Source organism: Streptomyces yangpuensis (assembly GCF_024666385.1).
Lineage (GTDB): Bacteria > Actinomycetota > Actinomycetes > Streptomycetales > Streptomycetaceae > Streptomyces > Streptomyces yangpuensis.
The window spans coordinates 283253-340923 of the sequence record NZ_CP102515.1; the positions used below are offsets into that span (position 1 = coordinate 283253).

Annotated in this window: 13 protein-coding genes and 1 pseudogene (2 of these 14 running past the window's edge); 10 read left to right on the forward strand and 4 right to left on the reverse strand. The window is 72.6% G+C overall.

The window, feature by feature from the left end; all coding sequences use genetic code 11:
- The 7 genes and pseudogenes from NRK68_RS35110 to NRK68_RS35140 form a co-directional block, all read left to right on the forward strand.
- On the forward strand, positions 1 to 7144 hold the 3' end of the coding sequence (locus NRK68_RS35110) for a type I polyketide synthase (protein WP_257858237.1). It extends 8951 nt beyond the left edge of the window; 7144 of the gene's 16095 nt are visible here — the last part of the coding sequence; its start codon lies off the left edge, out of view; its stop codon occupies positions 7142 to 7144.
- Between the two features lie 60 nt (positions 7145 to 7204).
- A pseudogene (locus NRK68_RS35115) lies at positions 7205 to 8527 on the forward strand (type I polyketide synthase); the annotation flags it as partial.
- Between the two features lie 47 nt (positions 8528 to 8574).
- Positions 8575 to 9105: a flavin reductase family protein gene (locus tag NRK68_RS35120; RefSeq protein WP_257858238.1), complete on the forward strand. Its 531-nt coding sequence runs from the start codon at positions 8575 to 8577 to the stop codon at positions 9103 to 9105.
- Positions 9106 to 9205: 100 nt separating this feature from the next.
- On the forward strand, positions 9206 to 9952 hold the full coding sequence (locus NRK68_RS35125; RefSeq protein ID WP_257858239.1) for a thioesterase II family protein: 747 nt from the start codon (positions 9206 to 9208) through the stop codon (positions 9950 to 9952).
- Positions 9953 to 10338: 386 nt separating this feature from the next.
- A complete protein-coding gene (locus NRK68_RS35130; protein ID WP_444465706.1) occupies positions 10339 to 17214 on the forward strand; it encodes an SDR family NAD(P)-dependent oxidoreductase in 6876 nt (2291 codons plus the stop codon).
- On the forward strand, positions 17204 to 22075 hold the full coding sequence (locus tag NRK68_RS35135; protein WP_373024732.1) for a type I polyketide synthase: 4872 nt from the start codon (positions 17204 to 17206) through the stop codon (positions 22073 to 22075). Before NRK68_RS35130 ends, NRK68_RS35135 begins: the two co-directional genes overlap by 11 nt.
- 110 nt (positions 22076 to 22185) lie before the next feature.
- Entirely contained in the window at positions 22186 to 37626 is a 15441-nt protein-coding gene (locus tag NRK68_RS35140) for a type I polyketide synthase (protein WP_257858241.1), read from the forward strand.
- Positions 37627 to 38176: 550 nt separating this feature from the next.
- Here NRK68_RS35140 and NRK68_RS35145 read toward each other — a convergent pair.
- The 4 genes from NRK68_RS35145 to NRK68_RS35160 all read right to left on the reverse strand — a co-directional run bounded on the left by NRK68_RS35145 (position 38177) and on the right by NRK68_RS35160 (position 53804).
- Positions 38177 to 39460 (reverse strand): LLM class flavin-dependent oxidoreductase, encoded by a 1284-nt coding sequence (locus NRK68_RS35145; RefSeq protein WP_257858242.1) that lies wholly within the window; start codon positions 39458 to 39460, stop codon positions 38177 to 38179.
- A 281-nt stretch (positions 39461 to 39741) separates the two neighbouring features.
- Positions 39742 to 51144, reverse strand: a complete 11403-nt coding sequence (locus NRK68_RS35150; RefSeq protein ID WP_257858243.1) for a type I polyketide synthase — start codon at positions 51142 to 51144, stop codon at positions 39742 to 39744.
- 37 nt (positions 51145 to 51181) lie between these two features.
- On the reverse strand, positions 51182 to 52582 hold the full coding sequence (locus NRK68_RS35155) for an FAD-dependent oxidoreductase (protein ID WP_257858244.1): 1401 nt from the start codon (positions 52580 to 52582) through the stop codon (positions 51182 to 51184).
- 31 nt (positions 52583 to 52613) lie between these two features.
- The gene (locus NRK68_RS35160) at positions 52614 to 53804 is read right to left on the reverse strand and encodes a DUF993 family protein (protein WP_257858245.1); all 1191 of its coding nucleotides are present in this window, start codon (positions 53802 to 53804) and stop codon (positions 52614 to 52616) included.
- Positions 53805 to 54095: 291 nt separating this feature from the next.
- Between NRK68_RS35160 and NRK68_RS35165 the strand changes: the two genes are divergently transcribed.
- From NRK68_RS35165 to NRK68_RS35175, 3 genes are all read left to right on the forward strand, one after another.
- Positions 54096 to 54944, forward strand: a complete 849-nt coding sequence (locus tag NRK68_RS35165; RefSeq protein WP_257858246.1) for a mycofactocin-coupled SDR family oxidoreductase — start codon at positions 54096 to 54098, stop codon at positions 54942 to 54944.
- Between the two features lie 156 nt (positions 54945 to 55100).
- Complete coding sequence (locus NRK68_RS35170) at positions 55101 to 56753, forward strand: MFS transporter (protein ID WP_257858247.1); 1653 nt, start codon at positions 55101 to 55103, stop codon at positions 56751 to 56753.
- A gap of 116 nt (positions 56754 to 56869) precedes the next feature.
- Positions 56870 to 57671: the 5' end (the start) of an MMPL family transporter gene (locus NRK68_RS35175; RefSeq protein ID WP_257858248.1), read on the forward strand. It continues 1328 nt past the right edge of the window; 802 of the gene's 2130 nt are visible here — the first part of the coding sequence; its start codon is at positions 56870 to 56872; the stop codon falls past the right edge of the window.

Here is a 57671-nt window from a genome sequence, read left to right on the forward strand (position 1 = left end):
CGAGCTGTCCGCGATGTGGGTCGCCGACGCCACGGGCAGCCCGGTCGCCACCGTCGAGGAACTCGTCTCCCGGCCCGTCGCGGCCGAGCAGCTCGCCGCCTCTTCCCGGAGCGGCCAGGCCGACTCGCTCTTCCGGGTCTCCTGGCAGAAGGCCGATCTGCCCGAGACCGGCGCGGATGCCGTCGTGGCCCTGCCCGGCCTCGCCGGACTTCCCGCGCAGGTCACCGAGTACGCCGGTCTGGACGAGCTCGGGGCCGCCGTCGAGGCGGGCACCGCCGCACCAGCCGCCGTGCTGTTCCCGGTCGTCCCGGTCACGGCGGGCAGCGTCCCGCAGGGTGTGCGTGAGACCTCCGAGGCCGTGCTGCGGACGGTGCAGCGGTGGCTGTCCGACCCGCGCTTCGCCGAGGCCAAGCTCGTGGTCGTCACCCAGTACGGCGTTGCGGCCCGCCCAGCCGACACACTCGACCTGACCCAGGCGCCCGTGTGGGGTCTGGTGCGCTCGGCCGAGGCCGAGAACCCGGGCCGGTTCGTTCTGCTCGACACCGACGCAGCCCCTGAGTCCCTCGCGGCTCTGCCGGCCGCGGCCCTGTCCGGTGAGCCGGAGACCGCCGTGCACGGCGGCCATTTCGCGGTCCCGCGCTTGGCGAGGGCGAGTGTCCCGGAGTCGTCGGCTTCTTCGCCTTGGAAGGGGGACGGCACGTTTCTGATCACTGGTGGTACCGGTGGTCTGGGGGCGTTGGTGGCCCGTCACCTGGTCGCGGAGCATGGTGTACGTCAGTTGGTGCTGACCAGCCGTCGGGGCGCGGACGCGCCGGGTGCGGCGGAGCTGGCGGCCGAGCTGACCGGTCTGGGTGCGCGGGTGCGTTTCGAGGCTTGTGACGTCTCCGACCGGGCCGCGGTCGCCGCGGTCCTGGCCGGGATCGGTACGGAACACCCGCTGACCGGCATCGTCCACGCCGCGGGTGTGACCGACAGCGGACTGATCGGCACGCTCACCCCGGAGCGGTTCGGCACCGTGTTCGCCCCCAAGGCGGACGCGGCCTGGCACCTGCACGAGCTCACCGCCGAGCTCGGCCTGGACCTGAGGGCCTTCGTCCTCTTCTCTTCCGCGGGCGGTACCGTCCTCGCCGCCGGACAGGCCAACTACGCGGCCGCCAACGTCTTCCTCGATGCCCTCGCCCACCACCGCCGCACGGCCGGCCTGCCCGCCACCTCCCTGTCCTTCGCGATGTGGGCCGTGGACACCGGCATGGGCGCGGTGGGCAGCGCCGACCTGGACCGGATGAAGCGGCTCGGGATGCCGGCCCTCGACGTGGCCGACGCCCTCCTCCTCTTCGACGCGGCCCTGGCCACCGGCGACCACCATGTCACCCCCGTACGTATCGACAAGGCGGCGCTGCGCTCCCGCGGCGAGGAACTGCCCGCCCTGCTGCGCGGACTCGTCCGCGGTGCGGCGCGCCGCACCGCCCGGACGGCCGGACCGGCCGCCGGAGCCGGGGTCCTGGAGCAGCGGCTGGCCGGGCTCAGCGAGGCCGAGCGCGACCGCGCCCTGCTGGAGCTCGTCCGTACGCACGTGGCCGCCGTCCTCGGCCACAGCGGCATCGACGCGATCGGCCCTGACCGGGCCTTCAAGGAGCTCGGTTTCGACTCCCTCGCCGCCGTCGAACTGCGCAACGCCCTCAACGCGGCCACCGGCCTGCGGCTGCCCGCCACCCTGGTCTTCGACCACCCCAACTGCCGTGCCGTGGCAGCACTGGTGAAGGAGAAGGCCGGCGGAGCCACCCAGGCCCGCCCGGCCAAGGCAGCCGCCCGGACGGCCGCCGTCGACGACGACCCGGTGGCGATCGTCGGCATCAGCTGCCGCTTCCCCGGAGGCGTCGACTCCGCCGAGGACCTGTGGCAGCTCGTGACGGAGGGCCGGACCGCGATCACGCCGTTCCCGACCGACCGCGGCTGGGACGCCGAGGCCATCTACCACCCCGAGCCCGGCACTCCCGGTCGGACGTACACCGTCGAGGGCGGCTTCCTGCACGACGCCGCCGAGTTCGACCCGGAGTTCTTCGGGATCATGCCGCGCGAGGCGCTGGCCATGGATCCGCAGCAGCGCCTGCTGCTGCAGGCCGCGTGGGAGGCCTTCGAGCGCACCGGCATCGACCCCACGTCCATGCGCGGCACGCGCACCGGCGTGTACGTCGGCTCGATGTACCACGAGTACGCCGCCCAGGCCGGCAAGGTCTCCGACGACCTGGCCGCCTACCTCGGCAACGGCAGTGCCGGATCCATCGCTTCCGGCCGCGTTTCCTACACCCTGGGTCTGGAAGGGCCCGCGGTGACGGTCGACACCGCGTGCTCCTCGTCCTTGGTCGCCCTGCACATGGCCTGCCAGGCCCTGCGCGCGGGTGAGGTGGAGATGGCCCTGGCCGGCGGTGTCACCGTGATGCCGACCCCGGACATCTTCATCGACTTCAGCCAGCAGCGAGGACTGGCCGCCGACGCACGCTGCAAGTCCTTCGCCGCCGGAGCCGACGGCACCGGCTGGTCGGAAGGCATCGGCCTGCTGGTCGTGGAGCGCCTCTCCGACGCCCGCAGGAACGGCCACCGCGTCCTCGCCGTGATCCGTGGCTCGGCCGTCAACCAGGACGGTGCGAGCAACGGCCTGACCGCGCCCAACGGCCCCTCCCAGGAGCGGGTCATCCAGCAGGCCCTGGACGCCGCCGGGCTCACCGCCAAGGACGTCACCCTCATCGAGGGCCATGGCACCGGCACCCGCCTCGGCGACCCGATCGAGGCTCAGGCTCTGCTCGCCACGTACGGTCAGGACCGGCCCGAGGACCAGCCCGCATGGCTCGGCTCGATCAAGTCGAACATTGGTCACGCACAGGCCGCCGCGGGCGCCAGCAGCGTGATCAAGGCCGTGATGGCGCTGCGCCACGCTCAGCTGCCGCAGACCCTGCACGTGGACGAGCCCTCGCCCAACGTGGACTGGTCGACCGGCGCCGTGCAGCTGCTCGCCGAGGCCCGCGACTGGCCCGCGCACGACACCACCCGCCGGGCCGCCGTCTCCTCCTTCGGGCTGAGCGGCACCAACGTCCACATGATCCTGGAGCAGGCGCCTGAGGAGGCGCCCCAGACCGAGGACCGGCCGCAGCAGACCCCGCCGGTGCTGCCGCTGCTCCTCTCGGCGAAGGACGCCGCGAGCCTGCCCGCCCAGGCCGAGGCGCTGAGGGCGGCCCTGGAGGCCGAGCCCGACCTTGAACTGCTCGACGTCGCCGCCTCCCTGGTGCACTCGCGAGCCGTCCTGGACCACCGGGTCGCCGTCATCGCCGGCAACCGCGAAGAGGCGCTGCGCGGCCTGACCGCCCTGGCCGAGGGCAGGTCGGCGGCCGGGAACGTGACCGGCCGCGACCAGTCCCACGCACTGACCGCGTTCTTGTTCACGGGGCAGGGTGCGCAGCGGTTGGGGATGGGCCGGGAGCTGTATGAGGCGTTCCCCGCCTTCGCCCAGGCGTTTGATGCGGTGGTGGGGGAGTTGGACCTGCCGTTGCGTGAGGTCATGTGGGGTGAGGATTCGGAGCGTTTGAGCCGTACGGAGTTCACCCAGCCCGCTCTGTTCGCCGTCGAGGTCGCCCTCTACCGGCTGGTCGAGTCGTGGGGTGTTCGGCCGGACTTTGTGGCGGGTCACTCGATCGGTGAGATCGCCGCGGCTCATGTCGCTGGTGTGCTGTCGCTGGAGGATGCGGCGAAGCTGGTCGTGGCGCGTGGCCGGTTGATGCAGGCCCTGCCGGAGGGCGGGGCGATGGTCGCCGTGCAGGCCACGGAGGACGAAGTCCTTCCGCACCTCACCGACACGGTTTCGATCGCCGCGGTCAACGGACCCAATGCGGTCGTCGTCTCCGGCGAGGAGACACGGGTTCTGGAGATCAAGGCGCTGTTCGAGGCGCGGGGCCGTAAGACGAGCAGGCTGAAGGTCTCGCATGCCTTCCACTCGCCGTTGATGGACCCGATGCTCGACGACTTCCGGGCTGTCGCAGCGCAGCTCACCTATGCCGAGCCGCAGATTCCGGTGGTCTCCACGCTCACCGGTGCCTCTGCCGGGACCGGTGACCTGACCACTGCCGAGTACTGGGTGCGGCATGTTCGCGAAGCGGTCCGCTTCTCCGACGGCGTCCGTACCCTCGCCGAGTCCGGCGTCGGCACCTTCGTCGAACTCGGTCCCGACGCGGTGCTCACCGCGATGGGCCAGGCCACCGCCGAAGACGCCGCCTTCATCCCCGTCCTGCGCCGCGACCGCGCCGAGACACGCGAAGTGGCCGAGGCGGCCGCCCGCCTGCACATGGCCGGCTCGGTCCTGGACTGGACGGCCTTCTTCACCACAGCCCGTCAGGTCGCCCTGCCCCCGTACGTCTTCGAGAGGCGTCACTTCTGGCTGAAGCCGCAGTCCGAGGCCCCCGTTGACGCGGCCGGGCTCGGCCTGGCCGCCGCCGAGCACCCCCTGCTCGGTGCGTCCGTGACGCTGCCCGACGGCAGTGGGGCCGTGCTGACCGGCCGACTGTCCGCCGCCGGCCAGCCCTGGGTGACCGGCCACGAGGTGCTGGGCGACGTCCTGCTGCCGGGCACCGGGTTCGTGGAGCTTGCCATCCGCGCCGGTGACGAGGTCGGCTGCGGCCGGCTTGAAGAACTCACCATGGAGGCGCCGCTGATCATGCCGGAGCACGGGGCGCTTGCGCTCCAGACCGTCGTCGGGGCCGCGGACGCCAAGGGCGAGCGGCCGGTGAGTATCTGGTCGCGCGACGCCGACGGCACCGGCGAGTGGGTGCGTCATGCGTCCGGTTTCCTGTCGGTGGAGCCGGCGGAGCCGGAGTTCGATCTGACGGCCTGGCCGCCGCCGGGTGCCACGCCGGTTCCGGTGGAAGGTGCGTACGAGCGTCTGGCCGAGCGTGGCTACGGCTACGGTCCGGTGTTCCAGGGCCTGAAGGCCGTGTGGCGCAAGGGCGAGGACGTGTATGCGGAGGTCGCCCTGCCCGAGCAGGCGCACGCCGACGCGGCCCGCTTCGGCCTCCACCCCGCCCTCCTCGACGCCGCCAGCCATGTCGATCTGCTCGATGACCAGGCAGGCACGGTGCTGCCGTTCGTCTGGAACGGGATCACCCTGCACGCCGCGGGCGCTACCGAACTGCGCGTCCACCTGCGCCGGGTCGGCGGCGACGAGGTCACCCGGCTGCACCTGGCCGACACCTCGGGGCGGCCGGTCGCCACGGTCGAGGCGCTCGTCTCCCGTCCCGCCTCCCCGGAGCGGTCCGGCACCGCGTCGGGCGACGCCGGACAGGCGCTCTTCGCCTACGCTTGGCAGGAGCGACCCCAGCCGGAGCAGACCGGTGCCGACCGTCGACTGCCGACGCTGGACGAGGTGCGCTCCGCCGACGGGCAGGCGCCGCCCCTCGTGCTCCTGCCGGTCGGCGGGTCTGGCCAGGGCGCCGCGGATACCGCGGAGATCGCCCGGGCCACCACCCTGGACATGCTGGCCGCCACACAGGAGTGGCTCACGGACCGGCGGTTCGCGGCCTCCACCCTCGTGGTCCGCACCACCGGCGCGGTCACGGCCGGGCCGGAGGAGAACCCCGACGTGACCCAGGCTCCGGTGTGGGGCCTGATCCGGGCCGCGCAGGCCGAGAACCCGGGCCGGTTCGTCCTCGTCGACACCGACACCACCGAGGCATCCGGGCAGGTCCTGGCTGCTGCGGCCGGCTCCGGTGAGCCGGAGTTCGCTGTCCGCGAGGGACGGGTCCTGGTTCCGCGCCTGGCCCGTACCGGTGTGCCGGAGTCGTCGGTCGCCTCTCCGTGGGAGGGCGGCGGCACGGTTCTGATCACCGGTGGTACCGGTGGTCTGGGGGCGTTGGTGGCCCGTCACCTCGTCGCGGAGCATGGTGTACGTCAGTTGGTGCTGACCAGCCGTCGGGGCGCGGACGCGCCCGGTGCGAAGGAGCTGGTGGCGGAGCTGACCGGGCTCGGTGCCGACGTCTCCGTAGCGGCCTGCGACGTCTCTGACCGGGCCGCGGTCTCCGCGGTGCTGGCCGGGATCGGTACGGAACACCCGCTGACCGGCATCGTCCACGCCGCCGGCGTCGTCGACGACGGCCTGATCACCTCGCTGACCGCGGACCGCGTCGAGGCCGTGCTGCGGCCGAAGGTCGACGCGGCCTGGCACCTGCACGACCTGACCGTCGAACTCGGGGTGAAGCTGGCGGCCTTCGTGCTCTTCTCCTCCACCACGGGCTACTTCGACAACGGCGGACAGGCCGGCTACGCGGCGGGCAACCGGTTCCTCGACGCCCTCGCCGGGCACCGCCGGGCCCTCGGCCTGGCCGCCACCTCGCTCACCTGGCACCTGTGGGCGGGCGACGGCATGGCCGCCCAGCTCAGTGACGCGGTCATCGAGCGCCAGAAGCGGCTCGGGATCCCGGCGATGGACCCGCGGGACGGGCTCCTCCTGCTGGACGAGGCGCTGACCCGCGACGACGCTCTGCTCGCCCCGCTGTGCCTGGACCTGGACACGCTGCGGGCCGCGGCGGCCCCGCCCGCCGTGCTGCGCGAGGTGATCAGCAGCACCGGCAGCACCGGCAGCGGCGGCAGCGCCGGGAACGGCAGCACCGGCAGCGGCGTACGGCCCGCCCGGGCCCGCGCCACCGTGGCCGAGCCGGCCGCAGCGGCCGCTCCGGCCGCCGGGCAGAGCATCCAGGAACGGCTCGCCGGGCTCACGCCGGACGAGCAGCTGCGGATCCTGATGGACCTGGTCCGGGAGCATGTCGCCCTGGTCCGCCACGACGATCCCGCCTCGATCGACATGCGGCGCGGCTTCACCGAACTGGGCCTCGACTCGCTCGCGGCGATCGAACTGCGGAACAACCTCTCCGCCGCCACCGAGGTCCGCCTGCCGGCCACCCTGATGTTCGACTACCCCAACTCGGAGGCGCTGGCGAGTTTCCTTCTGGAGGAGCTGGCGCCGCCGGCCGAGCCGGAGCCCGAGCCGGCCCCCGCGTCCGCCGCACCGGCGGCAGCCGGTGGCCCGGTCGGACTCGACATCCAGAACATGGCGCTGGACGAGCTGGTCAAGGCAGCGCTCGGGTCCACGGGCAAGTCCGAGTGAGACGAAGGCTGAAGGCAGACAAGGCAGACAACCATGGATGTTGAGCAGATAGTCGAGGCGCTGCGCGCCTCCATGACCGAGAACGAGCGGCTGCGCCGGCAGCAGCAGGAGAGGGAGCAGGCGGCGCAGGAGCCGTTCGCGGTCATCGGGATGGCCTGCCGGTTCTCCGGCGGCGTCGACTCGCCGGACGACCTCTGGGTCATGCTCAGGGAGGGCCGCGACGGAGTCACCGAGTTCCCCACCGACCGCGACTGGGACGTCGACGCCCTCTACGACCCCGACGGCGGCCCCGGCACAACCATCACCCGGCACGGCGCGTTCCTCCACGACGCCGCGGAGTTCGACGCCGACCTGTTCGGCATCTCGCCCCGCGAGGCCGAGGAGATGGACCCGCAGCAGCGGCTGCTCCTGGAGACGGCCTGGGAGACCGTCGAAGACGCCCGGATCGACCCCCTGTCGCTGCGCGGCACGAAGACCGGCGTGTTCGCCGGCCTGATGTACCACGAGTACGAAGGCGCCAGCACCGGCGGCAGTCTGGTCAGCGGCCGCGTGTCGTTCACCCTGGGCCTGGAGGGGCCGTCGTTGTCCGTGGACACCGCCTGTTCCTCCTCGCTGGTCTCCGTCCACCTGGCCACCCAGGCGCTGCGGGCCGGCGAGTGCGACCTGGCGCTCGCCGGGGGAGTGACGGTGATGGTCGCCCCTGAGACCTTCCAGTACTTCACCAAGCAGAAGGGGCTGTCCGCCGACGGCAAGTGCCGTTCGTTCGCCGCGGCCGCCGAGGGCACCGGCTGGGGTGAGGGCACCGCGATGCTGCTGATCGAGCGGCTCTCCGACGCCCGGCGCAACGGACGCCGTATCCACGCGCTCATCCGGTCCTCGGCGCTCAACCAGGACGGTGCCTCCAGCGGCATCACGGCCCCCAACGGGCCCGCCCAGCAGCGGGTGATCCGCCAGGCGCTCGCCAAGGCGGGCCTCACCACCGCAGACGTCGACGCGGTCGACGCGCACGGCACCGCGACCCGTCTCGGTGACCCCATCGAGGCCCAGGCGCTGCTCGCCACCTACGGGCGGAACCGGCCCGCCGACCGGCCCCTGTGGCTCGGCTCGGTCAAGTCCAACCTCGGCCACACCCAGGCCGCGGCCGGGGTGGCCTCGATCATCAAGATCATCCTTTCCATCCGCGAAGGCGTGCTGCCCAAGACCCTGCACGTCGACGAGCCGACCCCGCAGGTGGACTGGGAAGCCGGGAACGTACGGCTGCTCACCGAGGCCCAGCCGTGGCCGGAGACCGGCCGCCCGCGCCGGGCCGGAGTCTCCTCGTTCGGGATCAGCGGCACCAACGCCCACGTGATCATCGAGCAGGCACCGGAGCCGGCCGAGGCCCGCGCCGCCGCGTGAGGCACCGCACGAGGAAGAGAAGGGACAGCTTCATGCCCACGCCCGCCAGCACCACGCTCGAAAAGCCGGTCGACCCCCTGGCGTTCCGCCATGTCCTCGGCCATTTCTGCAGCGGGGTGACCATCATCACCGGGGTCGAGGACGGTCCCCCGGGCCCGGCTCCCGCCGGTTTCACCTGCCAGTCCTTCGCCTCCCTCTCCCTCGATCCGCCTCTGGTGACCTTCTCCGTCGCCAAGACCTCCCGCACCTGGCCGCGGATCGCACCGACGGGCGGCTTCTGCGTCAACCTGCTGGCCGTCGAACAGGAGGACCTGTGCCGGTCCTTCGCGGTCAGCGGCGCCGACAAGTTCGCGGGCGTCGAATGGAGCCCGGCTCCCGTGACCGGCTCGCCGGTCCTCGCCGGCTCCCTCGGCTGGATCGACTGCACCGTCGAGGCCGTCCACCCCGGCGGCGACCACTGGCTGGTACTCGGCCGGGTCCTGGGCCTGGACACGGTCCCGGCCGTCACCGAGGCCGAACCGCTGCTGTACTACCGCTCCGCCTTCCGTCGCCCCGCCGCCTGAGGCCGGCCCGACCCGGGCACCGAGCCGGACCCCGACCGGGTACCGGCCCGACCGGGACACGACCCCGACACCGACACCGACACCGAGGAGACCGACCGCGATGACGACGGACACCCTGGCTGCGAGCGCCTGGGTTCGGCGCTTCCACCCCGCACACGACGCCCCCGCCCGGCTGATCTGCTTTCCGCACGCGGGCGGCTCCGCCTCCTACTACTTCCCCGTGTCACGGCAGCTCTCGCCCGGCATTGACGTGCTGGCGGTGCAGTACCCCGGCCGTCAGGACCGGCGCGCCGAACCGTGCATCGACTCCATCCCCGCCCTCGCCGACGCCGTGCTCGGGCAGCTGCGGCCGTACTTCGACCGCCCGGTGACCCTCTTCGGGCACAGCATGGGCGCCACCCTCGCCTTCGAGGTCGCCGTCCGTCTCGAGGCCGAAGGCATCCCGGTACAGGGCCTGTTCGCCTCCGGGCGCCGCGCCCCCTCCACCGTCCGGGACGAGACCGTCCACCTCAAGGACGACGAGGGCCTGCTCGCCGACATCAACCGGCTCAGCGGCACCGACGCCCAGGTCCTCGGAGACCCGGAGATCGTACGGATGATCCTGCCCGCCATCCGGGCCGACTACCGGGCCGCCGAGACCTACCGCTACACCCCCGGCCCCAAGCTGGCGTGCCCCGTCACCGTGCTCACCGGCGACGCGGACAGCCACGTCACGCCCACCGAGGCCGGGGCCTGGCGGCAGCACACCACCGGTGCCTTCGACCTGAAGGTGTTCCCCGGCGGACACTTCTACCTCAACGACCAGGCGCCCGCCGTTCTGTCCGTCCTCAAGCGGTTCATCGGCTGAGTAAAGAACACGCAATCAGCTCGTAAATTAAGGAAATTCGGCCACCCCCGCATAGGGGTGGCCGTCCCGCTTTCTGGGGTATGCCGCCCGTCCCCGGCTCAGTAGCGTCGCGCGTATCCGCCACTACTGGCGAATTTCGAATTCAACACCTAGTCAAGGGGGTGGCCTGGGTGGGCAGCGAGGAATTTCCTCCGGTGGTTCCATGGCTCATCTCGGGTAAGAGCGCGGCGGCCCTGCGGGCGCAGGCGGACCGGCTGCGCAGGCACGTCGAGGACCGCCCCGCGGAACGACCCGTCGACATCGGCCTGTCCCTCGCCACGACCCGAGCCGCACTCGGACACCGGGCCGTCGTCCTCGGCGACACCCCCGGGGCGCTGCGCGCGGGCATGGACGTCCTCACCAGGCAGGGCAGCGGCGGCACCGCCGTCACCGGCTGCGTGACCGGGGACCCGCGCACCGTCTTCGTCTTCCCTGGCCAGGGCTCCCAGTGGGAGGGCATGGCCGTCCAGCTCCTGGACGAGTCGCCCGTCTTCGCCGCGCGCATGGCCGAATGCGCCCGCGCCCTGTCGGCCTTCACCGACTGGGACCTGCTCGGGGTCCTGCGCGGCGAGCCCGGCCGGCCGAGCCTGGAGCAGGTCGAAGTCGTCCAGCCCGTCCTGTGGGCCGTCATGGTCTCCCTGGCCGCCCTGTGGCGCAGCTACGGGATCGAACCCTCCGCCGTCGTCGGCCACTCGCAGGGCGAGATCGCCGCTGCGACCGTCGCCGAGGCGCTCACCCTGGAGGACGGCGCCCGCGTCGTCGCCCTGCGCAGCCAGATCATCCGGGACCGGCTGGCCGGCAAGGGCGGCATGATGTCCGTACCGCTGCCGGCGGCCGAGATCGCCGCCCGCCTCGAGCGCTGGGAGGGCCGCCTCCAACTGGCCGCCGTCAACGGCCCCGCCATCGCCGTGGCCTGCGGCGACGTCGAGGCCCTGCAGGAGCTGTTCACCGAACTCACCGCCGAGGGCGTACGCGCCCGGATGATCCAGGTCGACTACGCCTCCCACTCCCACTACGTGGAGGAGATCCGCGAGGAGGTCCTGAAGGCCCTGGCGCCCGTGACCCCCCGGGCCACCCGGCTGCCGTTCTACTCCACCGTCACCGGCGCCCCGATCGACACCTCCGGGCTCGACGCCGACTACTGGTACACCAACCTGCGACAGACGGTCCGCTTCGAGGAGGCCACCCAGGCCCTCCTGCGAGACGGATTCTCCCTGTTCGTCGAACCCACCCCGCACCACATTCTCAAGAACGGCATCCAGGAGAGCATCGACGCCGCCGACCGGCAGGCCGTCACCATCGGCTCCCTGCGCCGCAAGGACGGTGGGCTGTTCCGCTTCGCCCACTCCCTCGCCGAGGCATGGGTACGCGGCGCGGCCGTCGACTGGGCCGCCTTCTTCGACGGCACCGGCGCCCGCACCACCGACCTGCCCACCTACGCCTTCCAGCGGAAGCGTTACTGGCGCAAGGTGCCGCTCGTCGGCGGCGGCGTGGCGGACCTCGGCCAGCTCGCCGTCACCCACCCGCTGCTCGCCGCCGCCGCCCAGCCCGCCACCGGCGGACACCTGTTCACCGGTCGTCTCTCCCTGCAGAGGCAGCCCTGGCTCGCCGACCACGAAGCCCTCGGCGCCGTCCTGCTGCCCGGCACGGCCTTCGTCGAACTCGCCGTCCGCGCCGGCGACCAGGCCGGCTGCGACGTCCTGGACGAACTCACGCTCCAAGCCCCGCTGATCCTGCCCGAACGCGGCGGTGTGGACCTCCAGGTGCTCCTCGGCCCCGCCGACGAGACGGGCGGCCACCCGGTGACCATCCACTCCCGCGCCGACGGCGAGGACCAGCCCTGGATCCGGCACGCCGAGGGCACCCTCACCACCGGCGCCCCCGCCCCTGCCTTCGACCTCACCCAGTGGCCGCCGCCCGGCGCCGAGGCCGTCGGCCTCGACGGCGCGTACGAGCGGCTCTTCGGCCGCGGCTACGCCTACGGCCCCGTCTTCCAGGGCCTGACCGCCCTGTGGCGGCGCGGCGAGGAAGTCTTCGCCGAGATCGCCCTGCCCGAGCAGGCGCACGGCGACGCCCAGCAGTTCGGCATCCACCCCGCCCTCCTCGACGCCGCCCTGCACGCCGACCTCGTCGGCGAGGACAGCAGCGACACCCTGCTGCCCTTCGCCTGGACCGGCGTCTCTCTGCATGCCGTCGGCGCCACCGCCCTGCGGGTCCGGCTGGTCACCGACGCCAAGGGCAGCACCCGGCTGGAGGCCGCCGACCAAGGCGGCAACCCGGTGCTGACCGTCGGCTCCATCATCGCCAAGCCCGTCTCCACCGAGCAGCTCAGCGCGGCCGGCGGCCGGCGCGAGCAGCCCTACCGGCTCGCCTGGACCGAGATCCCCGCCGCCCCGGCCGCCGCCACCTCCACGGTGCTCATCGGCCCCGACACCCTGGGCCTCGGCGAGCGGACCTCCCACCCCGACCTCGGCGCGCTGCGCGCCGCCCTCGACGACGGCGCCCCCGCCCCCACCACCGTGCTGGTCTGCCGCACCGCCCCCGGGACGGCGCCGCTCCAGGCCGTCCGCGCCAGCGCCCACGACACCCTGGCCCTCCTCCAGGACTGGGCAGCCGACGACCGCCTGGCCGGCTCCCGGCTCGTGCTGCTCACCCAGGGCGCGGTCACCACGAACGGCGACGACACCGTCGACGTCGCGACCGCACCCCTGTGGGGCCTGGCCCGCGCGGCCCAGGCCGAGAACCCCGGCCGGTTCACCCTCGTCGACCTCGACGGCACCGAGGACTCCCGGCGCGCCCTGCCCGCCGCCCTCGCCGCCGACGAGCCCGAACTCGCCCTGCGCGCGGGCACCGCGTACGCCCCCCGCCTGGTCCGCGACACCGAGCCGAACGCCGACGCCCCGGCCCGCACCCTCGACCCACAGGGCACCGTCCTCATCACCGGCGGTACCAGCGGCCTCGGCGCCATCGTCGCCCGCCACCTGGCCGCCGAACACGGCATCCGGCACCTGGTGCTCACCAGCCGCCGCGGCGCCGACGCTCCCGGCGCCGCCGAACTGCGCGAGGAACTCGCCGCGCTCGGCGCCACCGCCACCTTCGCCGCCTGCGACGTCTCGGACCGGGACGCCCTGGCCGCGGTACTGGCCGCCATCCCCGCCGATCACCCGCTGACCGGCGTGGTCCACTCCGCCGGCATACTCGACGACGGCGTGGTCGCTGCCCTCACCCCCGACCGGCTGGACTCCGTCCTCGCCCCCAAGGCGGACGCCGCCTGGCATCTGCACGAGCTCACCGCCGACCGCGAACTCGCCCTCTTCGCCCTGTTCTCCTCCGCCGCCGGCACCCTCGGCGCGGCCGGACAGGCCAACTACGCCACCGCCAACGTCTTCCTCGACGCGCTCGCCGCCCACCGCCGCGCCGCCGGGCTGCCCGCCACCTCCATGGCCTGGGGCCTGTGGGCCGAGGGCACCGGCATGACCGGTACCCTGGACGACACCGACATCGAACGGCTGCGCCGACAGGGCTTCCCTGCCATGGCCACCACCGAAGGACTCGACCTCTTCGACCAGGCCCTCGCGGCCGGGGACCCGCTGCGCCTGCTGGTCAAACTGGACCTGGCCGCCCTGCGCGCCCAGGCCGTGAACGGTCAGGTCCCCGGCATCCTGCGCGAGCTGGTCCGGGTCCCCGTCCGCAAGGCGGCCCTCGGCGGCGCCACCGCCGGCACCGCCCTCGCCGACCAGCTGGCCCGGCTGCCCGAGACCGACCGCGACACCCTCCTGCTCGATCTCGTACGCGGACACGTCGCGGACGTCCTCGGTCACGACTCGCCCGACGCGGTCCAGCCCGACCGTGCGTTCAAGGAACTCGGCTTCGACTCCCTGACCGCGGTCGAACTGCGCAACCGGCTCGCCGCCGGCACCGGCCTCAAGCTGCCCGCCACCCTGGTCTTCGACTACCCGACGACCCGCGACGCGGCCCGGGCCCTGAAGGAGACCGCCCTCGGCGCGGACGCCGCCGCCCCCGCCACGCCCGTCGCCACGTCCACCGACGAACCCATCGCCCTCGTCGCCATGGCCTGCCGCTTCCCCGGCGGCGTGCGCTCGCCCGAGGACCTGTGGCAGCTCGTCGCCGAGGGCGTCGAGACCGTCGACGAGTTCCCCACCGACCGCGGCTGGGACCTCGACGGCATCTACGACCCCGAGCCCGGCACCCCCGACCGTACCTACACCCGCTCCGGCGGCTTCCTCTACGACGCCGCCGAGTTCGACGCCGGCTTCTTCGGCATCAGCCCGCACGACGCCGCCGGAATGGACCCCCAGCAGCGGCTGCTCCTCGAAACCTCATGGGAGCTGTTCGAGCGGGCCGGTATCGACCCGGGCACCCTCAAGGGCAGCCCGACCGGCGTGTTCACCGGCGCCATGTACCACGACTACGCCCGGTCCCGCGCCACCGGCTCCATCGCCTCCGGCCGGCTGTCGTACACGTACGGCCTCGAAGGCCCGGCCGTCACCGTCGACACCGCGTGCTCCTCGTCACTGGTCGCCCTGCACCTGGCCATCCAGGCGCTGCGCTCCGGCGAGTGCACCCTCGCCCTGGCCGGCGGTGTCACCGTCATGGCCACCCCCGAGGTGCTCATCGAGTTCGGCCTCCAGCAGGGCCTGTCCGAGGACGGCCGCTGCCGCTCCTTCGCCGCCGGCGCCGACGGCACCGGCTTCTCCGAGGGCGTGGGCCTGCTGCTCGTGGAGCGGCTGTCCGACGCCCGCCGTAACGGCCACCCCGTGCTGGCGGTCGTCCGCGGCACGGCCGTCAACCAGGACGGTGCCAGCAACGGCTTCTCCGCCCCCAACGGCCCCTCCCAGCAGCGTGTCATCCGCCAGGCCCTCGCCAACGCCCAGCTGACCGCCGATCAGGTGGACGCGGTCGAGGCGCATGGCACCGGCACCGTGCTGGGTGACCCGATCGAGGCGCAGGCTCTGCTCGCCACGTACGGCCAGGACCGGCCGGAGGGCCAGCCGCTGTGGCTCGGCTCGATCAAGTCGAACATCGGCCACACCCAGGCCGCCGCCGGTGTCGCCGGCGTCATCAAGATGGTCGAGGCCATCCGCCACGGCGTCCTGCCGAAGAGCCTGCACGCCGACGAGCCCTCGCCGCAGGTGGACTGGGAGGCCGGAGCGGTCGGCCTGCTCACCGAGGCCCGCGAGTGGCCCGACGCCGACCGCCCCCGCCGGGCCGGCATCTCCTCCTTCGGCATCAGCGGCACCAACGCCCACGTCATCGTCGAGCAGGCCCCCGACGCGCCGGAGCCCGAGACGGCCCCCGCCGCCGGAACGCCGGACCGGGAGTCCGCCGTGCTGCCGCTGCTGCTCTCCGCCCGAACCCGGGAGGCCCTGCGCAGCCAGGCCGCCCGGCTCGCCGCCCACCTGGAGGCCCGCGAGGACCTCGGCCTGGCGGACACCGCCTGGTCGCTGGCCACCGGCCGGGCCGCCCTCGAACACCGCGCCGCGGTGCTCACCGGGAGCCGCGAGCAGACCGTCCGCGCCCTGACCGCACTCGCGGCCGGGGAGGAGCCCGCCCGTACGGCCACCGGCAGCACCCGCAGGACCGGTCGGACCGCGTTCTTGTTCACGGGGCAGGGTGCGCAGCGGTTGGGGATGGGCCGGGAGCTGTATGAGGCGTTCCCGGTGTTCGCTGCCGCGTTCGATGGGGTGACAGAGGTGCTTGGGCTGCCGTTGCGTGAGGTGGTGTGGGGTGAGGATGCGGAGCGTTTGAGCCGTACGGAGTTCACCCAGCCCGCTCTGTTCGCCGTCGAGGTCGCGCTGTTCCGTCTGGTCGAGTCGTGGGGTGTTCGGCCGGACTTTGTGGCGGGTCACTCGATCGGTGAGATCGCCGCGGCACACATAGCGGGTGTTCTCAGCCTCTCGGATGCGGCGAAGCTGGTCGTGGCGCGTGGCCGGTTGATGCAGGCTCTGCCGGAGGGCGGGGCGATGGTCGCCGTGCAGGCCACGGAGGACGAAGTCCTTCCGCACCTCACCGACACGGTGTCGATCGCCGCGGTCAACGGACCCAATGCGGTCGTCGTCTCCGGGGAGGAGACACGCGTACTGGAGATCAAGGCGCTGTTCGAGGAGCAGGGCCGTAAGACGAGCAGGCTGAAGGTCTCCCATGCCTTCCACTCGCCGTTGATGGACCCGATGCTCGACGACTTCCGGGCCGTCGCAGCCCAGCTCACCTACGCCGAGCCGCAGATCCCGGTGGTCTCCACCCTCACCGGCGCCTCAGCATCCGCTGATGACCTGACCACCGCCGAGTACTGGGTCCGGCATGTTCGCGAAGCGGTCCGCTTCTCCGACGCCGTGGCCGTACTGGAGGACAAGGGCGTCACCACCTTCGTCGAACTCGGCCCCGACGCGGTGCTCACCGCGATGGGCCAGGCCACCGCCGAAGACGCCGCCTTCATCCCCGTCCTGCGCCGCGACCGCGCCGAGGAGCAGGAGCTTGTCGGTGCTGTCGCCCTGGCCCACTGCCGTGGGGTGGCCGTCGACTGGCAGGCGTTCTACGCCGGGCGCGGTGGCCGGCTGGTCGACCTGCCCACCTACGCCTTCCAGCGCCGCCCCTACTGGCTCGCCGAGATCACCGGTGAGGTCGTCGCCCTCGGCGGCACGCCGGGCTCCGGCGGAGAGCGGGCGGACGGGCCGTCCGCCGACACCGACCGCTGGCGCGAACTGGTCGGCCTGCCCGACGGCGAACGCGAGCGGGCCGTGCTGAAGCTGGTACGGCAGCACGTCGCCGCCGTCCTCGGCCACGACACCCTCGACGACGTGGAGCCCGACCGGGCTTTCACTGAGCTGGGCTTCGACTCGGTGGCCGCCAGCGAACTCCGCAAGCGGCTCACCGCCACCACAGGGTTGCGGCTGCCCGCCACCCTGGCCTTCGACCACCCCAACTCCCAGGCCGTCGCCAGCCTGCTGCTCGCCCTGGACCAGCCCGGCGAGGAGGAGCCGGCCCGGCCGGTCCTCGACGAACTCGACCGGCTGGAGGCGCTTCTGGCCGCCGCCCCGTACCTGAACGGCGACACCGCCCGGGTCACCGCACGCCTCGAAGCGCTCCTGCGCACCTGGCGGGACGGCCGCGGCGGCGCGGCGGACGACGGCCACGACGACTTCGAATCGGCCACGGACGAGGAACTCTTCCTGGCCCTGGACAACCTTGAGATTGGTTCTTGAAGCGATGGGCAACGACGACAAGCTCCGCGAATATCTCAGGCGCGCCACGGCCGACCTCCAGCAGACCAAGCGTCGGCTGCGGGAGGCCGAGACGAGGGACCACGAGCCGATCGCGATCGTGGGCATGGCCTGCCGGCTGCCCGGCGGGGTGAACACCCCTGAGGCACTGTGGCAGCTGGTGGAATCCGCGACGGATGCCATCACCCCCTTCCCGGACAACCGCGGCTGGGACGTCGAGGGCCTGTACGACCCCGAGCCCGCCACCCCCGGCAAGACCTACTCTCGCGAGGGCGGTTTCCTGCACGACGCCGGTGAGTTCGACGCCGACTTCTTCAGGATCAGCCCGAAGGAGGCCAAGGAGACCGACCCACAGCAGCGGCTGCTCCTCGAGACCGCCTGGGAGGCCCTGGAGCGCGCGGGTATCGCCCCTGCCACCCTGAAGGAGACCCCCACCGGCGTCTTCGCGGGCGTCGTGTACCACGACTACCTCGTGGGCGGTGGCACCGGCAGCCTCGCCAGCGTCGCCTCCGGCCGGATCGCCTACACCCTGGGCCTGGAGGGCCCGGCGGTCACGGTGGACACCGCTTGTTCGTCCTCCCTGGTGGCCCTGCACCTGGCCGTCCAGTCGCTGCGCCGAGGTGAGTGCACCCTCGCTCTGGCGGGCGGCGCCACGGTCATGGCCCACCCGCACTCCTTCGTCGGCTTCAGCCAGGACCGGGGGCTGTCCGCGGACGGCCGCTGCAAGTCCTTCGCCGAGGCCGCCGATGGCACCGGCTGGGGTGAGGGCGTCGGCCTGCTGGTCGTCGAGCGGCTGTCCGACGCCCGCCGTAACGGCCACCCCGTCCTTGCCGTCATTCGAGGCACGGCCGTCAACCAGGACGGTGCCAGCAACGGCATCTCCGCCCCCAACGGCCCCTCCCAGCGCCGCGTGATCCAGCAGGCCCTCGCCAACGCCCAGCTGACCGCCGATCAGGTGGACGCGGTGGAGGCGCATGGCACCGGCACGGTGCTGGGCGACCCGATCGAGGCGCAGGCGCTGCTCGCCACGTACGGCCAGGACCGGCCGGAGGACCGGCCGCTGTGGCTCGGCTCCCTCAAGTCGAACATCGGCCACGCCCAGGCGGCGGCCGGGGTGTCCGGAATCATCAAGATGGTTATGGCCATGCGCCACGGCCTGCTGCCCAAGACCCTCCACGTCGATGCCCCCAGCCGCAGGGTGGACTGGAGCGAGGGCGGCATCGAACTGCTCACCGACGCCCGGCCCTGGCCGGTCACCCCCGACCGTCCGCGCCGAGCGGGAATCTCCTCCTTCGGGTTCAGTGGCACCAACGGCCACGTGATCCTCGAAGAGGCCCCGGTTTTCGCCGACGACGAGGGCAACGGGGAACTGGCGGCCGGCCGTGCCACCGTCGTCCCGCTCGTTCTGTCCGCCAAGGGCGGTCCCGCTCTGCGCGCCCAGGCCCGGCGCCTGCTGGACCACGTGCAGGCCGACGAGCAGGCCACCCTGACAGACCTTGGCCGTTCCCTGGCCACCACCCGGGCCGCGCTGCAGGACCGGGCCGCCGTGCTTGCCGCGGACCGGGCCGGGCTCCTGCGCCGGCTCGGCGCACTCGCGGCCGGCGAGCCCGCTGCCGGGGTCGTCCAGGGCACGATCGGCCGAACCGACGACCTGACCGCGTTCTTGTTCACGGGGCAGGGTGCGCAGCGGTTGGGGATGGGCCGGGAGCTGTATGAGGCGTTCCCGGTGTTCGCTGCCGCGTTCGATGGGGTGACGGAGGCGCTTGGGCTGCCGTTGCGTGAGGTGGTGTGGGGTGAGGACGCGGAGCGTTTGAGCCGTACGGAGTTCACCCAGCCCGCTCTGTTCGCCGTCGAGGTCGCGCTGTTCCGTCTGGTCGAGTCGTGGGGTGTGAAGCCGGACTTTGTGGCGGGTCACTCGATCGGTGAGATCGCCGCGGCTCATGTCGCTGGTGTGCTGTCGCTGGAGGATGCGGCGAAGCTGGTCGTGGCGCGTGGCCGGCTGATGCAGGCTCTGCCGGAGGGCGGGGCGATGGTCGCCGTCCAGGCCACGGAGGACGAAGTCCTCCCGCACCTCACCGACACGGTGTCGATCGCCGCGGTCAATGGTCCGAACTCGGTCGTCGTCTCCGGCGAGGAGACACGCGTACTGGAGATCAAGGCGCTGTTCGAGGAGCAGGGCCGTAAGACGAGCAGGCTGAAGGTCTCCCATGCCTTCCACTCGCCGTTGATGGACCCGATGCTCGACGACTTCCGGGCCGTCGCTGGCTCTCTGGAGTACACCGAGCCGCAGATCCCCGTGGTCTCCACCCTCACCGGTGCCTCTGCCGGGACCGGTGACCTGACCACTGCCGAGTACTGGGTGCGGCATGTTCGCGAAGCGGTCCGCTTCTCCGACGCCGTGGCCGTACTGGAGGACAAGGGCGTCACCACCTTCGTCGAACTCGGCCCCGACGCGGCCCTGTCGGGCACCGGCCCCGGCTGTCTCAGCGGGGACCGTGACGCCGTCTTCGTCCCGTTGCTGCGCCGCGACCGCGCCGAGGAGCAGGAGCTTGTCGGTGCTGTCGCCCTGGCCCACTGCCGTGGGGTGGCCGTCGACTGGCAGGCGTTCTTCGCCGGGCGCGGTGGCCGGCTGGTCGACCTGCCCACCTACGCCTTCCAGCGCCGCTGGTTCTGGCGTGACCTGGAGGAGACCGCCGCCCCGGCCGTCACCCCCGACGCCGCGGGCACCGTTTTCTGGGAGGCCCTCGACGGTGCGGACCCTGTCGGCCTTGCCGACCGTATCGGCGTACCGGCCGAAGCACTCGGCCAGGTGCTGCCCGCCCTGCGCACCTGGTACGGGCGCAGCCAGGACCAGGCCCGTACCGACTCCTGGCGCTACCGCGTGGACTGGCTGCCCGCCCGTACACCGGCCGCGGCCGCCGGCGGCACCCCGGACGGCACCTGGCTGCTGGCCGTGCCCGCGGGCCGCGCGGACGACCCGCGGACCCGCGCCCTCACCAAGGGGCTGACCGAGCGGGGTCTGTGGACCGTACGGGTGGAGGTCGGCGACCAGGACCGGGCGGCCCTCGCCGCCGAACTGCGGGCCCACACCGGTCTCGTCGGCGCGCTGTCGTTGCTCGCTCTCGACGACCGGCCGCACCCCGCGCACCCCGCCGTCTCCCGTGGCACCGCCGCCACCGTCACCCTCGTCCAGGCCCTCGGCGACGCGGGGCTCACCGCCCCGCTGTGGGCCGTCACCGCCCAGGCGGTGGCCGCCGTTCCCGGTGACGAGGTCGGCGACCCCCGCCAGTCCGCGCTGTGGGGGCTGGGGGCCGGACTGGCCCTGGACCTGCCCGAGACCTGGGGCGGCCTGGTGGACCTGCCCGCCGACTGCGACGAGGGGACCATACGCACCCTGTGCGCGGTGCTCGCCGAGCCCGGGGGCGAGGACCAGCTCGCCGTCCGCGGTGGTCGCGTGCTGGGCCGCCGCATGGTCCGGGACCCGCTCGGCAGCCGTGAGCCGGCCCGTACGTGGAAGCCGCGCGGCACCGTCCTGATCACCGGCGGCACCGGTGGCCTCGGCGCCCATGTGGCCCGGCTCCTTGCCGACCGCGGCGCCGAGCACCTGATCCTCACCAGCCGCCGCGGCCGCGCCGCGGCCGGAGCCGAGGACCTGGTCGCCGAACTCGTTGGACGTGGCACCCAGGTGACCGTCGAGGCGTGCGACGTCGCCGACCGGGAGGCCGTGCGCGCCCTCCTCGACACCGTCCCGGCGGACCGCCCGCTGACCGCCGTCGTCCACGCCGCAGGCGTGATGCAGCGCATCGCCCCGCTCTCCGAGCTGACGCTCGAGGAGTTCGCGGCCGTCGCCGAGGCGAAAGCCGGCGGGGCCCTCCACCTGGACGAGCTGCTCGGTGACCGCCCGCTGGACGCCTTCGTCATGTTCTCCTCCGGCTCCGCCGTCTGGGGCAGCGCGGGCCAGGCCGCCTACGGCAGCGCCAACTCCTTCCTGGACGCGCTCGCCGAGCGCCGCCGCGCCCGCGGTGCCACCGCGACCTCCGTCGCCTGGGGTCCCTGGGACGGCGGCATGGTCGACGCCGACCTGAACGCGGCCCTCACCCGTATCGGCACCCCGCCGATCGAGGCCCGCCTGGCGCTGGACGTTCTCGGCCGCACCCTCGACCACGACGAGAGCCGGCTGGTCGTCGCGGACATCGACTGGTCCCGGTTCGCGCCCGTCTACACCCTGGCCCGGCCGCGGCCTCTCATCGACGCCGTGCCCGAGGCGCAGACGGCCCTGACCGGCGGTGCCGCCGCTGAGGCCGTCGGCCAGGCCGGCGCAGGGGACGGGCCGGCGTTCGCCGAGCGGCTGCGGGCCATGCCGCGGGTCCAGCAGAACCGGGCCCTGCTGGACCTGGTGCGCGCACACGCCGGGGCCCTGCTCGGCTACGACGACCCGGCGACGATGGAGTCGGACCGGCCCTTCACCGACCTCGGTTTCGACTCCGTGGCCGCGACCGATCTCCGTACCGGGCTCTCCGCCGCCACCGGCCGCACCCTGCCCGCCACGATGATCTTCGACCACGCCACCCCGGCCGCACTCGCCGCGTACCTGCACGGCGAACTGTGCCCGGACGACGGCGCGGACGGCGACGCGATGTCCGTTCTGGCCGGACTCGACCGCCTGGAGGCAGCGTTGACGGCGCTCAACCCCGAGGACATCGAGCGCCACCGGATCCCCGGACGGCTGCGTACCCTCACGGCCGCCCTGGGCGGCGGCCCGGCACCGGCGGAGCAGCTCTCGGAGGAGTCGACGGCCGACGACGTCTTCGCCTTCATCGACAAGGAACTCGGCCTCGCCTGAAGGCCCCCGGCCCGGAGCGCGCGGTCCCCCCGGGGGGCCGACGACGCGCCCGAGCCCGTGTTCACCACATCAGAACCATGCGTATTCCAGAAGACGTTGCGAGGCGGGGAATGGCTGACGATCAGAAGCTCCTTGACTATCTCAAGCGGGTCACTGCCGATTTGGCCCAGACGCGTCAGCGGCTCCAGGAGTACGAGGCCCGGGACCAGGACCCCATCGCGATCGTGGGCATGGCCTGCCGCTACCCCGGCGGGGTGACCTCTCCCGAGGACCTGTGGCGGCTGGTCGAGAGCGAGGTCGACGCCGTGTCCGGCTTCCCCGCCGACCGTGGCTGGGACCTGTCCGCCGAGGAGGCGGACTTCGCCCGGGTCGGCGGATTCATGACGGGAGCGGGGGAGTTCGACCCCGCCTTCTTCGGCATTTCGCCGAAGGAAGCCGTCGCCATGGACCCGCAGCAGCGCCTGATGCTGGAGGTCTCCTGGGAGGCCATGGAACGCGCCGGGATCCCCGCCGACCGGGTCCGCGGCGGCCAGGTGGCCGTGTTCGCCGGCTCCGGCTTCCAGGACTACGGAGACCTGCTCAACGCCGCCCCCGAGGCGGCCGGCCCGTTCATGGGCACCGCGGCCGTCGCCGCCGTCATCGCCGGCCGGGTCTCCTACGCCCTCGGCCTCGAAGGCCCCTCGGTCACTGTCGACACCGCCTGCTCCTCCTCCCTTGTCGCCCTCCACCTCGCCGCGCAGGCCCTGCGCGACCGCGAGTGCTCGCTCGCCCTCGCCGGCGGCGTCATGGTGATGTCGACCCCCGGCCCGTTCACCGGCATGGCCCGCCAGGGCGGCCTGGCCGCCGACGGCCGTATCAAGGCGTACGCGGACGCCGCCGACGGCACCGGCTGGGCCGAGGGTGCGGGCATGATCGTCCTGGAGCGGCTCTCCGACGCGCGAGCCAAGGGACACCCCGTCCTCGCCGTCATCAAGGGCTCCGCCATCAACCAGGACGGCGCCAGCAACGGACTGACCGCCCCCAACGGCCCCTCCCAGCAGCGGGTGATCCGCGAGGCGCTCAGCGCCGCCCGCGTCCCCGCCGCCCAGATCGACGTCGTCGAGGGCCACGGCACGGGCACCGTGCTGGGCGACCCGATCGAGGCGCAGGCGCTGCTCGCCACGTACGGCCAGGGGCGGCCCGAGGACCGGCCGCTGTGGCTCGGCTCCCTCAAGTCGAACATCGGCCACGCCCAGGCCGCGGCCGGCGTCGGCGGCGTCATCAAGATGGTCATGGCCATGCGTCACGCCACCATGCCCCGCACCCTGCACGTGGACCGGCCCACAAGCCACGTCGACTGGTCTGCGGGCCGGGTGGAACTGCTGACGCAGGCCCGCCCGTGGCAGCAGAGCGACCACCCGCGCCGGGCAGCCGTCTCCGCCTTCGGCGTCAGCGGCACCAACGCCCACCTCATCCTGGAGGAGGCCCCCGAGCCGCAGCCGGCCACCGAGGACGGGACCGGCCAGGCCGCGCCCACCGCCGCCGAGGGCCCGGTCGCGGGCTGGGCCCTGCCGTGGCCGGTCTCCGCCCGCAGCGCGGAGGCCCTGCGCGCCCAGGCCACCCGTATCGGCGCCCACACCGCCGAGAACCCTGGACTGAGCGCCCTCGACCTCGGCTACTCCCTCGCAACCGGCCGTGCCGCCCTCGAACACCGTGCCGTGGTGCTGGCCGGGGACCGCGAGGCGGCCCGGGCCGGGCTCGACGCCCTCGCGGCCGGCGAGTTCCACGGCGACGTGCTGCGCGGCCTGGCCACCGGGGGGCTGACAGCGGTCCTGTTCACGGGGCAGGGCGCGCAGCGGCTCGGGATGGGCCGGGAGCTGTACGAGGCGTTCCCGGCGTTCAGGTCGGCGTTCCGCACGGTGATCGAGGCGCTTGGGCTGCCGCTCCCGCAGATCATGTGGGGTGAGGACGCGGCCCGTCTGAACCGCACCGAGTTCACCCAGCCCGCCCTGTTCGCCATCGAGGTCGCCCTCTACCGTTTGGTCGAGTCGTGGGGTGTGAAGCCGGACTTCGTGGCCGGTCACTCGATCGGCGAGATCGCCGCGGCTCATGTCGCAGGAGTGCTGTCGCTCGAGGACGCGGCGAAACTGGTGTCCGCGCGCGGCCGGCTGATGCAGGCCCTGCCCGAGGGCGGGGCGATGGTCGCCGTCCAGGCCACCGAGGACGAGGTCCTGCCGCACCTGTCGTCCATGGTCTCGATCGCCGCGGTCAACGGCCCCCACTCCGTGGTCGTCTCCGGCGACGAGGCGCGGGTTCTGGAGATCAAGGCGCTGTTCGAGGAGCAGGGCCGCAAGACGAGCAGGCTGAAGGTCTCCCATGCCTTCCACTCGCCGTTGATGGACCCGATGCTCGACGGCTTCCGGGCCGTCGCCCGGTCCCTTGAGTACGCCGAGCCGACGATTCCGGTCGTCTCCAACGTCACCGGAGAACTGGCGAGCGGTCTGACCGACCCCGAGTACTGGGTCCGGCACGTCCGTGACGCGGTCCGCTTCGCCGACGGCGTCCGTACCCTCGAAGCCGAAGGCGTCACCCGGTTCGTCGAACTCGGGCCCGACGGCGTACTCACCGCCCTGGCCCAGCAGTCCGTCCGGTCCGAGACCGCCGTCCTCGCCTCAACCCTGCGCAAGGACCGCCCCGAGGCGTCCACCCTCGTCAAGACCATCTCCCAGCTGTACGTCAGCGGCCTGCAGGTGAACTGGGACGCCGTCTACGACGGCATGGGCGCGAGCCGGGTCGACCTGCCCACCTACCCCTTCCAGCGCGCCCACTACTGGATCACGCCCGAGACCGGCGCCGGGGACGTCACCTCCGCCGGCCTGGACGCGGCCGACCACCCGCTGCTCGGTGCCGCCGTCATGCTCGCCGACTCCGAGGGCGCTGTGCTCACCGGACGGCTCTCCACCGCCACCCACCCCTGGCTGGCCGACCACGTCGTCGGCGGCAGCGTCCTGTTCCCCGGCACCGGTTTCGTGGAACTCGCCGTCCGCGCGGGCGACCAGGTCGGCTGCGACGTGCTCGAGGAACTCACCCTCGAAGCCCCGCTGGTCCTCCCCGAGCACGGAGCCGTCCAGGTTCAGGTGGCCGTCGCCGCCGCCGACGGTTCGGGCACCCGCGCCCTGACCGTGCACTCCCGCCCCTCCGCGCACGAGCCGTGGACCCGGCACGCCACCGGTGTGCTGACCTCCGGCTCCGGCGCCGGCACCTTCGACCTGGCCCAGTGGCCGCCGGCCGGCGCCACCCCGATCGACGTCGCCTCCCTCTACCCCGACCTCGCCGCTCTGGGCCTGCGGTACGGCCCGGTGTTCCAGGGCCTCAGGGCCGCCTGGAAGTCCGGCGACTCGGTCTACGCCGAGATCGCCCTGCCCGAGCAGGGCCAGAGGGACGCCGAGCGGCTCGGTCTGCACCCCGCCGTGCTGGACGCGGCCCTGCACGCGGTGAGCTTCACCGGAGTGACGGGCGGACAGGCGGCCCTGCCCTTCGCCTGGTCCGGCGTCACCCTGCACGCCGCCGGCGCCTCCTCCGTCCGCGTCCGGCTCACGCCCACCGGCTCCGGGGTCTCGCTCCAGGTGGCCGACGGCACCGGCCGTCCCGTGGCCACGGTCGAATCCCTGGTGCTGCGGCCCATCACCGAGGAGCAGCTCGCCGCCGCCCGGGCCGTCCACCACGACTCGCTCTTCCGGCTGGAGTGGACCCCCCTGCCGGTCTCGCCCACCGAGCGCCCCCAGGACGCCCTTGTCCTGGACAGCACCCCTGGCACCGACGCGGCCGCCGTGCGCGCCGCGGCCTCTGCCGCCCTCGAGCAGCTCCAGACGGCCTCCGGCACCCTCGTCGTGGTCACCCGCGGCGCGGTCGCGCTGCCCGGTGAGGACGTCACCGACCTGGCCGGCGCCGCGGTATGGGGCCTGGTCCGCTCGGCCCAGTCCGAGGACCCGGGCCGCTTCGTCCTGGTCGACCTGGGCACGGACTCGGCGGCCGACCCGGCCGCGGCCGTGGACCTGGCGCTCGCCTCGGGCGAACCGCAGGTGACCGTGCGCGGGGGAGTGGCCTACGGGGCGCGGCTGGTGCGGGTCGCCGCCGAGCCCACCCAGGACGCGGGCGCCCAGGACGCGGAGTCCCAGGACGGTTCCGGCTCCGCCTTCGGTGCCGGCACGGTCCTGCTGACGGGTGCCTCGGGCACGCTGGGCGGTTTGTTCGCCCGGCATCTCGTCGTCGAGCACGGTGTACGCAGTCTGCTGCTGACCAGCCGCCGGGGCGCGGACGCGCCCGGTGCGGCGGAACTGGTGGCGGAGCTGACCGGGCTCGGCGCCGACGTCTCGTTCGCGGCCTGTGACGTCTCCGACCGGGCCGCGCTCGCCGCGGCGCTCAAGGGCGTCGAGCTGAGCGCGGTCGTCCACGCCGCAGGAGTGCTGGACGACGGCGTCATCTCCTCCCTCACCCCCGAGCGCATCGACACCGTCATGCGCCCCAAGGTGGACGCGGCCCTCAACCTGCACGAACTCACCGCGGACATGGGCCTGTCGGCCTTCGTCCTCTTCTCCTCGGGCTCCGGCACCCTCGGCGCCCCCGGGCAGGGCAACTACGCCGCGGCCAACACCTTCCTCGACGGTCTCGCCGCGCACCGCCGGGCGCAGGGCCTGCCGGGCCAGTCCCTGGCCTGGGGCCTGTGGGCCGGCGGCATGGCCGGGACCCTCGACGAGGCCGACCGCACCCGCATCTCCCAGGGAGGCATCTTCGCCCTCGCCCCCGAGGAGGGGCTCGCGCTCTTCGACGCCGCCCAGGCGAGCGGCGAAGCCACCGTCGTCCCGGCGAAGTTCGACCTGACCGCGCTGCGCGCGCAGGGTGACGCCCTGCCGGTGCTCTTCCGTACCCTCGTTCCCGCCCCGGCGCACCGCCGCCGCTCCGCCGAGGCCGCCGCCGCGGTGGAGACGGGCGCCCTGCAGCGCACCCTGGCCGCCCTCCCGCCCGAGGAGCACCAGGCTGCCCTGCTCGACCTCGTACTGAACCGGGCCGCCGTCGTGCTCGGCTTCGGCGACGCCGGCGCGATCGAACCGGGCCGCGCCTTCCGCGACCTAGGCGTCGACTCGCTGGCCGCCGTCGAGCTGCGCAACGGCCTCAACGAGGACACCGGCCTGCGGCTGCCCGCCACCCTGGTCTTCGACTACCCGACCCCGGCCGAACTCGCCGCGTTCCTGCTGGACGAGGTCACCGGACAGGACACCGACGCACCGCTGGTCCGCACGGGCAGCGCGTCGGACACCGACGACCCCATCGTGATCGTGGGCATGGCCTGCCGCTACCCGGGCGGCGTCGAGACGCCCGAGGACCTGTGGCGGCTCGTCGAGGACGGCGTCGACGCGGTGTCGGAGTTCCCGGCGAACCGCGGCTGGAACGTGGACGAGTTGTACGACCCGAGTTCGCAGCGCCCGAACACCAGCTACGTCAAGCACGGTGGCTTCCTGCACGACGCGGGCGAATTCGACCCGGCGTTCTTCGGCATCTCGCCGAACGAGGCCCTCGGCATGGACCCGCAGCAGCGGCTGCTTCTGGAGACCTCCTGGGAGGCCATCGAGCGGGCGGGCATCGATCCCGCCTCGCTGAAGGGCAGCGCGACCGGTGTCTTCGCCGGAATGATGTACCACGACTACGCCGCCAACAGCGGCACGGGCGCCATCGCCTCCGGCCGCGTCTCCTACGTCTTCGGCCTGGAGGGCCCGGCCGTCACCGTCGACACCGCGTGCTCCTCGTCGCTGGTCGCCCTCCACCTGGCCGTCCAGGCGCTGCGCTCCGGCGAGTGCTCGCTCGCGCTGGCGGGCGGCGTGGCCGTCATGGCCACCCCCGAGGCATTCGTGGAGTTCAGCCGGCAGCGCGGCCTGGCCCCCGACGGCCGCGCCAAGTCCTTCGCCGACTCGACCGACGGCACGGCCTGGGGCGAGGGCGTCGGCATGCTCCTTGTGGAGCGGCTGTCCGATGCCCGCCGCAACGGCCACCCCGTCCTCGCGGTCGTCCGCGGTACCGCCCTGAACCAGGACGGTGCCAGCAACGGCCTGACCGCCCCGAACGGCCCGGCTCAGCGCCGGGTGATCCGCCAGGCCCTGGCCGTCGCCGGTCTGTCGGCGGCGGAGGTCGACGCGGTCGAGGCGCACGGGACGGGTACGACGCTGGGTGACCCGATCGAGGCGCAGGCGCTGCTCGCCACGTACGGCCAGGACCGGCCCGAAGGCCGGCCGCTGTGGCTCGGCTCGCTGAAGTCCAACATGGGCCACACTCAGGCTGCCGCGGGCGCTGGCGCCATCATCAAGATGGTCGAGGCGATCCGTCACGGGGTACTGCCGAAGACGCTCCACGTCGACCAGCCGACCAGCAAGGTCGACTGGACCGAGGGCAACGTCGAACTCATCACCGAGACGCGGCCGTGGCCGGAGACCGGCCGTCCGCGCCGGGCGGGTGTCTCCTCGTTCGGCATCAGCGGTACCAACGCCCACGTCATCATCGAACAGGCTCCTGAGGAGCCGGCCCCGGCCGCACAGCCCGCCGACGGCACGCCTGTGACGGCGGTGCCGTGGCTGGTCTCGGCCAAGACCGAGGAGGCGCTGCGCGGCCAGGCCGAGCGTCTGCGCGACCACCTGATGGCCCACCCCGACACCCACCCGGTCGACATCGGCTACTCCCTGGCGACGGACCGCTCCCTCATGGATCACCGGCTGGCGGTGGTCGGGGCGGACCGGGACGAACTCCTGGGCGCGCTGGACGCGTTCTTGGAGGGCCGGCCGACCTCGGCAGTCGTCGAGGGTTCGACCCGGGCCAAGGGCCGCACGGCGTTCTTGTTCACGGGGCAGGGTGCGCAGCGGTTGGGGATGGGCGGGGAGCTGTATGAGGCGTTCCCGGTGTTCGCTGCCGCGTTCGATGGGGTGACGGAGGCGCTTGGGCTGCCGCTCCGGCAGGTCATGTGGGGTGAGGATGCGGAGCGTTTGAGCCGTACGGAGTTCACCCAGCCCGCTCTGTTCGCCGTCGAGGTCGCGCTGTTCCGTCTGGTCGAGTCGTGGGGTGTTCGGCCGGACTTTGTGGCGGGTCACTCGATCGGTGAGATCGCCGCGGCTCATGTCGCTGGTGTGCTGTCGCTGGAGGATGCGGCGAAGCTGGTCGTGGCGCGTGGCCGGTTGATGCAGGCTCTGCCGGAGGGCGGGGCGATGGTCGCCGTGCAGGCCACGGAGGACGAAGTCCTCCCGCACCTGTCGTCCACGGTGTCGATCGCCGCGGTCAACGGACCCAATGCGGTCGTCGTCTCCGGCGAGGAGACACGCGTACTGGAGATCAAGGCGCTGTTCGAGGAGCAGGGCCGTAAGACGAGCAGGCTGAAGGTCTCCCATGCCTTCCACTCGCCGTTGATGGACCCGATGCTCGACGACTTCCGGGCCGTCGCCGGCTCTCTGGAGTACACCGAGCCGCAGATCCCCGTTGTCTCCACCCTCACCGGAGAACTGGCGAGCAGCCTCACCGACCCCGAGTACTGGGTCCGCCACGTCCGCGAAGCGGTCCGCTTCGCCGACGCCGTCCGTACCCTCGCCGAGTCCGGCGTCACCACCTTCGTCGAACTCGGTCCCGACGCGGTCCTCACCGCGATGGGCCAGGCCACCGCCGAAGACGCCGCCTTCATCCCCGTCCTGCGCCGCGACCGCGCCGAGACCACCGAGGCCGTCACCGCCCTCGCCAAGGCTGCCGTGCGCGGCACCGCCGTCGACTGGCCGGCGTTCTACGCCGACCGCGGCGGTCGCCGCGTCGCGCTGCCGACGTACGCCTTCCAGCGCCGGCACTTCTGGCTCGACGCGCTGGAGTACTGGGCCGACGCCTGGGCCGGCGCCGACACCGGCGGTGTGACCTCCGCCGGTCTCGACCGGGCCGAACACCCTCTCCTGGGTGCCGTCGTCGCCTCGCCCGAGGCCGACGGGGTGGTCCTCACCGGCCGCCTGTCGGTGGCCGCCCAGCCCTGGCTGGCCGACCACGCCGTGGGCGGTCTGGTCCTCTTCCCGGGCACCGGCCTGGTCGGACTGGCGATCGCCGCCGGTGACCACCTGGGCTGCGGGACGCTGGAGGAGCTGACGCTCCAGGCGCCGCTGGTCCTGCCCGAGCGAGGCGGGGTCGCCGTCCAGGTCGTCGTCGGCGCGGCCACCGGAGACGGTTCACGAACGGTCAATCTGTACGCACGTGGTGAGGACGGCGACCGGCCGTGGACCCGGCACGCCACCGGTGTGCTCTCTCCCGCCGCCCCCGCCGCTGGCTTCGACCTGGCCGCATGGCCGCCCGCCGGCGCCGAGGCCGTCGATCTGACCGGCCTGTACGACACCCTGGCCGCGGCAGGTCTGGAGTACGGTCCGGTGTTCCAGGGCCTGACCGCCGCGTGGCGCTCGGGCGGGGAGGTCTACGCGGAGGTGTCCCTCCCCGAGGACACCGAGGTGGACGGCTACGGTCTGCACCCGGCCCTGCTGGACGCCTGCCTGCACGCCACCGGCCTCCTCGACGGCGGCGCCGAGTCGGCCCGGCTGCCGTTCGCCTGGACCGGAGTCTCCCTGCACGCCACCGGTGCCTCGCGGGTCCGCGTTCGGCTCGCGCCCACGGGGGCGGACGGCGTGGCGCTGTCGGTTGCCGACGGCGAGGGCCGCCCGGTGGCCTCGGTCGGCTCGCTGGTGCTGCGTACGGTCTCCACCGAGCAGCTGGCGGCCGCGGGCTCCGCCTCCCACGACTCGCTGTTCCAGCTGGAGTGGACCCGGCTGCCGCAGGTGACGGCCGAGCTGTCGCACGAGGCCGTGACCGTGCTCCACAGCGAGCCCGGCACGGACGCGGAAGCCGTACACACCGCTCTGCACACCGCACTCGCCGCCCTGCAGGCCGGCCCGCAGAAGCTCGTCGTGGTCACCCGCGGCGCGGTCGCGCTGCCCGGCGAGGACGTCACCGACCTGGCCGGTGCGGCGGTCTGGGGTCTGGTCCGCTCCGCCGAGTCCGAGGACCCGGGCCGCTTCGTCCTGGTCGACACCGAAACGCCCGATGACCTCGCCCTGGCGCTGGCATCGGGGGAGTCGCAGGTCGTCGTCCGCGACGGCGCGGTTCACGGGGCACGGCTGGTGCGGGTTCCCGCCGAGCCCGCCCAGGACGCGGCGGCCCGAGACGGCTCCGGCTTGGGTGCCGGCACGGTCCTGCTGACGGGTGCTTCGGGCACGCTGGGTGGTCTGTTCGCCCGGCATCTCGTCGTCGAGCACGGTGTACGCAGTCTGCTGCTGACCAGCCGCCGGGGCGCGGACGCGCCCGGTGCGAAGGAGCTGGTGGCGGAGCTGACCGGGCTCGGCGCCGACGTCTCGTTCGCGGCCTGTGACGTCTCCGACCGGGCCGCGCTCGCCGCGCTCCTGGAGGGTGTGAAGCTCACGGGCGTGGTGCACGTGGCCGGTGTCCTGGACGACGGTGTCATCGCCTCCCTCACCCCCGAGCGCATCGACAACGTGCTCCGCCCGAAGGCGGACGCGGCCCTCAATCTGCACGAACTCACCGCGGACATGGACCTGTCGGCCTTCGTGCTCTTCTCCTCGGCCGCGGGCACCCTCGGCGCCCCCGGGCAGGGCAACTACGCCGCGGCCAACGCCTTCCTCGACGGTCTGGCGGCCCACCGCCGCGCCCAGGGACTGCCGGGCCAGTCCCTGGCCTGGGGCCTGTGGGCCGGTGGCATGGCAGGCGAACTCGGCGAGGCCGAGATCGAACGCATGAACCGTACGGGCATCCACGCACTGACCCCCGGGGAGGGTCTGGCGCTCTTCGACACGGCGAACACCCTCGCCGCCCCCGCCCTCGTCCCGATCCGGCTCGACGTCAAGGCGCTCGGCGCGGGCGGCGGCGAGGTCCCGGAGCTCTTCCGGTCCCTGGTACGCCGTCCCGCCCGCCGTACGGCCGCCGTCGGTCAGGCCGCGGGACCGGGCTCGCCCCTCGCGCAGCGGCTGGCCGGCCTGTCACCGCAGGCCCGGCTGGAGGAACTGCTCGACCTGGTCCGGGCCACGGCGGCAACGACCCTGGGCCACGCGGGCGCGGAGGCCATCGACCCCGAAGAAGCCTTCGGCGAACTCGGCTTCGACTCACTCAGCGCCGTCGAGTTCCGCAACGCCCTGAACGCGGCCACCGGTCTGCGACTGCCCGCCACCCTGGTCTTCGACTACCCGTCCCCGGCGGTCCTGGCCCAGTACCTGGCCGAGGAGGCGGCCGGCACCGGCGAGCGCGAAGCGCTCCCCGCCGTGGCCGCCACCGTCGTGGCCGGCGATCCCATCGCGATCGTGGGCATGGCCTGCCGCTACCCGGGCGGCGTCGAGACGCCCGAGGACCTGTGGCGGCTCGTCGCGGACGGCGTCGACGCGGTCTCGGAATTTCCCGTGAACCGCGGCTGGAACATCGACGAGTTGTACGACCCCTCTTCGGAGCGCCCGAACACCAGTTACGTCAAACACGGCGGCTTCCTGCACCAGGCGGGCGACTTCGATCCGGCGTTCTTCGGCATCTCCCCGAACGAGGCCCTGGCAATGGACCCGCAGCAGCGGCTCCTCCTGGAGACCTCGTGGGAGGCCCTGGAGCGGGCCGGTATCGATCCGGTGACGCTGAAGGGCAGTGCGACCGGTGTCTTCGCCGGAATGATGTACCACGACTACCAGGACAACACGAACACCGGTTCCGTGGCCTCGGGCCGGGTGTCCTACACCCTGGGCCTGGAAGGGCCCTCGGTGACGGTCGACACCGCCTGCTCCTCCTCGCTCGTGGCTCTCCACCTGGCCATCCAGGCGTTGCGCTCCGGCGAGTGCGGCTTGGCGCTGGCGGGCGGTGTGGCCGTCATGGCCACCCCCGAGGCATTCGTGGAGTTCAGCCGGCAGCGCGGTCTGGCCCCCGACGGCCGCTGCAAGTCCTTCGCGGATTCGACGGACGGCACGGGCTGGGGTGAGGGCGTCGGCATACTCGTCGTGGAGCGGCTGTCCGACGCTGTCAGGAACGGCCACCCCGTTCTGGCGGTCGTCCGCGGTACGGCCGTCAACCAGGACGGTGCCAGCAACGGCCTGACCGCCCCGAACGGCCCGGCCCAGCAGCGGGTGATCCGGCAGGCCCTCGCCAACGCCCAGCTGACCGCCGACCAGGTGGACGCGGTGGAGGCGCACGGTACGGGTACGGTGCTGGGCGACCCGATCGAGGCGCAGGCTCTGCTCGCCACGTACGGCCAGGACCGGCCGGAGGACCAGCCGCTGTGGCTGGGGTCGATCAAGTCGAACATGGGCCACACCCAGGCCGCCGCCGGCGTCTCCGGAATCATCAAGATGGTCGAGGCCATGCGCCACGGCCTCATGCCGAAGACGCTCCACGTCGACCAGCCGACCAGCAAGGTCGACTGGACTGAGGGCAACATCGAGCTGCTTACCGAGACCCGGCCGTGGCCGGAGACCAGCCGTCCGCGCCGGGCGGGGGTCTCCTCGTTCGGCATCAGCGGCACCAACGCCCACGTCATCATCGAGCAGGCACCAGAGCTTTCGTCGGCGTCTGCCGCGGGCACCGTTCCGGTTGTGGTGCCGTGGCTGGTCTCCGGCAAGACCGAGGAGGCCCTGCGCGCCCAGGCCGCCCGCCTGCGCGCCCATGCGCAGGCCAACGCCGACCTGCGTCCCGAGGACGTCGGTCTGACTCTCGCCACCGTGCGAACCCAGCTCGATCACCGGCTGGCGGTGGTCGGGGCGGACCGGGACGAACTCCTGGGCGCGCTGGACGCGTTCTTGGAGGGCCGGCCGACCTCGGCAGTCGTCGAGGGTTCGACCCGGGCCAAGGGCCGCACGGCGTTCTTGTTCACGGGGCAGGGTGCGCAGCGGTTGGGGATGGGCCGGGAGCTGTATGAGGCGTTCCCGGTGTTCGCTGCCGCGTTCGATGCGGTGACGGAGGCGCTTGGGCTGCCGTTGCGTGAGGTGGTGTGGGGTGAGGATGCGGAGCGTTTGAGCCGCACGGAGTTCACCCAGCCCGCTCTGTTCGCCGTCGAGGTCGCGCTGTTCCGTCTGGTCGAGTCGTGGGGTGTTCGGCCGGACTTTGTGGCGGGTCACTCGATCGGTGAGATCGCCGCGGCTCATGTCGCTGGTGTGCTGTCGCTGGAGGATGCGGCGAAGCTGGTCGTGGCGCGTGGCCGGTTGATGCAGGCCCTGCCGGAGGGCGGGGCGATGGTCGCCGTGCAGGCCACGGAGGACGAAGTCCTCCCGCACCTGTCGTCCACGGTTTCGATCGCCGCGGTCAACGGACCCAATGCGGTCGTCGTCTCCGGCGAGGAGACACGCGTACTGGAGATCAAGGCGCTGTTCGAGGAGCAGGGCCGTAAGACGAGCAGGCTGAAGGTCTCCCATGCCTTCCACTCGCCGTTGATGGACCCGATGCTCGACGACTTCCGGGCCGTCGCCGGCTCTCTGGAGTACACCGAGCCGAAGATCCCCGTGGTCTCCACCCTCACCGGTGCCTCTGCCGGGACCGGTGACCTGACCACTGCCGAGTACTGGGTGCGGCATGTTCGCGAAGCGGTCCGCTTCTCCGACGCCGTGGCCGTACTGGAGGACAAGGGCGTCACCACCTTCGTCGAACTCGGCCCCGACGCGGTGCTCACCGCGATGGGCCAGGCCACCGCCGAAGACGCCGCCTTCATCCCCGTCCTGCGCCGCGACCGCGCCGAAGCACCCACCCTGCTGACCGCGGTCGCCCGACTTCACACCCACGGCACGACCGTGGACTGGGCCGCGTACTACTCCGGCACCGACGCCCGCCGGGTGGACCTGCCCACCTACGCCTTCCAGCGAAGCACGTACTGGCTGCAGAGCATCCCCGAGACGGGCTCCGCGCTCTCCTCGCTGGGCATCGGCTCCTCGGGCCACGCCCTCCTCGGCGCCTCGGTGTCCCTTGCCGACACCGACGGGGTGGTGCTCACCGGCCGCCTGTCGGTGGCCGCCCAGCCCTGGCTGGCCGACCACGCGCTCGGCGGGACCGTCCTCTTCCCGGGTACCGGCCTCGTCGAGCTCGTCATCCGAGCCGGCGACGAGGTCGGCAGCCCGACCCTGGAAGAACTCACCCTGGAGGCTCCCCTGCTCCTGCCCGGCCAGGACTGGATCCAGGTCCAGGTGTCCGTCGGCTCCGCGGACGACACCGGCATGCGGCCCGTGAGCGTCTACTCGCGGCCCGAGGGGTCCGACGACCCCTGGACTCGGCACGCGACCGGCCTACTCGCCCCCGCGGGCACCCGGCCGGCCTTCGAAGCGGCCGCATGGCCGCCGCAGGGCGCTACCCCTGTCGTCCTGGACGGCCTGTACGAGGGCCTGGCGGACGCGGGCCTGGAGTACGGTCCGGTGTTCCAGGGCCTGACCGCCGCGTGGCGCTCGGGCGGGGAGGTCTACGCGGAGGTGTCCCTCCCCGAGGACACCGAGGTGGACGGCTACGGTCTGCACCCGGCCCTGCTGGACGCCTGCCTGCACGCCATCGGACTGCTCGACGGGGGCGACCAGACGGCGGCCCGGCTGCCGTTCGCCTGGACCGGGGTCTCCCTGCACGCCTCCGGGGCCAGCCGGGTCCGCGTTCGGCTCGCGCCCACGGGGGCGGACGGCGTGGCGCTGTCGGTCGCCGACGGCGAGGGCCGCCCGGTGGCCTCGGTCGGCTCGCTGGTGCTGCGTACGGTCTCCACCGAGCAGCTCACTCCGGGCGGATCCGCCTTCCACGACTCGCTGTTCCAGCTGGAGTGGACGAAGCTGACGCCGGCGCTCGCCGTCCCGCCGGTCCTGGACGACGCCCAGGTGCTGCGCGTCGAGCCCGGTTCGGACGCGGCGGCCGTCCGTTCGGCCGTGCTGACCGCGCTGACCGCACTGCAGTCCTCCGCCGAGCGGCTGGTGGTCGTCACCAGCGGTGCCGTCGCGCTGCCCGGCGAGGACGTGACCGACCTGGCGGGTGCCGCCGTCTGGGGCCTGGCCCGCTCCGCGCAGTCGGAGTCGCCGAGCCGGGTGGTCCTCGTCGACACCAGCACCCCCGACGACCTCGCCCCGGCGCTGGCCGCGGGGGAGCCGCAGGTGGTCGTACGCGAAGGCACGGTCTACGGCGCCAGGCTCGCCCGTACGGCGGTCCCGGACGCCGACCTCGCCCGGGACGCGGAGTCCCAGGACGGTTCCGGCTCCGCCTTCGGTGCCGGCACGGTCCTGCTGACGGGTGCCTCGGGCACGCTGGGCGGTTTGTTCGCCCGGCATCTCGTCGTCGAGCACGGTGTACGCAGTCTGCTGCTGACCAGCCGCCGGGGCGCGGACGCGCCCGGTGCGGCGGAACTGGTGGCGGAGCTGACCGGGCTCGGCGCCGACGTCTCGTTCGCGGCCTGTGACGTCTCCGACCGGGCCGCGCTCGCCGCGCTCCTGGAGGGTGTGAAGCTCACGGGCGTGGTGCACGTGGCCGGTGTCCTGGACGACGGTGTCATCTCCTCCCTCACCCCCGAGCGCATCGACAACGTGCTGCGCCCGAAGGTGGACGCGGCGCTGAACCTGCACGAACTCACCGCGGACATGGATCTGTCGGCCTTCGTGCTCTTCTCCTCGGCGGCCGGCGTGTTCGGCAACGCGGGCCAGGGCAACTACGCCGCGGCCAACGCCTTCCTCGACGCCCTGGCGGCCCACCGCCGGGCGCAGGGCCTGCCGGGCCAGTCCCTGGCCTGGGGTCTGTGGACCGACGAGGCGGGCATGGCGGGTGAACTCGGCGAGGCCGACCTGGAGCGCATGCACCGCACGGGCGTGCGGCCCATCACGGCTGAGCACGGCCTGGCCCTCTTCGACGCGGCGGGAACCCTGGACGTCCCCGCCCTCGTGCCCATCGCTCTGGACCTCAAGTCCCTGCGGTCCGGTGGCGAGGAACTCCCGGAGCTGTTCCGCGGCCTGATCCGCGTCCCGGTCCGCCGGGGCGCGGGTACGGGCGGCGGCGCGGCGGCGGCCTCCGCGCTCAAGCAACAGCTCGCCGTAGTGTCGGTCCAGGAGCAGGAGACCCTGCTGCTGGACATCGTCCGCGGACATGCGGCGGCGGTTCTCGGCCACGCGGGCGCGGACACGATCGACCCCGACCGGGCCTTCAGCGAGCTGGGCTTCGACTCCCTCACCGCAGTGGAGTTCCGTAACGTGCTCAACGCGGCGAGCGGTCTGCGGCTCCCGCCCACCCTGGCGTTCGACTACCCCAACGCCCGGGCGCTGGCCGAGCACATGCGGGCCGAACTGGTCCCGGAGGCGGCCATTGGAGGCTCCGGTGACGAGGAGATCCGCCGGATCATCGGGGCCATCCCGATCAGCCGGCTGAAGGACGCCGGTCTGCTGGACAGCCTCCTCGAACTGGGCGGGTTCGTCGGCGCCGTGACCGAGGCGGCGGAGTCCGCCGCGACCGCCGCGACCGCTGAGGACTCCATCGACGACATGGACGCCGAGATGCTGATCAGCATGGCCCTCGGAGGAAGCCTCGACGACTGACCCCGCCGGCCGCGATCTCCTGATCCCGGCATCCCCCTGATCCCTCGCCCCCCTGGTCGCCCTTCCCCCGTCGACTGTGGGGGCGAGGTCGTTCCCGCGAACGACCCCGCCGTGTGGCCGACCTGGATCTGTCCGGGCCTTGCGGGGATGCTGGCGTAGGCGGTGATGGTCTACCTGCTGACCCCACCGAACTCAGCCTCGGGCGGGGATGCTCATGGGTGCAGGGTGCAGGGTGCAGGGTGCGGTGGCGGGCAAGGTCACAGCAGCGCCGCGATGCCTTCCCGGTTCTCGGGCAGCCCGGCCGCGCGAGCGCAGCACGGTGCAGCAGCGTGGCCGCCTGCGGCACCCGGTCGGCTAGCCCTGGGTGAAAGAGGAGTGGCGCTGCGGCGCCGAGATCTGAGCTGGCCGGGAGCCCGGCGGATCGCGGTCTTCATGTGGCCGCGTCAGGATCCTCATCCGCTTCCGTGTCCGGACGCGGACCGGAAATGGCCGAAGGCCCCCCGCCCAAGCTGGGCGGGGGGCCTTCGTACGGCCGGTCGTGCTCTGAGGGTCAGGCGCTGGCCGGCGGCTCGCCGCCCGCGGCGAGCTCGGGGGTGATGATGTAGTCGGAGACGTCGACCGAGACGCGCTCCTTGCGCGCCAGCGCCTCCTTGATCGGGAGGGCCAGACGCTCCGCCTTCTCGCGCTCGCGGTCCTCGCGGCCCTCGACGAACTCCGGCATGATCTCGTCGGCGAAGAGCTGGAGCGACTCCACGATGTGCTCGTGCTTCGCATTGCCGATCTGCACGGAGAAGATGACCTGGTCGACGCCGACCGCCTTGTAACGGCGGATCAGGTCGCGGATCTGCTCCGGGGTGCCGATGCCGCGGCGGAGTGACGAGATCTGCTCCATCATCAGCTTGGCTTCCGGGGTCTGCAGCTCATCGTCGTCCGGCAGGACCGGGTTGCGGACCAGGCCGCGCGCCGCACGCGTCTCGATGAAGTCCTTCCAGACATCGGAGATGCCCGGCTTGTGCTCACCGAAGATGTAGTAGTGCATCAGCGCGTACGAGAAGAAGTGCGCGCCGTCGATACCGCGGTCGAGCGCGACCTCCTCGTCGGGGTGCACCATGAACGGGAACACCACGGCGAAGTTCGGGTTGACGGTCTCGCCGATCGGCACGCACTCGTCGGAATTGATGAGGGAGTAGTACGAGTCGACCCACTCCTTCGCCTCTTCCGGGGTGATGAATGAGAAGGAGAGGGCACCGAGGCCGTTGCGCGCGGCCATCTCGATGGTCTTGCGGGCGCTGCAGGCCACCCAGAGCGGCGGGTGCGGCTTCTGCTTCGGCTTGGGCAGCACGTTACGCGGCGGCATGTTGACCCACTGGCCCTCGTGCCCAGTGAACGGCTCCTCGGTCATCATGCGGACGATGACCTCGAGGGACTCCTTCCACTGCTCCTTCTTCGTCTCGCGGTTCACGCCGAAGGCGCCGACCTCGAGCTGGGAGCTGCCCTCACCCGTACCGAACTCCACGCGGCCGCCGGAGATGAGGTCCAGGGTGGCCAGACGCTCGGCGACGCGCGCCGGGTGGTTCACCGCGGCCGGCAGCGAGACGATGCCGTGGGCCAGGCGGATGTTCTTCGTACGGGCCGCGGCCGCCGCGAGGAACACCTCGGGGGCCGAGCTGTGCGAGTACTCCTCCAGGAAGTGGTGCTCGGTCGCCCAGGCGTAATCGAGGCCGAGATTGTCGGCGAGCTCGATCTGGTCGAGCGACTCGTTGAAAAGTCGCTCCTCGCTGTCCTCCGCCCAGGGACGCGGCAGTTGGTGGTGGTAGATGAGGCCGAAACGCATTGTTCCTCCGCGACGACTGAATGGGGACCTGAGTCGGTTGAAAGCCCGTCAGCGAGTATTCGGCGGGCCGGTTTCCCGGGGCAAGGAAAGTGTCGGTTCACTGCGGGCGGCAGGGCCCGAATAGGGGCTCGCATTCCCGGTGGAAGGGGTGGGCCGCGGGGTTTTCAGGGGTCGCGGGCACACCCCCTTCCCGGCCACGAGGGCCACCGCACACGCGGGGGAGGGGAGGGCAGGCCGCCCGGCGGCCGCCCTACCCGTCGCCCTGCGATGCCGCGCCCGCGTCAGCGGAGGCCGGCCAGCCACTCCTCCATGATGCGCGCGGTGTGCTCCGCGTCCTCCTCGATGATGGTGAAGTGGTTGGCGTCGACGGTGCGGAACGTCTGCCGGTCGTCCCAGGCCTTCACACGCCACTCGTCACCGGTCTGCGTGGTGTCCGCGGACTCCGGGATGAACGACCGCTCGCAGCCGATGAGCAGCACCGGCGCCTCGACCGTGTCCAGCCGGAACTGCGGCATCAGATCGAAGTAGCTGCTCATGGCCGTCAGGCCCGTACTGTCGAACAGCCCGTACTCGGAGTCCTTGGCCACCAGGCCGACCGACATCTGCTCCATCACCCGCGCCTGTCCGGTGTTGTCCGTGTCGATCTGGTAGGTGTCCAGGAGCGCGACGCCCAGGGGCTTGATGCCCCTGTGCTTCTCCAGCCGGCTGGCCGTGGCATGGGCGAGCGTGCCGCCCGAGGAGTACCCGACCAGCACGAACGGCTCGCCGCAGGCCGCCCGGGCGACGCTCTCCGCCAGTACGTCGACCAGCGCGTCGATGGAGTTCGGCAGGAACTCGCCCTTGCCGAAGCCCGGCACCGGGATGCTGGCCATCGGCCGCACCCCGCGGAACGCGGCGGCGATCCGCGCGTGCTGGAGCGCACCGCCCGTGGTCATCGGCGTGGTGATGCCGATGAGGCGGGGCCGGCCCGGCCCGTCGGCCAGCGGTACCGCCGCGGGCAGGGCGGGGAGATCCGCCGACGAGTCGAACCGGTCCCGCAGCGCGGCGGCCGCGCGCAGCAGGTCGAAGCCCTTGATCACCTTGTCCGACATGACCGCGGTACGGAACAGCGCCGGCAGGCTGTCGGCTTCCCGGCCGTCCCCGGCCGTCCCGCCCACGGCCCGCGAAGCCTGCTCCGGCCCCGGGGCCCCGCCCCACTCGGCCGCCAGCGCCTCCTGCACGTGGCGCGCCAGCTCGGCGGGGTTCTTGTTGTCCAGGACCACCATGGGCGACAGCCGCAGTCCGGTGGCCGCGTTGAGGGCGCTGCGCAGTTCCATCGAGGTGAGCGAGTCGAACCCGGACTCCAGGAAGCCCCGTTCCGGGTCGATCGAGGCGCCGTCGTTGTGCCCGAGGGCGGTCGCGGCCAGACCGAGGATCAGCGTGAGCAGCTCCTGCCCGGCCGCTTCCGCGGAGAGCCCGGCCAGCCGCTGCCGCAGCGACCCGGAATCCGTGCCGACCGCCACCGCGGTGCGTCGGCGCACGGCCGGCACCAGTCCGCGCAGCAGCGCGGGGGCCGTGTCCGCCCGGGTCCGCAGCGCCGCTGGGTCCACCCGCAGCGGCACCAGCGCGCCCGGATCCCCGGCCACCGCCGCGTCGAACAGCTCCAGTCCCTCGGCCTCCGACAGCGCGGGCAGGCCCTGCCGCTTCATGCGGAGCAGGTCCGCCTTGCTCAGCCACTGGCTCAGGCCCGTGTCGACGTCCCACAGGCCGAAGGCCGTCGACGTGGCCGCCAGCCCCTGGGCGCGCCGGTACTCGGCCAGCCCGTCCAGGAACACGTTGGCCGCCGCGTATCCGGCCTGGCCCGCGGCGAGTACGAGACCACCGGCCGAGGAGAACAGCACGAACGCCTTCAGCCCCAGGTCGCGGGTCAGCTCGTGCAGGTACCAGGCGGAATCCGCCTTCGCCTTGAGCACCGCGTCGATCCGCTCGGGGGAGAGCGTGCCGATCAGGCCGTTGTCCGCCACACCCGCCCCGTGCACCACCGCGGTCAGCGGGTGCGCGGTCGGCACGGAGGCCAGCAGCGCGGCCAGCGCCTCCCGGTCGGAGGTGTCGCAGGCCGCCACGGTGACCGTGGCGCCCAGCCCGGTCAGGGCGGCCTCCAGCTCCGCCGCACCCACCGCCTCCGCGCCACGCCGGCTGACCAACAGCAGGTGACGCACCCCGTGCGCGGCCACCAGGTGACGGGCCACCAGCCCGCCCAGACCGCCCGTCCCGCCGGTGATCAGCACCGTTCCGTGCGGGTCCCAGGGAGATTCGCCGACCTCGGCGGGCGCCGATGCCCGCACCAGGCGGGCCGCCCCGACCTCGCCGCGGCGCATTAGCACCTCCGGCTCCTCCGATGCGACCGCGACGGGCAGCGTCGCCGTGGACTCCGCCAGCCCGTCGGTGTCGATCAGCTGGATACGGCCGGGGTTCTCGGCCTGCGCCGCACGCACCAGACCCCACACCGGGACCTGACCGAGGTCCACGCCCACGTCGTCGCCCACGGCGAGCGCCCCGCTCGTGACCAGGACCAGCCGAGACTCGCTGAACCGCTCGTCGGCCAGCCACTCCTGGACCAGGCCCAGCGCCGCGTGCGTGGTCCGCCGCACCGCCTCGGGCACCGCACCGGTACCCGGGTCGAGCGTCACCACCACCGCCTCGGGCAGGGCCCGGACTCCCGACTCCACCGCGTCGCCGAGAGCGGCCAGACCGTCCGCGGACACCATGGCGATCCGATCCGCGGCCGGCGCCGGGGGCACGGTACCCGGCAGCGGGCTCAGCTCGATCCGGAACAGCGACTCGTGGCCGCGCCCCGATCCGGCGCCGAGCTGCTCCGGGGAAACTTCGCGCAGCGTCAGCGACTCGACGGTGATCACCGGGCTGCCGACCGCGTCCGCTAGTTCGAGCGAGACCGCGCGCGGCCCGGAGGGCGCGATGCGGACCCGGACCGCGTGGGCCCCGACGGAATGCAGGGAGATTCCGGCCCACGAGAACGGCAGGACCGTCGGCCCCTCACCATCCGCGTCCGAGCCCCCGGCAAAGCCCATCGCATGCATCGCCGCGTCGAGGAGGGCGGGGTGGAGGCCGAAGCGACCGGCCTCACCGTGCGCCTCTTCCGGCAGGACGACCTCCGCGAACACCTCCTCGCCCCGCTGCCAGGCGGCCCGCACGCCCTGGAACACCGGCCCGTAACCGTAGCCGCGGGCCAGCAGCGCTTCGTACGCGCCCTCCACATCCACCGGCGTAGCACCCTGCGGTGGCCACTGCGCGAGGTCGGCCTCCGGCCGGACCGTGCCGGAGGCCAGAGACCCCTCGGCATGCAGGATCCAGGCGTCGGAGCCCTCGGCACGCGAGTGGATACGCACCGAACGGCGACCGTTGTCCTCCGGCTCGCCCACGTGCACCTGCAGGGCGACGGCCTCGTCGTCGGTGAGTACGAGGGGGGCTTGGATGGTGAGTTCCTCCACGAGGTCGCAGCCGACTTCGTCGCCGGCGCGGACGGCGAGCTCCACGAAGCCGGTGCCGGGGAGCAGGACGGTGCCGAGGACGTCGTGGTCGGCGACCCAGGGGTGGGTGGCGAGGGAGAGGCGGCCGGTGAGGATGACCCCGCCGTCCTCGGGAAGCGTCAGCGCCGCACCCAGCAGCGGGTGACCGGCGCCGGCCTGGCCGAGAGACGCGGCGTCCCCGCCGGCGGGCGCGAGGGTCTTGAGCCAGAACCGCTCGTGCTGGAAGGCGTAGGTGGGCAGGTCCACCCGGCGGGCGTCGGTGCCGGAGTAGTACGCGGCCCAGTCCACGGTCGTGCCGTGGGTGTGGAGGCGGGCGACGGCGGTCAGCAGGGTGGGTGCTTCGGCGCGGTCGCGGCGCAGGACGGGGACCAGGACGGTGGTCTCGGACTGGACGGACTGCTGGGCCATGGCGGTGAGTACGCCGTCGGGCCCGAGTTCGACGAACCGGGTGACGCCCTCGGCTTCGAGGGTACGGACGGCGTCGGCGAAGCGGACCGCTTCGCGGACGTGGCGGACCCAGTACTCGGGGTCGGTGAGGCTGCTCGCCAGTTCTCCGGTGAGGGTGGAGACAACGGGGATCTGCGGCTCGGTGTACTCCAGAGAGCCGGCGACGGCCCGGAAGTCGTCGAGCATCGGGTCCATCAACGGCGAGTGGAAGGCATGGGAGACCTTCAGCCTGCTCGTCTTACGGCCCTGCTCCTCGAACAGCGCCTTGATCTCCAGTACGCGTGTCTCCTCGCCGGAGACGACGACCGCATTGGGTCCGTTGACCGCGGCGATCGACACCGTGGACGACAGGTGCGGGAGGACTTCGTCCTCCGTGGCCTGCACGGCGACCATCGCCCCGCCCTCCGGCAGAGCCTGCATCAACCGGCCACGCGCCACGACCAGCTTCGCCGCATCCTCCAGCGACAGCACACCAGCGACATGAGCCGCGGCGATCTCACCGATCGAGTGACCCGCCACAAAGTCCGGCCGAACACCCCACGACTCGACCAGACGGAACAGCGCGACCTCGACGGCGAACAGAGCGGGCTGGGTGAACTCCGTACGGCTCAAACGCTCCGCATCCTCACCCCACATGACCTGCCGGAGCGGCAGCCCAAGCGCCTCCGTCACCCCATCGAACGCGGCAGCGAACACCGGGAACGCCTCATACAGCTCCCGGCCCATCCCCAACCGCTGCGCACCCTGCCCCGTGAACAAGAACGCCGTGCGGCCCTTGGCCCGGGTCGAGCCCTCGACGACTGCCGAGGTCGGCCGGCCCTCCAAGAACGCGTCCAGCGCGCCCAGGAGTTCGTCCCGGTCCGCCCCGACCACCGCCAGCCGGTGATCCATGGCCGTGCGCGAAACGATCAGCGAATGGCCGACATCCAGCGGGCGCGCCTCGGGGTGGGCGCTCAGGTGGTCGCGCAGACGCTCGGCCTGGCCGCGCAGCGCCTCGGCGCTCTGGGCGGAGACGACCAGCGGGAGCAGCGGGAGCGCTCGCGGCTCGGACTGGTCCTGCGGGGCCTGCACGGGCCGTTCCTCCGGCGCCTGCTCGATGATGACGTGGGCATTGGTGCCGCTCAGGCCGAAGGACGAGACACCCGCACGGCGCGGACGGCCGGTCTCCGGCCAGTCCCGGGCCTCCGCCAGCAGCCGCACCTGGCCCTCGGACCACTCGACGTTCGACGACGGCTCGTCGACATGCAGGGTCTTCGGCATCAGGCCGTGCCGGATGGCCTCGACGATCTTGATGACTCCGGACACGCCGGCGGCGGCCTGGGTGTGGCCCATGTTCGACTTGATCGACCCCAGCCACAGCGGCCGGCCCTCCGGCCGGTCCTGGCCGTACGTGGCGAGCAGCGCCTGCGCCTCGATCGGGTCACCCAGCGTCGTACCCGTACCGTGCCCCTCGACCAGGTCCACATCCGAGGGCTCCAGGCCCGCGTTGGCCAGCGCCTGTCGGATCACCCGCTGCTGCGAGGGACCGTTCGGGGCGAAGAAGCCGTTGCTGGCACCGTCCTGGTTGATGGCGGAGCCCTTGACGACGGCGAGGACCGGGTGGCCGTTCCGCCGGGCGTCGGACAGCCGCTCAAGGAGCAGCATGCCCACGCCCTCGCCCCAGCCCGTGCCGTCCGCGGCCGAGGCGAACGCCTTGCAGCGGCCGTCGGGGGCCAGGCCGCGCTGCCGGCTGAACTCGATCAGCATCTCCGGCGTGGCCATGACGGCCGCACCGCCGGCGAGGGCCAGCGTGGACTCGCCCGAGCGCAGCGACTGCGCGGCGAGGTGCAGGGCCACCAGGGAGGAGGAACAGGCGGTGTCCACGGTGAGCGCCGGGCCCTCCAGGCCCAGGGTGTAGGCAACCCGGCCGGAGACCAGGCTGCCGCCGGTGCTGCTGCCGCCGCCATGGCCCTGGCCGTAGTCGTGGTACATCAGACCGGCGAAGACACCGGTCGAAGTGCCCTTCAGCGTGGCGGGATCGATACCGGCCCGCTCCAGAACCTCCCACGACGTCTCGAGGAGCAGCCGCTGCTGCGGATCCATCGCCAGCGCCTCGTTCGGGCCGATGCCGAAGAACTCGGCGTCGAAGCCGGCGGCGTCGTAGAGGAAGCCGCCCTCCTTAGCGTAGGTCTTGCCGGGCAGGCCGGGCTCCGGGTCGTAGATGTCCTCGTCCCAGCCGCGGTCGGCCGGGAAGCCGGACACGGCGTCCACCCCGTCCGCGAGGAGCTGCCACAGCCCCTCGGGCGAGGTGACACCGCCCGGGTAGCGGCAGGACATCGCCACGACCGCGATGGGTTCGCCGTCCGCAGGGGCGACGCCCCGTACGGCGGCGGCACCGGTGGTGCCCGTACCGGTGAACTGCTCACCGAGATGGTCGGCGACGGCCTGCGCCGTCGGGTAGTCGAAGACCAGCGTCGCGGGCAGACGCAGACCGGTGGCCGTGTTCAGGGCATTGCGCAGCTCGACCGCCGACAGGGAGTCGAATCCCAGCTCCTGGAAGGCCCGCTGCGGTTCCACCGCGGCCGAGGACGTGTGCCCGAGAACGGCCGCCACATGGTTGCGCACCAGGTCGAGCAGGGCCTCCGCCCGCTCCTGGGTACCCAGTCCGGCAAGTCGCTGACCGAGCGCCGACGCGGGCTCGGCCGCGCCGGCCCGGGCCACGCCGCGCACCGGCACGCGTACCAGGCCACGCAGCATCGCCGGGAGTCCCGCGCCGCGAGTGCGCAGGGCCGCGGTGTCCAGCTTGACCGGCACCAGGGTGGCCTCGGCCGCCCCGATGGCTGCGTCGAAGGCCGCGAGGCCCTCCTCGGCGGTGAGCGCGGGGAACCCCTGGCGCTTCATGCGCTGCAGGTCGGCGTCGCCCAGCCCGGCGCCCAGTCCCGCGTCGACGCCCCACAGGCCGTACGCGAGGGAGGTGGCGGGCAGACCCGCCGACCGGCGCCGCGCGGCCAGCGCGTCGAGGAACACGTTCGCGGTGGCGTATCCGGACTGGCCGGCGGCCAGCAGCAGACCGCCCGCGGAGGAGAACAGTAGGAACGCCGCCAGGTCCTGGTCCCGCGTCAGTTCGTGCAGGTGCCAGGCGGCGTCCGCCTTCGGCCTCAGCACGCCGTCGAGGGACTCCGGGGTGAGCGCAGACACCAGGCCGTTGTCGGCCACGCCCGAGGCGTGGACCACCGCGGTCAGCGGGTGCGCGGCCGGTACCGAGGCCAGCAGCGCGGCCACGGCTTCCCGGTCGGAGGTGTCGCAGGCCGCCACGGTGACCTGGGCCCCGAGCCCCGTCAGGGTGGCGGCCAGCTCGGCTGCCCCGGGCGCGTCCGCGCCGCGGCGGCTGACGAGCAGCAGGTGTCGGGAGCCGTGCTCGGTCACCAGGTGGCGGGCGACCAGGCTGCCCAGGCCCCCGGTGCCACCGGTGATCAGCACCGTGCCCTCCGGGTCGAGGGCCGGTACGCCGCCGCCGGTGCTGTTGACGTCGTCGACGGGAGAGGGGAGTGCGGGCGTCAGCCGCGGCAGTCGCACCTCGCCCGCGCGCAGCGCCAGTTCGGTCTCCCCGGCGGTGAGGGCGGCCGCGACCGCCCCGCACGCGGCCGCGTCCGCAGCGGAGCAGCCGTCCCCGCCCGCGTCACGGGCGGCCGTGTCGAGCAGCGCGAACCGGCCCGGGTTCTCCGCCTGGGCCGCTCGTACCAGACCCCACACCGGGGCCTGTCCGAGGTCGACGGTGTCGCCCTCGGCGACGGCGACGGCATCGCGGGTCACGACCACGAGCCGCGCGTCCGCGAAAACGTCCTCCGCCAGCCATTCCTGCACCAGCTCCAGCGCCTGCCCAGCCACCTCACGCACGGCCGACGGCACATCGGATCCGCTCGTCGGGTCCAGTGCGGCGAGCACCGCCTCGGGAAGCGGCGCCGTGCCGGCGGTGACAGCCGCGGCCAGCGCGCCCAGACCGTCGTACCGGGTGACAGCGGACTCAGGGACCGGCACCGGCCCCGTGCCCACCACGGCCCAGCGGCCGTCCTCCGGCAGGGTGCCGGCGCCGTCGCGGCCACCCGGCTGTGTGATCCACTCGAGGCGGTGGAGCGCGTCCCGGCCAGTGCCGGAGTTCTCCAACTGCTCGGAGGAGACGGCACGGGAGACCAGCGCGGCCACCGACAGCACCGCCGCGCCCGTCGCGTCCGCGACGGTCAGACTCACGCTGTCCCGGCCCGCCGGCGCCATACGCATGCGCAGCGTGCTCGCGCCGGTGGAGTGCAGCGTCACACCGTTCCACGAGAAGGGCAGCAGGGTGTCGCCCTCCTCGTCCTCCCCCTGCAGCAGGGCGGCGTGCATGGACGCGTCGAGCAGGGCGGGGTGGAGGCCGAAGCGAGCCGCGTCCTCGTGCGCCTGCTCGGGCAGGGCGACCTCCGCGAACACTTCCTCGCCGCGCTGCCACGCCGCCGTCAGGCCCTGGAACACCGGCCCGTAGTGGTAGCCGCGGGCGAGCAGCGCCGCGTAGGCGTCCGTGACGTCCACCGGGGTGGCGTCCGCTGGCGGCCACTGCGCCAGGTCGGCGGGTGCGGGCGCCCCCACGGCGAGCGAGCCGTCCGCGTGCAGGGTCCAGGTCTCGCCGCTCTCGGCGCGCGAGTAGATACGGATGGAGCGGCGTCCCTCTTCCTCCGGGCGGCCCACCACCAGCTGGAGGGTGAGCGGTTCGTCGTCGGTGAGTACGAGGGGGGCTTGGAGGGTGAGTTCCTCCACGAGGTCGCAGCCGACTTCGTCGCCGGCGCGGACGGCGAGCTCCACGAAGCCGGTGCCGGGGAGCAGGACGGTGCCGAGGACGTCGTGGTCGGCGACCCAGGGGTGGGTGGCGAGGGAGAGGCGGCCGGTGAGGATGACCCCGCCGTCCTCGGGAAGCGTCACCGCCGCGCCCAGCAGCGGGTGGTCCACAGGCCGGACACCAAGAGTCGCCGGGTTCGCGCCCAGATCGTCCGCGACCCAGGACTCGGAGAGATAGTCGAGTGTGCCGTACCAGAAGGTTTCCCGCTGGAAGGCGTAGGTGGGCAGGTCCACCCGGCGGGCGCCGGTGCCGGAGTAGTACGCGGCCCAGTCCACGGCCGTGCCACGGACGTGGAGCTGGGAGACCCCGGCGAGCAGCGCGCCGGTCTCGGCGCGGTCGTGGCGCAGGACGGGGATGAAGGCGGCGTCTTCGGCGGTGGCCTGGCCCATCGCGGTGAGCACCGCGTCGGGGCCGATCTCGACGAAGGTGGTGACGCCCTTGTCCTCCAGTACGGCCACGGCGTCGGAGAAGCGGACCGCTTCGCGAACGTGCCGGACCCAGTATTCGGCAGTGGTCAGGTCACCGGTCCCGGCAGAGGCGCCGGTGAGGGTGGAGACGACCGGGATCTGCGGCTCGGCGTAGGTGAGCTGGGCTCCGACGGCCCGGAACTCGTCGAGCATCGGGTCCATCAACGGCGAGTGGAAGGCATGCGAGACCTTCAGCCTGCTCGCCTTACGGCCCCGCTCCTCGAACAGCGCCTTGATCTCCAGAACCCGCGTCTCGTCACCGGAGACGACGACCGAGTTCGGACCATTGACCGCGGCGATCGACACCGTGTCGGTGAGGTGCGGGAGGACTTCGTCCTCCGTGGCCTGCACGGCGACCATCGCCCCGCCCTCCGGCAGAGCCTGCATCAACCGGCCACGCGCCACGACCAGCTTCGCCGCATCCGAGAGGCTGAGAACACCCGCTACGTGTGCCGCGGCGATCTCACCGATCGAGTGACCCGCCACAAAGTCCGGCCGAACACCCCACGACTCGACCAGACGGAACAGCGCGACCTCGACGGCGAACAGAGCGGGCTGGGTGAACTCCGTACGGCTCAAACGCTCCGCATCCTCACCCCACACCACCTCACGCAACGGCAGCCCAAGCGCCTCCGTCACCCCATCGAACGCGGCAGCGAACACCGGGAACGCCTCATACAGCTCCCCGCCCATCCCCAACCGCTGCGCACCCTGCCCCGTGAACAAGAACGCGGTCTTCCCGCCTCCCTGCGCCGCCCCGGACACGACCCCAGGTGCGGATTCGCCCGCGGCCAGAGCGCCAAGACCCGCCAGCGCGGAAGCCGGGTCGGCGGCGGTGACCACCGCGCGATGCTCCATCAGACCGCGGGAGACCACCAGTGAGTGGCCGATGTCCGCGAGGGCGGCCCCAGGTTGGGCCGCCAGGTGGTCGCGCAGGCGCGCGGCCTGGTCGCGGAGCGCCTCAGGGCTCTTGGCGGAGAGGAGCAGCGGCACTGCGGGCAGCGGAAGTGGCCGCGTCGCGGTCGGCTCCTCCTGCGCGGGCTCCTCCTCGGGTGCCTGCTCGATGATGACGTGTGCGTTGGTGCCGCTGATGCCGAACGAGGAGACTCCGGCCCGGCGCGGGCGGCCGGTCTCCGGCCACGGCCGGGTCTCGGTGAGCAGCTGTACCGCCCCCGCCTCCCAGTCCACCTTCGGCGTCGGCTCGTCGACGTGCAGGGTCTTCGGCATGACGCCGTGCCGGATGGCTTCGACCATCTTGATGATTCCGGAGACGCCGGCGGCAGCCTGGGTGTGACCCATGTTCGACTTGATCGAGCCGAGCCACAGCGGCCGGCCTTCGGGCCGGTCCTGGCCGTACGTGGCGAGCAGGGCCTGCGCCTCGATCGGGTCGCCCAGCGTCGTCCCCGTACCGTGCCCCTCGACCAGGTCCACGTCGGCGGCGGACAGCCGGGCGCCGGCCAGGGCCTGCCGGATCACCCGCTGCTGGGCCGGGCCGTTCGGAGCGGTCAGGCCGTTGCTGGCACCGTCCTGGTTCAGGGCGATGCCCCGGATCACGGCGAGGACGGGGTGGCCGTTGCGGCGGGCGTCGGACAGGCGCTCGACGACGAGCATGCCGACGCCCTCGCCCCAGGCCGTACCGGCGGCCGCGGCCGCGAACGAGCGGCACCGACCGTCCGTGGACAGGCCGCGCTGGCGGCTGAACTCGATGAAGGCCTCGGGGGTGGCCATGACGGCCACACCGCCCGCCAGCGCGAGCGAGCACTCGCCGGAGCGCAGTGCGGAGATGGCCGAGTTCAGGGCGACCAGCGAGGAGGAACAGGCGGTGTCGACGGTCACCGACGGGCCTTCCAGGCCCAGTACGTAGCTGACACGGCCGGAGGCGATGGAACCGGTGTTCGCGTTGGCCGAGTAGTCGTGGTACATCATTCCGGCGAAGACGCCGGTCGCGCTGCCCTTCAGCGAGGCGGGATCGATGCCCGCCCGCTCGATGGCCTCCCAGGAGGTCTCGAGGAGCAGCCGCTGCTGCGGGTCCATCGCGAGGGCCTCGTTGGGGCTGATACCGAAGAACGCGGGGTCGAAGTCCCCGGCGTGGTGCAGGAAACCGCCCTCTTTGGCGTAGGTCGTGCGGGGGCGTATTCCCTCGGGGTCGTAGAGGCGGGCGGTGTCCCAGCCACGGTTGGCCGGGAACTCCGACACCGCGTCCACGCCGTCGGCGCAGAGCCGCCAGAGGTCCTCCGGCGTCTCCACACCCCCCGGATACCGGCAGGCCATGCCGACGATCGCGATCGGTTCACGCAGGGCCCCGGAGAGCTTGCGATTCTGCGCACGAAGGTTCTCGGTTTCCTTGAGTGACGTGCGCAGTGCCTGAATGAGCTTCTCGTCATTGCCGGCCATCAAAGTGCCCCCGGTTCTCGGTATCCATTTGCGTCGATCAGTTTTTCTTGTTCAGTGCTTTGCCGCGGGTCAGCAGGTCACCGAATTCCGGGAACTGGGCGATTGCCTCTTCGGCCGTGAGCAGCCGGCGACGCGGTCCGCGCAGGGCGGCCCAGATGAAGGCGGGCGACAGCATGCTGCTGGGGCGGGCACTCAGCGAGCCGATGCGGAACAGCGTGTTCGAGACGTAGGCGTTCTCGGTCGCGATCCGGGCGAGCCGTGCCGTCATCTTCAGCTGCGACGGGTTGCCCGGGCGCTTGAGGTTCGACTTCACCCCGGGGAAGAACTGGTCGGTGCCGAGGACCAGCTGCCACGGGCCCGCGCTCACCTTGGCGATCGCCGCCTGCACCGTGCGCGACAGGTCCGGAGTGAACGGGTGTGCGTCGATCAGGTCACGCAGCACCAGGGCGCTCTGCGCGGCCACCGACATGCCGGTCCCGTGGTTCGGGTTCAGCGCCTGGAAGGCGTCACCCAGGACCACGAAGTTCCGCGGCATCGGCAGCTTCTCGAAGTACAGCCGCCGGTTCGCCATGCCCCGGTAGGCGCGGATCTCCGACAGCGGCTCGGCCTGGTCGACCAGGTCGGCGATGATCGGGTGGTCGCGCTCGCGGGCGTAGCGGACGAAGCCCTCCTCGTCCGTCGGCGGTTCGCCGCCGCGGGTGCCGAACAGGGTGACGATCCAGCGGCCGTTCTCGTTGGGCAGCAGCGCCGCCCCACGGCCCGGCTGGTCCGTGCCGGTCTTCGCCTGGAGCAGTACCCCGGGGAAGTCCTCGGGGGTGCCGGGCGGTGCCTGGTAGACGCGGCTGGCGTACGCGAAGCCGCCGTCGATGTACTCCTCGTGCACCAGCGGCAGGCCCAGGTCGACCAGCCATTGCGGGGACTTCGAGCGCCGGCCGGTGGCGTCGACGACGAAGTCGGCCTCCAGCGTCCGCGGCCCGTCCTCGCCGTCGTAGGTCACCCCGGTGACCTTCGTGGCGTCGCCCGTCAGCCCGGTCACCTTCGCCGACCCGACGAGCTCGACCGTCCCGTCGCCGAGGACCTGCCGGCGCACCACGTGGTCCAGCAGGTCACGGCTGCACAGCAACACGTACGCCTCGCTGGGATGCCGGTGGAACCAGCCCTCGGGGGAGAGCGCCAGGGCGTCACCCGGCAGCCCGCGGCGCTGGGCGCCGGCCGCGTACAGCAGCTCGGTCGTCCCCGGTATCAGCTTGTCGAAGGCCTCCGCACCACCTCCCATCAGCATGTGGTTGTGGTGGCCCTGCGGCAGTCCGCGGCGGGGCTGCGGAGAGTCGGGCAGCACGTCGCTCTCCAGGACCGTGACGCGGTCCGCGCGGCCCTTGAGCGCCGCCGCGGTCAGCATGCCGGTGAGCCCGCCGCCCAGTACGACTGCGTGGGTCATCTCTGTCCCTCCTCCCGTACGGAGCAGCCGCTCACTGCTCGAATCCGGCCGTGGTCAGGTAGGCCCTGACGCGGCGCTCGGCGAGCTCCGGGTCCGGGAAGAGACCGAGGGTGTCGGCGAGGCGGTAGGCGGTGGACAGGTGCGGCACGGAACGCGCCCCCTGCTCGCCCCAGACCATGCGGAAGTGGTCGGCATGACCGGACAGCCAGGCGAGGAACGCCAGGCCGGTCTTGAAGAACATGGTGCTGCGCAGCGGCCCGGTGAACAGGTGCCGGTTCAGCTCCAGCGTGGAGTCCAGCAGCTCCCGGGACCGTGCCTCGTCGCCGGCGTCCAGCGCCCGGAACGCCGCCGCGGCCAGCGGGGCCACCGGGTCGAAGACCGGGGACAGGCCGTGGCTGTGGGTGCGGCCGTCGCCCGCGAGGAGCTGCGGGTAGGCGTCGGTGTCGCTGGTGTAGAAGCGGACGCCCTCGGGCAGCCGGGAACGCAGCTCGGCCTGCCGCTCGACGGTCAGCGGGGCCAGCTTGACGCCGTCCACCTTGTCGATGTTGTCCTTGACGATCGCGATGAGCGCGTCGAAGGCGGCATCGGTGTCCTGGTGGCCGAAGTAGCCGGCGTGGAACGGGATCCACTCGGGGAGGATCCAGTGCACGATGGCCGGCCGGGAGGCCTGCCGCAGCAGGTTCCCGTACAGCTCGGCGTAGTCCTCCGGGCCCTGCGCCACGGCCGCGAGCTGCGGGCTGCACATGATGATCGCCTGGGCGCCCGCCCCGTCGACCACCTCCAGCTGCTCCTCGAAGGCCACGGTGATGTCCTTGAGCGTGGCGGGCGAGAACGGGTCGAGCTGGTCGGTGCCGATCGCGGCGGCCACGTTGCCGCCGACAGTCTTGGCCTCGGCGCCGGTGCGGCGGATGAGTTCGGCCGAGGTGGCCCAGTCCAGGCCCATGCCGCGGTGCGCGGTGTCGAGCGCCTCGCCGACCGTGTAGCCGTGGGCCCACAGGTGCCGGCGGAAGGCCAGGGTGGCGTCCCAGTCGAGGGACTGCGGCGGCGGCGGGCCGACCGGCGGGCCGAACGGCTCGTTCGCCGCCAGCGGGTCGCCCAGCACGTGTGCGGCGGCCACGACGGACCGGCTGCGGAACGGGGTGGCGTCGGGGGTGAACACCCGCGGCGTCTGAGTCGGCTCATACGCCGTCAGGGTGCCGTCCGGCTCGGGAAGTCGAATCACAGCGTCAGCTCCGGGGCAGATAGGGGAACGACAACGGGCAGACGGCGCGCCCACAACGCGCGGTCGCGGCTCATTCAAGCCATCAACGCGCTTTAAATAACAGGGAAAGTCCCCCCTGAGTCCGATTTCCCACCCCCTAGAACTCCCCCTGCCGAAAGTTAGGGGTCCCTGGGGCGAGCCTCGCCGAGGCCTGCCTCGGTATAACGGCTCAGGGGCCGGGAGTTGAATCCCGGGACCGCAATGGGAAGCGATTCTCCGATTCAGCTTCGAACTCGGTAATGGGAGGGCCTCATGGGGCGCGTTGAAGGCAAGGTCGTCGTGATCACCGGAGCTGCTCGCGGGCAGGGCCGCAGTCACGCGGTCCGGCTCGCCGAGGAAGGTGCCGACATCATCGCCATCGACCTCTGCGAGAACATCGACATCGCCGAGTACCCGATGGGGACCGCCGAGGACCTCGAGGAGACCGCGCGGCTGGTCGAGAAGACCGGCCGTCGTGTGGTGACCCGTCAGGTGGACGTGCGCGACCGCGCGGCCCTGGAGACCGCCCTCGCCGAGGGCGTGGCCGAACTCGGCCGGATCGACGTCGTCGTCCCCAACGCGGGCATCCTGCCCATCGGCGCCGGCCGTCCGGTCACCGCGTTCACCGAGACCGTCGACATCAACCTCGGGGGTGTGCTCAACACGGTGCACGCGGCCATGCCGCACACCACGGAGCGCTTCTCCGTCATCGTCATCGGTTCGGTCACCGGCCTGCTCCCCAGCCCGCTCGACACCACCCCGGCGGGCCCGGGCTTCGCCGGCTACCGGTTCGCCAAGAAGACCCTCGTCAACTACGTCGACTCGCTCGCCGTGCAGCTGGCGCCCTCCGGCAGCCGCGTCAACGCCGTCCACCCGACGAACGTCGACACCGACATGCTGTTCAACGACGCCGTGTACCGCTCCTTCCGGCCGGACCTCGAGGCCCCGACCCGCGAGGACGCCGAGCACGGCTTCCACACGATCCAGCCCATGCCGATCGCCTACGTGGACACCTCCGACGTCACCAACGCGGTGGTGTTCCTCGCCTCCGACGAGTCCCGCTACGTCACCGGCACCCACCTCAAGGTCGACGGCGGAGCCCTGGCCCAGAAGACGCTCTGACGCCGGAAGAACACGCCCGTCAGATTTCCCACCCCCCACCCCCTGCGCACATGCGAAAGCCCCCGGTACCACGGCCGCACCCACAGCCGAAAAGCCTGCCGACAGGTGTTCCATGCCAGCGCTTGACACCACCCAGAAGCAAAAGGGGATTTCCGAATGACCCGGATCAACGCACGCGCAGGGCGTAAGGAATGGATCGCCCTCGTCGTACTGATCCTGCCGCTCCTACTCGTCTCCATGGACGTGTCGGTGCTGTACTTCGCGGTTCCGTTCATCACGAAGGAACTGGACCCGAGCAGTGCCCAGCAGCTGTGGATCTTCGACATCTACGGGTTCGTGCTGGCAGGAACACTCATCACCATGGGCTCCCTCGGCGACCGCATCGGCCGCCGCAAGCTCCTCATCGCCGGATCGGTCGCCTTCGGCGCCGCCTCGGCCGTCGCGGCCTACGCCAGCAGCGCCGACATGCTGATCGTCGCCCGCGGCGTCCTCGGAGTCGCCGGAGCCACCCTGCTGCCCTCGACCGCGGCCCTCGTCCGCAACATGTTCCACGACGAGAAGCAGCGCCAGACCGCCGTCGCCATCTGGACCGCCGCCCTCACCGGCGGAATCTCGCTCGGCCCCGTGCTCAGCGGCTTCCTGCTGGACCACTTCTGGTGGGGCTCGGTCTTCCTGGTCAATGTCCCGTTCATGCTGCTCCTGCTGACGCTGGGCCCCCTCCTGGTGCCCGAGTCCAAGGACCCCAAGCCGGGCCCGTTCGACCTGCTCAGCTCGGTCCTGCTGCTCCTCGCCATGCTGCCGGTCGTCTACGGCATCAAGGAACTGGCCACCAACGGCGCCGAACCCCTGTCCCTGGCGGCCATGGCCGTCGGCATCGCGTTCGCCCTGATGTTCGTGCTGCGGCAGCGCCGCCCGGAGCCGATGCTCGAACTGTCCATGTTCAAGCACCGCTCCTACAGCGGCCCGCTGCTGGTCAAGCTCATCGCGATGTTCGGCCTGACCGGCTTCACCGTCTTCACCACCCAGTACCTGCAGTCCGTCAAGGACCTCAGCCCGCTCGTCGCCGCCCTGTGGATCCTGATCCCGTCGGTCGGCGTCGGCATCACCGCCCCCGTGTCCGCCGTACTCCTCCAGAAGGGCGTCCACCGCGCCTTCCTGGTCAGCGCCGGATTCGCCATCGGCCTCGTCGGCTTCCTCGTGATGATCCTCGTCGAGGCCGACTCCGCGCTGTGGCTCGTGCTCACCGGCGCGACACTGCAGGCATCCGGCATCGTCGTCGTGATGACGATGGCCACCGAGATGATCCTCGGCACCGTCCCACCCACCAAGGCCGGCGCGGCCGCCGCCACCCTCGAGACCAGCGCCCAGCTCGGCGGCTCCCTCGGCATCGCGATCCTCGGCAGCATCAGCGCCGCCGTCTACCGCGACGAAGTGGTCCAGGGTCTGCCCGAGGGCACCCCCGCCGGTGCGCTCGCCCCCATCCAGGACACCCTGGGCGGCGCCCTGGTGACGGCCGCTCAGCTGCCGGCCGAGATCGGCGGCAAGGTCGTCGAGACCGCCCGCGCCGCTTTCGTCGACGGCATGCACGCGGCCGCCGTCACCGGCGCGGTGCTCATCTTCCTCGCTTCGGTGGTCTCCGCGATCACCCTGCGCAAGGTCAAGGTGCGCACGCTGGCCCCCGACGGCTCGCACGCGCCTCTGGAGGGCGAGGACGAGCCGGGGCAGCAGACCCAGCCCGTCCGCGAGCCCGCCGCGCGGTACGCCGTACCGGCCGACCACACGGATCACGGCGCGCCGTACCGCGGCTGATCCGCCCGCGAAACGTCCGCCGCCGGGCAGTCCCTCCCCCCGGACCGCCCGGCGGCGGACCCATGTCCCCGCCACGCCCTCCCCGTACGCAGCATCCGAAGGAGCGAGACCCTGCGATGAAAACCATTCGAGGCTTGGCCACAGCACCCGCCGGCCGCTGGGGCAAGTGGCTCTTCCTGGCCGCCTGGCTCATCATTGCGGTGGCACTCGCACCCCTGGCCGGCAAACTGGCCGACGTCAAGGACACCAGCCCCAACGCCGCGCTGCCCAGGAACGCCGAATCCGCCGCGGTCAACACCGCACTGGAACGCTTCCAGCAGGGCAACGCCCCGATGCCGGCCGTCGCCGTCTACACCCGCTCGGGCACGCTCACCGAAGCCGACCGCGCCAAGGCCGAGGCCGACCGTGCCGCGTTCGCCCGCTACGCCGTCAAGGGCACGCAGGTCTCCGCACCCGAGCCGTCCAAGGACGGCAAGGCGCTCATCGTCATCGTCCCGCTCTCCGCGGACGACATGGACACCCAGAACGAGCAGGTCGAGCAGATCCGCCGGATCGCCGCCACCGGCGCCCCGGCCGGCCTGACGGCCGAAGTCGGCGGACCCGCCGGTGCCCAGGCCGACTTCACCGGCGTCTTCGCCAACCTCGACGCCAACCTGATGGCCGCCACCGGGTCGGTCGTCATCATCCTGCTGCTGCTCATCTACCGCAGCCCCGTGCTGTGGCTGTTCCCCATGCTGTCCGTCGGCTTCGCCGCCGTCCTCACCCAGGCCACCACCTACCTGCTGGCCAAGCACGCATCGCTGCCGGTGGACGCGGCCAGCGCCAGCGTGTTGATGGTGCTCGTCTTCGGCGTCGGCACCGACTACGCGCTTCTCCTCATCTCCCGCTACCGCGAGGAACTCTTCGTGGAGCCGGACC

Coding starts and splice junctions, on each gene's coding strand:
- NRK68_RS35120 (WP_257858238.1), top strand. CDS start 8,575: ATGCCCACGCCCGCCAGCACCACGCTCGAAAAGCCGGTCGACCCCCTG.
- NRK68_RS35125 (WP_257858239.1), top strand. CDS start 9,206: ATGACGACGGACACCCTGGCTGCGAGCGCCTGGGTTCGGCGCTTCCAC.
- NRK68_RS35130 (WP_444465706.1), top strand. CDS start 10,339: ATGGACGTCCTCACCAGGCAGGGCAGCGGCGGCACCGCCGTCACCGGC.
- NRK68_RS35140 (WP_257858241.1), top strand. CDS start 22,186: ATGGCTGACGATCAGAAGCTCCTTGACTATCTCAAGCGGGTCACTGCC.
- NRK68_RS35145 (WP_257858242.1), bottom strand. CDS start 39,460: ATGCGTTTCGGCCTCATCTACCACCACCAACTGCCGCGTCCCTGGGCG.
- NRK68_RS35150 (WP_257858243.1), bottom strand. CDS start 51,144: ATGGCCGGCAATGACGAGAAGCTCATTCAGGCACTGCGCACGTCACTC.
- NRK68_RS35155 (WP_257858244.1), bottom strand. CDS start 52,582: ATGACCCACGCAGTCGTACTGGGCGGCGGGCTCACCGGCATGCTGACC.
- NRK68_RS35165 (WP_257858246.1), top strand. CDS start 54,096: ATGGGGCGCGTTGAAGGCAAGGTCGTCGTGATCACCGGAGCTGCTCGC.
- NRK68_RS35170 (WP_257858247.1), top strand. CDS start 55,101: ATGACCCGGATCAACGCACGCGCAGGGCGTAAGGAATGGATCGCCCTC.